Genomic DNA, 57,671 nt, shown 5'->3' with positions numbered 1-57,671 from the left:
CCCACGCAGGACGTCGCCTGGCAGCCGCTCCGCGCCCGGGCCTGTGCTTGCAGCGCGGACGCTCCAGACCAAGCGCGCCGGTGGCACGCAGGCGCTGCCTGGGTGCCCCGAATGGAGGGAAGCGCGAGCGAGCTGCGGGGGTGCCATGCCTCCGGCAGGTTGCGTTGGGTCATGGGGTGGGCGTTCCCGTTGCGGACGTACCCTCACCCCGTGCCCTTTCCCGATGGGAGGGGCGCGTGAGCCAGCGGTCGACGGATGGCGGGGTCGATGGGGTCATGGCGCGGATGCTCCCGCAGCGGCCGTGCCTGGATCCCTCTGCGCCGTCGAAAGGGGCTCTGCAGAAGCACCGGCAAACAGGGCGTCCAGGGCGTCCACCAGGGCTGGGTCGAAGCGCCAGGCGTGGATGCCGGGCGCGGCGTCGCTGTCGGAGCCAAGCTCGGCTGCGGTGGCGCGGGCCGCGTCCAGGCCACGGCAGAACAGGTAGCGCACGCCACCGAAGTCGCGGGTGTAGTCGTAGGCCTTGCCCAGGCGGAAGCGCAGCCAGCGATGCAGGGCGACGGTGTAGATCAGCGCCTGCAGCTCGTACTCGCTGTGCGCCATGGCGCGGGCCAGGGCATCGGCGTCGTAGCTGGGCAGGCGGTTGGATTTGTAGTCGAGCACGTACCAGCGGCCGGCCACGGTGTAGGTGAGGTCGATCAGGCCGGTCATCAGGCCTTCCAGCCGCTGCCGCGCACCGAACGCCTGGCGGTCGCTCACCACCCCGAAGCGATGCAGCAATGCGAGCAATGCCTCGACGCGGGTGGGCCGCATGGCGAAGTGGAATTCCATCTCGTTGCGGCGCTGTGGCTCGGGCACGGCGGCCAGGGTGGTGCCTTCGGGCAGGGCGACGGTGAGGGTGTGGCCGATCAGGGCGGTGAGCATGGTCAGGCCGTCGTCCATTTCGTCCTGGGCGTAGCCGCCGCGTTGCAGCGCCTCGAGGATGGCGGCGGCCTGGCCATCGGGTGCCGGCAGGCCGGGGCGCCAGGTTTGCCAGGCGGCGAAGTCGCAGCGTTCGAACACGTCGTGCATCACCACGCCGAAGCGGTTGCCGGCAAAGCGCGGGTCGAAGGTGTCGACCTCGGCGGCTACCGCGATCGCCTCGCTGCCGGACGGCTCGTCGCTGCCGCCACTGCCGACCACGGTGGCGCTGGCCATCGGGTCGGTGGCGGCGCCGGCATCGGCGTTGGCCAGCTGGGTGAAGCTGTAGACCCACCACTCGGGTGCGATATGCCGTTGCGGGGTGCGCGCCGGTGGCACCTGCGCCTCGATCGGTGGCGGCAGGCGCGGCAGGGTGGCGGGCGGCGTGGACGTGTCGACCAGCACTGCGCCCTCGCCGGCCGCGCCCTGCAGCGCGTCGAGCGCGCGCAGCATGCCGGACAGTGCGGTGCGCTCGTGCTGGTGGAACGGGCCGCTGGCGATCCACAGCGCGTGCTCGGCGCGGGTCAGGCCGACGTAGAGCAGGCGGGCGTCTTCGGCGCGTTGTTCCTGCTTCCAGGCGGCTTCGGCCGCGCTCCAGGTCGGGTCTTCTTTATCAGTCTTCCAGTGCAGCTGGCGGCCGAGCTCCGGCGCATGCACCACGCAATGGCGGCCGGCACCCTTGTCGCTGCGGCCGATGCCGATGTACGGCAAAAACACCAGCGGATATTCCAGGCCCTTGCTCTTGTGCAGGGTGACGATCTGCACGCGGCGCGCGTCCGATTCCAGCCGCAGCTGCTGGGCTTCGTCGTTGTCGTCGGCATTGGCGATGCGGCGCGACAGCCAATCGACCAGGCCATGCGGGCCGAGCGCGCGGGCGTCGGCTTCCTGCAGCAGTTCGGCCAGCTGCAGGTAGTTGGTGAGGCGGCGTTCGCCATCGACCAGGGCGAGCAGGCGTTGCCCGTGCGTGGCGCCCAGCTCGCCGATCAGCGCCAGCGGGCCGCCGCGTTGCCAGCGCTCGCGCCAGTCCAGCGCCTGTTGCTGCCAGCGGCGATGCCGCTCGCCGTCGTGTGCGAGTGCGGCGATGGCGGTGGCGTCTTCGCCGATCAGCACGGTGGCCAGGGCGGCGCGCAGGCGGCTGTCGTCGCCGGGGTCGAGCAAGGCCTGCAGCAGGGCGAGCAGTTCCAGCGCTTCGTCGGTGGCGAACAGGCTTTGCTTGCCCGCGGCCACGGCGGGGATGCCCACGGCACCGAGCGCCTGTTGCATGCGCGTGGCCTCGCCGTGGCTGCGCACCAGCACCGCGATATCGCCGGCCTGCACCGGGCGTGCGTTGATGGTGGCGGTGCCGTCGCGGCCACCGGCCAGCCAGTGGCGGATCGCCGCGACACAGGCAGCGGTGGCCAGCTCGCGGGCGCGGCCGGCGCTCCAGGGTTTGGGCTTGCCTTTGGTCGGCGGCGGCGGTTCCGGCGCGCGCCACAGCGTCAATGCCGGTGCGATAGCGCCGTCGCATTGCAGGTCGGCATCGAGACGTTTGGTGCCCGGTTGCACCGGATGGAAGGCGATGCCGTCGGTGAGGAAGGCGTCGGTGTAGCCGGCCTGCGCGTACAGCGCATCAATGGCTGCCAGCACGCCGGGGCGCGAGCGGAAGTTGTGGCTCAGCGGCGGGGCGCGTTCGGCGGTGACCGCAGCGGCCAGATAGGTGCGCACGTCGCCGCCACGGAAGCCGTAGATGGCCTGCTTGGGGTCGCCGATCAGGAACAACGCCGGCGCCAATCCGGCGTCGCGTGCGCGTTTTCCTTGGCCGAACACGTTGGAAAAGATCGACCACTGGCGGTCGTCGGTGTCCTGAAATTCGTCCACCAGCGCGATGGCGTATTGCGCGCGCAGGCGTGTGACCAGGGCGTCGGCCTGCTCGCCTTGCAGCGCGTGTGCGACGCCATCGACCAGGTCGTCGTAGGTCTGCACGCGGCGCTGGCGCTTGAGCAATGCCAATCGTGCGATGGCATCGTCGCGCAACTCGTGCAGCAGCCGGATGCGACGACGGGTGCGCCATTCTTCGACGCGGGCCAATGCAGTGAGATAGCCATCGATCTCGTGGCTCATCGGCGAGCCCGGCGTGCGATCGATAAACTTCTTGTTGGTGCCGGCGGCCAGTTCCGCGGCGGTGAGTTTGATCAGCTTGGCGTGCGGCGCGGTGTTGACCGATGGCGCGGCGGCGAAGCTGTCGAACCAGTGCCATAACGCCGTCAACCACTCGGGCTTGTAGCTGACCTTGCTCAGGATGCCGCCATCGATGGCGGACATGATGGTTTCGAAAAACGCGGTGCCGTGCGCCTGGAATGCAGCGGCCAATGCGGCGCTGGCGTCTTGCACGGCTTGCAGCAGCGCAGCGGAATCGTCGGTGGTCGTGGCTTTGGCCGGCAGCAGCGTTGGATGGCGCACCAGCGCGCGCAGATCGCTGGCCAATGCATCGGGGCCGCCCGACCACAGCGCAATCAGGTCTTCGGCCATCGCCGCATCGGCGGCGCGCTGGCGCCATAGATCGGCGGCGACTTCGCCGAGCAGTTCGCGGTCGTTGGCGAGCAGTTCCGGCGCGGCGAAGGCCTGGCCGCTTTCCAGCGCATGTTCGCGCAGCACACGTGTGCAGAAGCCGTGGATGGTGAACACGGCGGCCAGGTCGATTTCTTCCACCGCCTGTTGCAGGCGGCGGCGTAAGGCGGCGGGTGTTTCGGTGCCGCTGGCCAGATGCGTGGTGAGGATGGTGCGGGTGAGGACGGCGTCGGGTGGTTCCTGTCCGTGCGGCGCTGGGTGGTCTTGGGTTGGCGACTGTGACGGGTTGTTGGCGAAGTCGGTCGCGGCCAGGGCCGCTCCTGCAGAAGGCGATGGCGTATCGCGCACATGCGCTGGAGTCAGCTCATGTGCGGCCGAAGCCGCGCCCACGGACGACGGTGGAGCGTCGGTCGCCAGCGGTGGAGTCGGCTCGGTCGCGACCTGGGCCGCTTCTACAAACGCCAATGCGGCATCGGGGACCAGCGTTGCGGCCAGCACGAGACGTTCGCGGATACGACGGCGCAATTCCTGCGTGGCCGCTTCGGTGAAGGTCACCGCGAGGATCTGGCCGATGCGCAGCCCGCGCTCGACCACCAGCCGGGTGAACAACGTGGCCAGGGTGAAGGTCTTGCCGGTGCCGGCGCTGGCCTCGATCAGGCGCACGCCGTGCAGCGGCAGGTGCAGATACGGATCGGAGAGGGCGTTCATTCGGCATCGTCCTGCGTGCCGTGCCAGTGTCGCCAACTTTCGGTCAGACGTTCCGGATCGAGTACCGCATCGGTGTTGCCGCGTTCGAGCAGGTCGTACACGCGATGGCTGGTGGTGGCGAAATCGGCGAAGCGTTGCGCATCGGCGAACGGGTCGCAGCCGCGATTGACCAGGCGCAGTTCCGGGCTGTGCGATTCGCTCCAGCCGAAGTTGGATTGCCACTGCCCGGCGGCGTCCTTGATGGCCTTGTCCAGATCGTCGCTGCGCGCGGCCTGGTGATATTCCCAGCTGCTGTAGGGCGCGAACGCCAGCGGTGTCTGCAGGCCATGACGATACAGCTGCAGCAGCTCGGCCAACGCACGTTGTGCCTGTGGTTGCGACAGCGGTTCGGGGTCGATGGGATGCGGGCCCAGGCCATCGTCGTGTTCGAAGAAACGCACGTACGGTACGTGCTCGCCGGCGGCGCGCAGCAGCAGCCATTCCAGGCCGTGGCGGATCACATTGCGGCCACTGAGCTGGCCGACCTGCACGCGCCCTACGCCGCTGGCATACCAACCGGGGACGCGGCCGTGCACGTCGATATCGCCGATCTGCACGTGCAACAGGCGCGACTGCGCCGGCGCCTCGCCCCGCCACTGCCGGAATGCCTCTGCGTAGGGGCGCAGGGTTGTCAAAAGTGCATCGAGGTCACGTCGTCCCAACGGGCCAGAGGGCAGCAGCGCGCGGGCACGCAGACGCGCGTACAAGCCATCGGTCGCGCCAGCCAGCACTGCCTCGAACGCATGCTGCTGCAAGCTGTAGTGCTCCAATCCACGCGGCGCTGCGACGAGCGGTTCCAGATCGCTGTCTTCGCCGGCCGGATCGGGCAAGCGCATGCCCAGGCGATGGCGCAGGAACTGCCCCGCCGGGTCGGCGAACAGGCGGCGCAATGCGTCGATCGAGAGGCTGGTCGGCAGCGCGCTGTCGTCTGCCGGCAACGCAGCGGCCACCCACGGTGCGAGCGCCTGGCGCTGCCCGACCAGGCTGTCGACCGCCGGTCGCCACTGGCGGCGATAACTGAAGCGGCGCGGGTCGGCGCCGTCTTCGCCCAGCGCACCGAAGGCGGCGGCGGCGAATGGCTGCAGCGGATGGTGCACCACCAGCATGTCGATCGCCTTGGGATCGGCGTGGTACTGCGCGGCGCTGCCCAGCAATTCGCTGACCAGCACCGACGGTTCGCGCGCGCTGCCATCGCGCGCATCGGCGCCGAGATAGCTCAGGTAGAACACCTCCTGCGCGGAGGCGAACAACTGCAGGAACAGGAAGCGGTCGTCCTCGCGGGTCGAACGATCGCCGTGCCGACGACGCTCGGTGCCCAACTCGGCGGTGAGGCGATTGAGCCCGGCAGCCGGGTCGCGGCGCGGGAAGTCGCCATCGTTCATGCCGAGCAGGCAGATCACGCGGAACGGCAGCAGGCGCATCGGCACCATGCGGCCGAAACTGATCCCGCCGGTGAGCAGCGGCGCGCGCGTGTCGGACTCGCCCAGCACCGCGGCGAAATGCGCACGCACGACGTCGGCGGGCACTTTGCCGGCGTACTCGGCGCGCACTGCGTCGCGGGCGAATTGGTCGATCAGTGTGCGCAGCCGGTCCAGCGCGCGCTGCGCACGCGGCGCTGAGGGCGCTTTGGGAATCAGCGCCTCCAGCAGGCCGAGCAGACGCTCGCGCCACTCGACCGGTGTCATCGCTTGGGCCAACACGGATTGGTGGCGTTCGAGCACGCGCAGCAATCGCAGCAGCGTATCGAGTGCGGCCAGCGCGCTGCCTTCCAGTTGCGGCCATGGCGCCACACCGGCGATGTCGTCCTCGGCCCCGCTGGCATGGCCAAGCAATAGCCGGTCCAGCGCGAAGCGCCAGGTATAGGCATCGTCGCTCGGTGCAAGCAGCTGAGACCGATGCGCCGCATCCAGCCCCCAGCGCGCGCCCGCCGCGTGCAGCCAGCCGCGCAGCCGTTCCAGCGCCGCTTCGTCCAGGCCGGCAGCGTCGGCAATCGGCGCGCTGGCGAGCAGGTCGAGAATTTCATGCAGGCCGAAGCGCGCGATCGGCAAGCCGAGCAAGGTGAGGAACACTTCCGCCAGCGGCTCGCTCGCCAACGGGCTGGCATCGGCCAGCGCGTATGGCAGTGCGTCGTCGTTGCCATGGCTGCCGAACACCGCATCCAGATACGGCACGTACGGGTCGATGTTCGGCGACAGCACCGCGATCTCGCGCGGCTGCAGCGGCGGGTCGAAACGCGTGTCGTCGAGCAAGGCGCGCAGTTGGTCGTGTAGTACCTGCAACTCGCGCAGCCGCGTGTGGCAGGCGTGCACCTGCACGCTGGGGTCGTGCAGATTCACCGCCGACAACAACGCAGGCACAGCGGGCGCGCGGCGATGGAACAGATCGCTCTGCATCCGCCGCAGCAGGCTGTCGCCCAGGCCGCCGTCGGCGAGCGCGCGACGGCCGGACTCCAGCGGATCGGCGTAGGCGGCGATCTCGGCCAGCGGATGCACCACCTCGTAGTCGCCCACCAACGCCATGAAGTCGCGCCCGGCCGCGCCCCAGGCCTGCAGCAACGGGTTTTCCTGCACCTGATCGACGAACAGGTGCACCGCGCCGTCTTCGCGCCGGCGCTGCCACAAGGTTTGCAGATCACCCCAATAGCCTTGCGTGGGCGTGGGCAGATAGAAATGCAGCGTGCCCACGCGCGCCTGCGTGGCCAGCACGCGCAGCACGTCGGGAGAGATATTCAAGATGGCGAAGGCGAACAGGCGCTTGGGCAAGCCCTGCGGCAACGGACCGTCCGGGCGCGCGTGGCGATCCAGATACTGGCCGATGCGGCGCGCACGGTATTGGCGGCCAGACGCGATGCTGCGCCACAAGCGCGCCTGCGGATCGTCGGGGTCGGCGCCGCCTTCCCAGCGCAGCAACCAGTCGCGTCGCCAGGCCTGGTACTTCTCGAACACGTTGCCCAATTCGCCGGCCAGCGCCCACGGCTTGAGCGCATCGCCATCGGACAGATATCCGGCCAACGGCGCCAGCGCTGCATCGCTGCCCAGATCGGCCTGCAGCGCGTCATACAGGCGCCACTGCGTGGTCGCCATGTCCAGATCGTCGTCGGCCGGGCCGAGGTTGCACTCCAGCGCCCGCGCGACGAATTCGCCGGGGGTGAGAAATTCCAGATTGGCCGCCACGCCGTGCTCGGCCGCCAGCGTGGATTGCAGCCAACGCCGCATCGCCACCTGCGGAATCAGCACCACCTCCGGCTGCAGCAACGGCTGCTCCGGCACCGGCTGGCGCAACTCCTGCGCGAGCAAGGCGGCCAGCGTATCCAGCGCATTGGACGGATAGAGACGAAAATCGGGCGCGGAAGGGGCGTGCATGCGTGCATGCATTGTGCAGGATGCGGCCGTGCTGCGCCGTCTGGCGCAGTGCCAGCCATGCATCGCCGCCGCCGCACGGCCAGGAAGCGTCGCGGCGGCGGCGGGCCAACGTCTGCCGGCGACGCGCGACGCCCTCATCCGCCCTTCGGGCACCTTCTCCCGCCAGGCGGGAGAAGGAAGGCAACGCTATTCGCCATCTGCCGGGAGAAGCATGGCAAGGTCAGAGCGCGATCAGTACTTCTTTTCCAGAGTGATCACCCCGGTCTGATCGTCGTTGTTGTCGCCATCGGGAATCCTGCGGTATTCCCGTCGTGTCGACAGGCCCTGCTCGCTCAGCAACGCCGCGCCGATGCCCACCATCAACCGGTTGCGATCGAACGCACTCTGCCGTACACGATGGAACGGGCCGCCAGTGAGGTCGGCATAGCTCAGGGTCGCATCGCCACGGCCCTGGAAAAATCGCGCTGGTATTCCACCCGCAACAAGCGGGGTCAGCCGTCTCCAGCTGACCGCGCGGCGCCATTCCAGAGACAGACCCAGGTTGCCGGTGGTGGGTGACCCACAGCCATGTCGTCCCGACCCCGCTTCGACACAGCCTGCAGTCGAATATCGCGCTGCGTCACGCATGAGACGGCCCGTTGCATCTGCGGCACCCTGATCGTCTGCTTCGGTACAGCGGTCATGCGACAATACTGCACGCGGCGGTTCGGTTATGTTCAGCCGTGTGACAGCTACTCTATTGCGTTGGAATTCTGTTAAAGGCTTCGATGACGGCGTCCGCATCTCCTGTCGTGCAGTTGTCCGGTGTCCGCATCGATCGCGGCGGTCGCAGCATCCTGCGCGACGTTTCGCTCGACGTGCCGCGCGGCAGCATCACGGCCGTGCTCGGTCCTTCGGGTAGCGGCAAGTCCACCCTGCTGGCCGCATTGACCGGCGAACTGCGCCCGGTCGCCGGCACGGTCACCTTGTTCGGCAACGCGATTCCACGTGGCAGTCGCGCGCTGCTGGAGATGCGTCGCAGTGTCGGCGTGCTGCTGCAGGGCAATGGCTTGCTGACCGACCTGAGCGTGGCCGACAACGTCGCGTTGCCGCTGCGCACCCATACCCGCCTGCCGGCGCCGGTGCTGCAACGCCTGGTGCAGATGAAGCTGCACGCGGTGGGGCTGCTGGCCGCTGCCGATGCCTGGCCGCGCGAGTTGTCCGGCGGCATGGCACGGCGTGTGGCGCTGGCGCGCGCGCTGGCGCTGGACCCGCCGCTGATGATCTACGACGAGCCACTGACCGGGCTGGACCCGATCGCCTCGGGCGTGATCATGGCGCTGATCCAGCGCCTCAACCACAGCCTGGGCCTGACCAGCATCATCGTCAGCCACCATGTGCACGAGACGCTGCCGATCTGCGACCAGGCCGTGGTGATCGCCAATGGCGGGATCGTGTTCGCCGGCACGCCGGCGCAACTGCAAGACAGCACCGATCCGCTGGTGCAGCAATTCCTGCACGGTCAGCCGGATGGCCCGATCGCCTTCGATGCCGCGCCGCGGCGCGACCGGAGTGCTGCCTGATGGCCTTCGTCGAATCGATCCGCGCCTTCGGCCGCGCCGGGCTGTTCTCGCTGACCGTGCTGCGCGGCTCGGTGCCCACGCGCGATTTCATCGCCGAGCTGGTGCGCGAGATCTACAAGGTCGGCGCGCGTTCGCTGCCGATCATCGCCGTCGGCGGCGCCTTCGTCGGCCTGGTGCTGACCCTGCAGGGCTACCGCACGCTGACTACCTACGGCGCATCGGACGCCTTGTCCACGCTGCTGGGCCTGTCGCTGTACCGCGAGCTGGCGCCGGTGCTGACCGCGCTGTTGTTCATTGGCCGCGCCGGCAGTTCGATCGCTGCCGAGCTGGGCCTGATGCGCGCCACCGACCAGATCAAGGCGCTGGAGCTGATGGCCATCGACCCGGTGGCCAAGGCGGTGGCACCGCGGTTCTGGGCGGCGGTGCTGACGGTGCCGCTGCTGACCGGGGTGTTCTGCTCGCTGGCCATCACCGGCGGCTACTTCGAAGCCGTCCACGTGCTGGGCATCGACAACGGCACCTTCTGGTCGGGCCTGAGCGGCAGCGTGGATTTCTGGGACGACTTTGGCGTGGCGATGCTCAAGTCGGCGATCTTCGGCGGTACTGCGGCGCTGGTGGCGGCCTACGTCGGCTTCCACGCCGAGCCGACCATCGAAGGCACCTCGATCGCCACCACCCGCGCGGTGGTGAACGCCTCGCTGCTGGTGCTGATGTTCAACTTCGTCCTTTCTGCAATGTTGTTTAGGTGAGTGGAATAACTATGGCCATGCGTGGACCACGACTCGAATTCGCCGTCGGCGCCTTTTTGCTGCTGACCCTGGCCTCGCTGCTGGTGCTGGCAGTGGCCTCGACCAACCAGCGCTGGGGCTTCGGTTCCAGCCAGTACACGCTGATCGCGCGTTTCAGCCAGATCGGCCAGCTGCGTCCGCAGGCGCCGGTGAAGATCGGCGGCGTGACCATCGGCAAGGTGTCGGACATCAGCCTGGACCCGACCAAGTTCGACTCGGTGGTGACGCTGTCGCTGGATACCAAATACAAGGATCTGCCCGCCGACACCTCGGCCGGCATCTTCACCAGCGGCCTGCTCGGCGAAAGCTACATCGGGCTGCAACCGGGCGGCGACCCGGAAACGCTCAAGCCGGGCGAAGAAATCGGCTTCACCCAGCCGGCAGTGGATTTACTGCAGCTGGTTGGCAAGTACATGTTCAGTGGCGGCGGCGACAAGCCGGCCGCCGACGGCCAGGCCGCCGCGCCTGCCCAGACCGCTTCTCCTTCTACGGAACCGCACCAATGAAAACCACCCTGCTTTCCGCCCTCCTGGCCTCGGCCCTGCTGGTGAGCGCACCGGCCACCGTGCTGGCGCAGCCGGCTCCCGCCAGCGCGCCCGCGCAGGGCGCCGCGACCAAGACCGTCATCGACAGCAGCACCCGCATCCTCGGCACGCTGGACCAGCGCCGCGCCGAGTTCCGTGCCAACCCGGCCGCCCTGCGCCAGTACATCAATGGCGAATTGAACAAGGCCTTCGACCGCGACTATTCCGCCCGTCTGGTGCTGGGCGTGCATGGCCGTGGCGCGTCCGATGCAGACGTCAAGCTGTTTGCCGACGCGCTGGCCGAGAACCTGATGCAGCGCTACGGCACCGCGCTGCTCAACTTCGAAGGCAAGCCGACCTTCCGCGCCAAGTCCGAGAGCCCGCTGCCGGGCAACCGCGGCGTCAAGGTCTCCACCGACCTGCTGCGCGCCGGCAACGACCCGACCCCGGTCGATTACCTGATGCGCAATACCGGCGGCCAGTGGAAGATCTTCGACGTGATGATCGAAGGCATTTCCTACGTGCAGACTTTCAAGACCCAGTTCGACGGCCCACTGCGCGAGAAAGGCATCGCCAAGGTCGCCGCCGAGCTGCGCAGCGGCAACCTGCAGGTCGGTGCGGCACCGGCCAATGGCAAGTAACAGCACCGTGCAACGCAATGGCCAGGCGCTGGTCCTGACCGGCGTGCTCGACCGTGACGCGGTGACGGCGGCCTGGCCGCAGGCCGTCGCGCAGCTGGACGGCATTCGCACGCTGGACCTGACAGGTGTACAACGCCTGGACAGTGCCGGCGTGGCGATGCTGGCCGAACTGGCTGCGCGGGTGCGCAGCACCGGTGCCGGTCCCGTCACGGTGGTGGGTGAGGCGTCCGGTCTGGACGAATTACGCGCCGCCTACCGTTTGTCCCCTACCTTCGATTTTCAGGCCTGAGCGCCACCCCATGACCCTGCTTCGTCCCCTCTCCCTGTTGGCCTGCTTGCTGCTTGGCGCCTGCGCCAGCCAGGCGCCGAAATCCGCTCCGCCGCCGGCCAGTGCCGCCGCCGCCCCTGCCCCAGCGCCGGTGCGCGACGACGCCGGAGTGACCGCGCAACCGGCCGCCGCCGGTGTCGCAGCGCCCGATACGGTGCCGGCCGCCGTAGCCGCCGCGCCCACCGCTCAAGCCGGTGCCGCTGCCGGTCCGGATGCACCGGGCACGCCCACGTCCGCCGAAGACGACTTCGCCGCGTTGTACGGCACCAGCACCCCGCAAGCCGGTGCCGACGGAACGCCGGTGCAGCTGGGCGAAGCCCCCTCCTACGACCCCTGGGAGCGCTACAACCGTGGCATGCACCGCTTCAACATGGCGGTGGACCGTGGCGTGGCCCGTCCGTTGGCCACCGCCTACACCAAGGTGGTGCCGCAACCGGCGCGCCTGGGCGTGACCAACTTCTTCGACAACCTCGGCACGCCGTTGACCATGGTCAATCAGCTACTGCAGGGCCACCCGGTGTTCGCGGTGCAGTCGTTGGGACGCTTTGTGATGAACTCCACGCTGGGCGTGGCGGGTCTGTTCGACCCTGCCAGTGCGGCCGGCATTCCGCGCCGTAGCGAAGACTTCGGCCAGACCCTGGGGGTGTGGGGCTGGCGCAACTCGCGCTACTTCGAGTTGCCCTTGTTCGGCCCGCGCACCGTGCGCGACACCTTCGGCCTGGGCGGCGACATTCCGCTCTCGCCGCTGCGCCAGGTCGACGACAGCGGTGTGCGCTTCGCCCTGCAGGGCCTGCAGCTGGTGGACACACGTTCGCAACTGATGTCGCTGGATTCGCTACGCGACCAGGCACCGGACGAATATGCGCTGACCCGTGATGCGTGGATGCAACGCCGCAACTACCAGATCGTGCGCGATCTGCGCAGCCATCGCGAAAAGAACAACGAGCTGCCCGACTATCTGCGCGAGGACAAGGACAGCACCGTGCCGGTGGATGCGATGCCGATCCCGCAGTGGATTCGTTGATCGGTCGAGAGTGCGGTTTGCAGTGAATACGAAAGCCCGGGAGCGATCCCGGGCTTTTTGCTTTGTGGGCATCGTGCAGATGATGACTTCCGTGAGTGGGTGCCACCACGCGACCTTCATCGCTCCGTGTTTTCAGTCCTTGAACCGCTGAGACCACCGGTGCGCAGAAGACCTGGATGACGTTGTAGTCAGCGCTCGGCCACCGCCCCTTCGAAAGTGCGCGGCAGTGCCTCGTAACCGGAACCCAGCAACGTTTTTATGTCGTTGGTCTGCGTTTTGCGGATGAATTCGATGAGACTGGTTCCGGCAAAACGGATCGAGAAGCAGGCACGGTCGATGAGATGGAACGTGAACCCTTCGTCCTGGTCGCGCCGCCAGCACAGATACTCACCATTGACGCTGCTGCCGTAGAAGCGAAGGTCGTCGAAAAAGCGGGCGACGGGACGGCTTTCGTCGTCATCGGGTTCAAGGCAATCGAGATCGCCGATTTTGATGCCGTCTTCCCGGTAGGCCTCGACGAGCGAATGCACCTCATCGTGGATTTCGACGCCTCGGACGAGGAGACCGTCACTGCCGAACATGCTGAACGGCATCTCGATGACGAACAGGCCGTTGGTCGTGCCGTAGCCAAATGTCCGCGCGAAGATCTTGTAGCAGGGCGGCAGCGGGCCGATCTGCGCCTCGACGGCTGAAATCTCTTCGGCAGATGCGGTGCGCGTGATGTTGGAACGATCGAAAAGCTGGGTGAGGTCGTCGTCCATCGAGGGATCCTTCCACTTTCCATTGCCGCAGGCTATTCGGTAGTCGGGTTGAAGCACGCATTTCGCCAGCAGACCGCGTTGCTTGAAAGCAGGAACCTGATGCGCTCATCGCCCTTGATGGGTCGCGGGAGTTCCAATCCTACGATGTGCTTGCCCCTTCGGTGCAACACAGGCAACAGGTAAACAACGGTCGAAAGGACGATGGGCCGCTAGGCGTTTGTCAGCCGGCGCATCACCTGCGCGTGCTCAACGCCGTCTCCACCGCCTCACGCAGGCGTGCATCGTCGGCGGGGACGTCGGGAGCGAAGCGGGCGATGACCTGGCCATCGCGGTCGATCAGGAACTTCTCGAAATTCCACAGCACGCCCGGCGCGGGGTTTGCGGCAATGCCGTAGCCGGCGAGTTTCTCGCGCATCGGGCCATCGCCGGTGGCGCTCGGGCGTGCGCTGGTCAGGGCTTGATACAGCGGATGGATGTCCGCACCGGTGACGGCGATCTTGGAGAACATCGGGAAGGTGACGTCGTAGGTGAGCTGGCAGAACTGCGCGATCTCGGACTCGCTGCCGGGTTCCTGGCCGTTGAAGTCGTTGGCCGGAAAGCCCAGCACTTCCAGCCCCTGCGCCTGCCTGTCGCGGTACAGCGCTTGCAGACCTTCGTACTGCGGGGTCAGTCCGCACTTGGAGGCGACGTTGACCACCAGCAGCACCTTGCCGCGATAGTCGGCCAGCGTGGTGGGCGCGCCGTCGATGGTGGTCAGGGGAATGTCGTGGATGCTCTGGCTCATCGGCGCGTCCTGTTAGCGGAAGAGCCAGAGCATAAACCGCTGGGCGCGCGGGCAGCGATGCAGCGGCGTTCCCCGCCTAGCCCATCAGTCGATGCACAACGCCGCCTGGCCCAGGCCACCGACCACTTCCTGGCGGCAGCCGAAACGGTCGCTGTCGCGCTGGCAGGTCCCCGAGGTGGCGGTACCGGTCGGCACGATGCTGGTCGCCAGGCAATCGCCGCTGCAGTCGGAGTTGTCGGTGCAGGCCTTGCCGGCATCGGCTTACGGGACCACGCAGCGTACCGTCTGCATGCGGCCGACCGGACGCAGTTGCCCGCCTTTTGCCGTGCATTCGGCAGCATCGGCGGAGGCCCCACGCGGTGGTTGCGCTGCAGGTGCTGCAGAACCGGAGGGGGACGTTCCGGAGGGGGACGTTGGTGTGTTGCTGCATGCGGTCAGCAGCAGCGCGCAGACCACTGCGCAGATCCATCGACTCGACATGGCACTCTCTTGTTGGACACGGTGCGTGCAAGCATCGCGTTGGCGATGTCTGCGTGGTGTGCTTGGCGTCGGTGCTGGGTAAGGCGTAGGCGCGGCGCCGCTGCTGGCGGCGCAATCACGTGCAGGAAGCCCGGCGCGCTGCCGACGTCGTCAGTCGCTCCCTGCCAGCGTTCTACACCCACGCCTGCCACACCACAGGTTACGGCCTTGGTGACAGCTTTTGTGTCACAGCGGCATGTGCTGTGTTGCGAGCAGGCCCTGCCAACCCACGCGCATGCGCTCGCGCTTGGCGCGATCCTTATTCCTGCTTATTCCTGCTCGTCGCTGCTGTCGTCGTCGTTGCCGCTGCCGGTGTCGTCGTTGCCGGCATCGTCCAGCAGCGCCTGGGAGTGTTCGCTGGACAGGGTTTCCACACCGCGCAGGCGGCGTTCGATGGTGCGGGTCTTGCGGCTGGCTTCGCCCAGGCTCTTGCCGACCGTGGTGATCTGCCGCTCGGCCTTTTCGAGAATACCGGCGAATTTGCCGAACTCGCTCTTCACCGCGCCCAGCACCTGCCAGACCTCGCTGGAGCGCTTCTCGATCGCCAGCGTGCGGAAGCCCATCTGCAGGCTGTTGAGCAGGGCGGTAAACGTGGTCGGGCCGGCCAGGACCACGCGATGTTCGCGCTGCAGCAGATCGACCAGGCCGGCACGACGGATCACTTCGGCGTACAGGCCCTCGGTCGGCAGGAACATCACCGCGAAGTCGGTCGTCTGCGGCGGGCAGACGTACTTGTCGCTGATCGACTTGGCCTGGATGCGGATGGCGCGTTCCAGCTGCGCGGTCGACGTCTTGATCGCGTCCAGGTCGCCCTTTTCCTGCGCATCGATCAGGCGTTCGTAGTCCTCGCGCGGGAACTTGGCATCGACCGGCAGCCACACCACCGTGTCGTCGCCCCGACCCGGCAGGCGGATCGCGAAGTCCACCGCTTCGGCGCTGTCGGGCTTGACTCGCACGCTGCGCGCGTACTGCTCCATCGTCAGCGTCTGCTCGAGGATGTTTTCCAGCTGCACTTCGCCCCAGCCGCCGCGGTCCTTGACGTTGCTCAGCACGCGCTTGAGATCGCCCACGCCGGTGGCCAGCTGCTGCATTTCGCCCAAGCCGCGCTGCACCTGTTCCAGGCGTTCGGAGACGAGTTTGAAGGAGGCATCCAGCCGCGTATTGAGCGTGGTCTGCAGTTTTTCGTCGACGGTGGCGCGCATCAGTTCGAGCTTGCTGGCGTTGTCGTTCTGCAGGTTGGCCAGCTGTTGTTCCAGGGTGGCGCGCATTTCGCCGATGCGCAGTTCGTTGCGCTGGGTGAGTTCGGTCAGACGTTGGCCGAGGGCCTCGGTGAAGCGCTGCTGCGACTCGCCGGCTTCTTGCCGTCCCTTGCGGGAATCTTCGGCCAGCGCGTCGCGCAGGGCGGCCATATGGGTGTCGGTGCGTGCGATCAGCTCGGTCAGCTGCTGGCCGAACACCTGGATGCGGGTTTCCTGCTGCTGGCCGAAGCCGTCCAGCTGGGTGCGCAGTTCGGTGAGCCGCAGGGTGAGCAGTTCACCGGTGCGCTGTTGCGCAAGGCCGCTTTCTTCGCGCGCCTTGCGTGCGTCTTCGCCGAGTGCGTCGCGCAACAGGTCCAGGCGCTGATCGGTACGCGTGGACAGTTCGGTGAGATTGCGCGCGAAGGTTTCCAGGCGGCCGTCCTGCTGCCGCGCCAGGCCTTCGAGCTGCTCGCGCAATTCGCCGCGGCCGTCGCGCTGCTCGGCGCGCAGCGCCAGCTCCAGGCCGCTGGTGGAAGGGCGTCGCAGCAATGCGATCAGCTGCAACACGAGGACTACGACGAGCAGTCCGAGAAGGATCAGGGATTCGGATGACATGCGCGCAGTGTAGCGGTGTCGGTCGCACCAGCTGCGTCAGTGGCGTGCCGGCTGGATGCGTCGGTGCGGAACCATGGCGCGGGTCTGGGTCGAGTGGTGCGCGTTCGCGCTGCGCCGGGCGTGGGCGTGGGCGTGCGCGATGGCGGGTGCCAGGTTCGGGGCGGCCTGGCGATGCGTTAAGGTTGTTGCTCTCCCGCTCTGCCGCCGATCATGCTTGAGCTCTACGGAAAGCCGACCTCGATCAACGTGCGCAAGGTGCTGTGGCTGTGCGAGGAACTGGCGCTGGACTACATGCTGCACGCGTATGGCAGCGGGTTCGCACCGGTGGAGACGCCGGCGTTTCGCGCGCTCAATCCCAATGCACTGGTGCCGGTGATTCGCGACGGCGATGTGGTGCTGTGGGAGTCGAACACGATCTGTCGGTATCTGGCCGCGCGTGCAGGTCGCGCCGACCTGTTGCCCACGGCTCCCGCTGCACGTGCGCTGGTCGAGCAATGGATGGACTGGCAGGCCACCGAACTCAACACCGCCTGGCGTTACGCGTTCATGGCCACGGTGCGCGGCAGTCCGGCACATACCGATGCGCAGGCGATCGCGGCAAGCGTGCACGCGTGGAATCGGCACATGGCCATCCTGGACGCGCAGCTGCAACGCGGCGGCCCGTTTGTGCTCGGGGCGGATTTCAGCTTGGCCGATCTCGTGTTGGGGCTATCGACGCAGCGCTGGTTTGCCAGCCCGATCGAGCGCCCGGTGTTGCCGGCGGTGGCGGCGTATTACGCACGCCTGAAGACACGTACCGGGTTTCAACGTCATGGCTGCAACGCGCCGTAGACGCTACCTGCTGCCGCGCCGGCGCCGACGCATGACCTTGGACCGATAGCATTGCTGCGGCGCGTTGGGCCACACTCGGGAAATTCTTTGATTCCCGCGAGGTCCGCATGTCGTCTTGGCTCAGGCGCAAATCCATCGATCAGGTCACCGTGCACGAGGCCGGCCGGCAGCTGGTCCGTAGCCTGAGTTGGCCGCATCTGATCGCGCTCGGCATCGGCGCGATCGTCGGTACCGGCATCTACACGCTGATCGGCGTGGGCGCGGACAAGGCCGGCCCGGCGGTGCTGGTGTCGTTCGTCGCCGCCGGCATCGTATGCGCCTGCGCGGCGCTGGCGTATGCCGAGATGGCCACGATGATGCCGGCCGCCGGCAGCGCCTACACCTACAGCTACACCGCGCTCGGCGAGAGCATCGCCTGGGTGGTGGGCTGGAGCCTGGTGCTGGAATATTCGCTGGTGGTCAGCACCGTGGCGGTGGGCTGGTCGGGCTACTTCGTCGGCTTCCTGCAGTGGTTGGGGGTCAATCTGCCGCATGCCTTGATCGCCGGGCCGCACGCCGGCGGCATCGTCAACCTGCCAGCGGTGGTGATCACCTTCCTGGTGGCCGGCATGCTGATGGCCGGCACCAAGGAAAGCGCCACGCTCAATGCGGTGCTGGTGGTGCTGAAGATCATCGCGCTGGGGGTGTTCGTGGCGATCGCGTTGCCGGCGTTCGACAGCGCCAACCTGCAGCCGTTCATGCCGTATGGCTTCTCCAAGGCGGAAGGCCCGGATGGCGTGGAGCGCGGGGTGATGGCGGCGGCGGCGATCATCTTCTTCGCGTTCTATGGCTTCGATGCAATCTCCACTGCGGCCGAAGAGACCAAGAACCCGGGCCGCGATCTGTCGATCGGCATCGTCGGTTCGATGATCGGCTGCACGCTGATCTATGTGCTGGTGGCGTTGTCGGCGGTGGGCGCGATGAGCTTCACCGTGTTCGGCAAGAGCCCGGAGCCGTTGGCGCTGATCCTGCGCGAACTCGGCCACGGCAAGGCAGCGTTGGTGATCGGCGCGGTGGCGATCATCGCGCTGCCGACGGTGTTGCTGGCGTTCCTGTACGGGCAGAGCCGCATCTTCTTCGTGATGTCGCGCGATGGCCTGCTGCCGCGTGGGCTGTCCAAGGTCAACGCCCGCACCGGCACGCCGGTGGCGACGACGTTGTTCACGGCGGTGCTGGTGGCGGCGTTGGCAGGCGTGGCGCGGCTGGACGAAATTGCCGCATTGGCCAATGCCGGGACCCTGGCCGCGTTTACTGCAGTGGCGGCGTGTCTGCTGGTGCTGCGCGTGCGCGAACCGGGCCGTGCGCGCTCGTTCCGCACGCCGCTGGCGTGGGTGGTGGGGCCGGTGGCGATCGGCGGCTGTCTGTACCTGTTCTGGAGCCTGCCGAGTAGGACGCAGCTGTGGTTCCTGCTGTGGAATGCGCTGGGTGTGGTGGTGTATGTGGCGTACGGGCGGCACATGAGTCGGTTGAATCAGGCGAACTGAGAGCCTGCCTTCTGCTGCCTCGGGAGCTCGCACCCTGCATGCTATGCGGGGTGCCCTGGAGACCGATGGTGCTGCTGCATCGACCCCGCATGGGGTGCAGCGCCTCGATTCTGGCGGCAGCAGTACGCCTGCATTTGCAAGGAGTGAACAATGGATACGATCGTTGTACCCGACGACGGCGACTGGAGCTGCGTTGCCGACCCGACCAACGCAATCTCCCGATGGGAGCGTGAGACGGGCAAGCAGGTACCGGAGGATTATCGCCGTTTCATGGTCAACTATAACGGCGGCCGGATCTATCCCTTGATCTTCGACATGAAGATTCCCGTCGGTGCGGACCCAATGCAGGATTCCGCAACATTCGTGAACTGCCTTTATTCCTGGAGTTTTGTCGAGGACATCTGGAACGGTGGCACATTCGACAGGCGCAACCCACCGAATATGCTGGTGATCGGCTCCAACCCGGGAGGCATAGAAATTCTGTTGGGCGTCGATGAGCGCTCTTACGGCAAGGTCTATTTATGGCTGCATTCGCTCAGTGCCTGGGGAGCGGAAAACAACAATAAGGTCTGGGAGCAAGCCGGCTCCTTCCGCGAATTCGTCGCGTCGCTGTATGAAAATCGCGACAAGGAAGGACATGACTACTGGTATATCCCCAGGTACCAGGGTCTGGAAAGGACGGTGGCGTTCTAAGGATCTGCGTCTGTGCGCCACGTAGACATGTGTCCCAGTCCGACCGTTCTGTCGATGTCTTGAGCGTTGTGCACCTGGATACGGTCGGTGCAGAGCGGGTGCCGGCGAAAAGGGATGCGTCGCCAGGCGTCTGCAAAGAACACGCATCCCCCGCAAGGCTCACGCCTCGCCAGAGCCGTACCCTCACCCCCGATCGCTCTGCCGCACTGTCACCCGGGGCAGAGTGGCTTCAAGCTGCACGCCGCTGCCTGGTGCTTGCAGCACCGCCGTGTCGGATCACGGCGCGGCGGCAGGTGTCGCGCAGAACGACGTCGGCAGTGCGTCGGGGTGCGTGCCCCAGCCCTGGGTCGGCGCCTGTTTGGTGAGTGCGAACGACAGCGTGCCGCCCTGCTGCAGCTGGGCCCAGTCCAGGAACACCCGCGTCTGCGGTGTGCCGTTGAAACGCACGCCCTGCACGTATTGCAGCGCGCGGCCGTCGGCACCGGGCGCATCGATGCGCAGGCGTTTGCCGTTACCCAGGTCCAGCGTGACCCGCTTGAAGCGCGGGGCGTGCAACAGGAACTCGCCGCTGCCGGGCACCGCCGGATACATGCCCAAGGCGCTGAACAGATACCAGGCCGACATCGTGCCGAGGTCGTCATTACCGGTAACGCCGTTGGGCGCGTTGGTGAACAGTTGCTGCGCGGCGCGCACCACGGTGGCGGTCTTCCACGGTTGGCCGATCAGCGTGTACATCCACGGCGCGTGCAGGTCGGGTTCGTTGTTGGGGTTGTAGCGGTACTGGTTGTAGTAGCTGTACGGGCCCACCACCCAGTGCGTGCGCGCGGCAGTGAGCGGATCCTTCAGCAGGTCGTCGTAGGCAAAGAAGGCGTCCAGCCGTTTACCTGCCTGTTCGCTGCCGTGCATGGCCTGCAGCATGCCGGGGATGTCCTGCTGCACCAGCCATTGGTATTGCCAGGCGGTGCCTTCATGGAAGCCGTGCTGCGAGCGCGGGCTGTAGCGGTCGTCCGAGGGCGCGTACCAGCTGCCGTCTTCCAGGCGCGGCCGTGGAAATCCACTGAAGCCGGTATCCGCATCGCGCACGCTGGCATCCCAGACGCTGTGCCAGTTACCGCCGCGTTTGCGTAGCTGCGCGCTGTCGTCGGGGTGGCCGAGCGCTTGCGCCATCTGCGCCAGCGCGCAGTCGGCCAGCGCGTATTCCAGCGTGGCCGAGCCGCCGTGGTGCGGGTCCACGTCCATGCCCTTGGACGGAAACGCGCGGTCGTATTGCACGAAGCCGTTGGCCAGGTAACTGGCGTTGCCGGAGCGGCCGGCGTGGCGCGAATTGATCGGCGGTTGTTCGAAGGCGTTCTGACGCAGCGCTGCATAGGCGTCGGCCTCGTTGCCCTGCAGCGCGCCGAAACGCCATAGATCCACCAGGAATGGCGTGACCGGGTCGCCGGTCATGATGTTGGTGTCGAAGTTGGCGTAGCCCCAGCGTGGCAACCAGCCGCCTTGCTGATGGATCGCCAGCAGCGAGCGGCCGATGTCGCGCGCGCGCGCCGGCTGCAGCAAGGCGAGCAACTGGTTCTGCGAGCGGTAGGTGTCCCAGAGCGAGAAATATTCGTAGTAGGTCCAGCCGTCGGCGCGGTGGATCGCACCGTCATAGCCGCGATAACGGCCATCGGCATCGCTGCCGGTGAGCGGCTGCAACAAGGCGTGGTACAGCGCGGTGTAGGCCACGGTGCGGTCGTCGGCGCTTGCGCCATCCAGCTGCATGCCGGCCAGTTCCTTGCGCCAGGCTTGCTGCGCGCGCTGGCGCATCTGCTCCAGGCCCAGCAGCGTGCCACCGTGCATAGCGTCGGCGCGCAGGTTGTTGCGCGCGCCTTCGGCATCCACGTGCGAGATGGCGCTGACCACGGTCACGGCCCGCGCGCTCTTGTTGTTGCCTAGCGGGAAACTGAGCCAGGCACCGTTGGGCTTGAGTTCGCCGCCCATGCTATGGCGCGCGTCGGGCACGCCGCCGCCTTCGCCCCAGACACCATGCGCGGTAAACGGGCGGTCGAATTCCAGCCGGAACCAGGTGGTGTACTCGTGGCCGCCGCAGAAACTCTGTGTGGTCAGTTTGCCCTCGACCACGCGGTCGCCGACCACCTGCACCTGGCTGCCGATCACCACGTGGCGATCGTTGGCCTGGCCGAGGTTGACCAGCAGGTGGCCGGTGTCGGCGCCGGGCGCGAAGGTATAGCGCTCGGCGGCGGCGCGGGTGAGCGCGGTGGCTTCGGCGTCGATGCCGCCGTAGTCGGTCAGGCGCACCTTGTAGTAGCCGGCCTGGCCCACTTCGCCGTCATGGGTGTAGCGCGCCGCGTAACGGGTCTGGTCGAAGGCCTTGGCATCGCCGGTATCGAAATCGCCACCAGGACCGATGCGGCCGGTGACCGGCAGCACCGAGACCTGTCCGCCCTGCTCCCAGCAACCCGCGCCGGACAGGAACGAGTGGCCAAAACCGCGAATGCTGGGGTCGTCGTAGCGCCAGCCGGCATAGTGCGCGCCGATCGGGCTGACCTGGACCAGCCCGAACGGCGCCGACGCGCCAGGGAAGGTATTGCCGTCGTCCTTGCTGCCGATGAAGGTGTTGACCTGCGCCGGGTCCTGCGCGGCCAGCGGACCGGCCAGTGCCGCGCCGAGCAGGCACAGGCCGGCAGCGGCGCGGCGGCGCCAGGAGGTCGATGAAGCGGGCGGTGCAGCGGCAACGCAGTTCACGGCAACGAGCATGAGTACCCCTCGGGGAACGGAGAAAGCGGTCATCGGCCGACGGCCATTCGGCTTCGACACGATGTGGACGAGTGTGCTTTGGATCGATCCAAACATGGCGCGACGTCGGTCACGGGTCGCGCCAAGCGTAGGCAACACATCGCCCGCACGCCACCTTGCGCCGCAGCAGCGCGGTCGGTTGCAGCACCTGCGGGCATAAAAAAGCCCGGTCGGTGACCGGGCTTGGCGTTGCTGGCGTGGCGGCGGGCCGTCACACCTGTAGCGCGCGACTCAGATCCAGCGCATGCCTTCGAACGGGTTCCAGCTGGTGCTGCCCTTCACCTTGTCCAGGTAATAGGCGTAGTTGGCGATCATGCCGGTCAGCAAGGACATGGGCAGGAACAGCGCATTCTGGAACGGCGCCGGCAGGAACGAGGCGATGATGCCGACCGCCAAACTGATGCCGATCAGGCTCAACGCCTTGCGCCACAGACCGATGATGAAGAAGTAGATGCAGCCGAAGAAGAAGGCATAGAAATTCATGCCGATCTTGACCTTTTCGCCGAAGCTCAGCGTCTTGAGCGCTTCTTTGTAGCTCGGCTCCTTGGGGCCGCCATGGCGGTCGAAGAAATCGAAGCGGAACTGCCACTTGGGGCTGAGCTGGGTACGATCGAGGGTGTCCATTCCAATCCATGTAGTTGAAAACGGTTACATGATAAAGGATCGCGTATTCATCCGCGTATTGGTCCGGGTGCGCTCGTTGGGGGACGTCAGCCGCCGATCAGCTTCGCCGGGTACTGCCATGCAGCCGCGTGGACGGGGCTAGCGCCCCTGGCTGATGCCGCTTCCGCGGCGGGCGCGGCGCTGCGCATACAGCGCGCGGTCGGCGCGATCGACCACCGCCGCCAGGGCTTCGCCGGGGTGACGCAAGGCCGTGCCCAGGGTGAAGCGAATCGGCGCCTGGTCGATGGCGGCCATGTAGCCGCGCGCAGCCGCCTCCAGTTGCGGCGCCTCAGGCTGGTGCAGCAGCACCAGGAACTCGTCGCCGCCCAGACGGACCAGGCAGTCCTGCGGGCGTAGCGGTTGGTTGAGGAACCATGCCATCTGCACCAGCACCTCGTCGCCGCGCAGGTGGCCGTGGGTGTCGTTGACCAGCTTGAACTTGTCCAGATCCACCACGATGCAGCCCCAGCCCACGCCGGGGTCGCGCTTGTCCAGCTCGTCGAGGAAGCGCCGGTTGTAGCAATTGGTCAGCGGGTCGGTGAACGACCATTCCAGCAGCTGCTTTTCCTGCTGGTGCTGGGTGGTGATGTCCTGGGCATGCCCCAGCACGAGGGTGGCGTCCGATTCGACGTCCAGCACATTGTGGTACTGCCAGTTCCGCAGGCTGCCATCGCTGGCGATCAGCTCGATCACCCCTACATGCTGGCCGTCGAGCGCGATGCGCGACAGATAGGCCTGCAAGGCGCCGTGCCGCTCGGGGCGCACGAAGTCCAGCAACGCGCGGCCTTCCATCTCGCCCACGCTGCGTCCCAGCGAACGTGCGGCGGCCGGGTTGACGCTGATCAGGCGACCTTCGATGTCATGGGTGCAGATCAGGCCCAGGCTGTACTGGAACATGTTGCGGAACTTGCGCTCGCTGGCGGCCAGCGCGGCCAGCACGCGGTGGCGATCGGTCACGTCCTGGACCGCGCCGATCAAGCGCTTGCGTCCGTCCACCTGTTCCAGCGAACCGGCGCTGTGCACCCACAGCCGCCGGCCGGTGGCGCTGACCAGCGGCAGCTCCAGATCCCATGGGATGCCATCGCGTACGCAGGCTTCGACCGCCGCAGTGATCACGGCGCGCGCCTCCACCGGATAGAACTCGATCGCCTCGTCCAGCCTCGGCCGGTAGCCGGCGGGCAGATCGTGCAGGCGGCAGGTCTGGTCCGACCAGGTCAGCGCGCCACTGGCCACATCCACTTCCCAGCCGCCAACCCCGGCGACCCGGCCGGTGCGCTCCAGGAACCCTTCGCTCTCGCGCAGGCGCTGCTGCAGTTGTTCGTTGGCGGCTTGACGCTCCAGCATCAGCCGGCGCTGTTCCAGGCCTTCGGCGGCGACCTTGGCCAACTGCTGCAGCGCCTGCAACTGCGAAGGCTCCAGCGCGCGCGGGCGCTGGTCGATCACGCAGACCGTGCCCATGCGCAGCCCATCGGACAACACGATCGGCGCGCCGGCGTAATAGCGGATACCGGGTGCGCCGGTCACCATGGCGTTGTCGCTGAAGCGCGGATCGGCCGGAGCATCGCGCACCTCCATCACCACATCGTCCTGGATGGCATGGGCGCAGAACGCCAGCTCGCGTGGCGTTTCGCTCGCGCCGGGCAGGCCGATATTGGCTTTCCACCACTGGCGCTGCTCGTCTACCAGCGAAACCAGCGCGATCGGGGTGCCGGCGATCGCCTGCGCGGCGGCCGCCAACGCATCGAAAAACGGCTCGGCGTCGGTATCGACCACCTGCAGCAACGCCAGACGCGCCAGGCGCTGCGCTTCACTGGCGGTGGACGATACGTCGGTGTCGCATGGATTCAACGGTCTGCTCACTGATCCCCAGGCAATCCGCGCAGTCTAGCGGAATGGGTATACGTGCTAAATGCAGCGTTGCGTCCGCGCTGACTCAGATGCGCCATCGCCTGGTGCTGCGGTTCCATCAGCATGGTGCCCGCCTTGCCGTGACGACGCACGCGCAATTGCCGAACACGACGCCAACGCCCCGCCCACCTGCAGCGCCGCCGCCACGTTGCGCGCGGCGATACGCACATTGCTGGCGGCCTCGGCCAGAGCCTGCTCCAACGTGCAGGCGCGATGCACCACCGCGAACATCGCATCGATGCCGTGGCCGTGCAGCAGCGCGGCACCGTCGCCCAGGCTACCGGCAATGGCGATCACCGGTTTGCCGTGCCGCTGCGCCAGCCGCGCCACGCCCACCGGGGTCTTGCCATGCAGGCTCTGGCTGTCGAGGCGGCCTTCGCCGGTGATGACCAGATCGGCCTGGGCGACCAGCGCCTCCAGTCCCAGCGCCTGCGCCACGACCTCCACGCCGGGCCGCAAGCGCGCGCCCAGAAACGCCACCAGGGCCGCACCCAGACCGCCGGCCGCGCCGCCGCCGGGCAGATCGTGCAGGCGCATGCCCAGATCGCGTTGCAGCAGGTCGGCGTAGTGCCGCAGGTTGCGGTCGAGCTGGCCCACCATGGCCGGGGTGGCGCCCTTCTGCGGGCCGAACACCGCCGAGGCGCCGGTCGGGCCAACCAGCGGGTTGTCCACATCGCAGGCCACGTCGACGTGGCAGTCCTGCAGCCGCACATCCAGCCCTGCGGTGTCGATGCGCGCCAGTGCGGCCAGTGCGCCACCGCCGGGGCCGATCGGCGCGCCGGCGGCATCCAGCAACTGCACGCCCAGCGCCTGCGCCAACCCGGCGCCGCCGTCGTTGCTGGCGCTGCCGCCAATGCCGATGATGAAGCGACGTGCGCCGGCATCCAGCGCCGCCAGGATCAACTCACCCACCCCGGCGGTGCTGGTGCGCAGCGGCGCGCGCTCGGCCGGCGGCAGCAACGCCAGGCCGCTGGCGGCGGCCATTTCGATCACTGCGGTGCGGCCATCGCCGGTCAGGCCGAAGAACGCCGGTGCCGGGCTGCCGAGCGGGCCGCTGACCGTGCAGTCGATCACCCGCCCGCCGCTGGCGGCGACCAATGCAGCGACCGTGCCTTCGCCGCCATCGGCGACCGGCACCTTGGTGTACTGCCAATCGGGGAACACCTCGCGGAAGCCGGCCTCGATCTGCGTGGCCACCTCCAGCGCGGACAGGCTTTCCTTGTAGGCATCGGCAGCAATGACGATCTTCATGGGGACACTCGCTTGAATGGACGCAGCGTTGGGGTCGTTGCGCGCCTGGGCATCGGCGGCACCAGCGCTGCGCTCGGCAGCATGGCCCCACCAGCACCTAGGTTGCCAATGTGCCGTGGCTGGGTCACCGATCCCGCGCACCCGCGGCGGGCCGAAGATCTGGCCGGTGGCGTCGATCGGCGCCACCGGCCACAGCAGCGGCAGTGACGAGGCCATCGAACGCGGCCGGCGGTTGAGGCTCACCGCACGGTGCACGCAAAGACGCAGCGTGCACCGTCTCCATGCGGCCAGCGCCGACCCAGCGCGATGACCGCCCTTCCACTCCCAATTCCCCAATCCCGACTCCCGGCCCTAGCGCCTGGACGCCTCCCCTGATCCCGAGGTGCGATTCCCTGCCGCATAGTCCTGCGCCTGGCCCATCACCCGTAGCAGATTGCCGCCCCAGATGCCGGCGATCTGCTGTTCGGTGTAGCCCTTGCGCAGCAGCCAGGCAGTGATGCGCGGCAGGTCCGAGACATCTTCCAGGCCGACCACGCCACCGCCGCCATCCCAGTCCATGCCGATGCCGACGTGCTCGGGTCCGGCCACGGCCAGCACGTGCTCCAGATGGGCGAAGAAATCCTCTTCGGTCGCGCGCTTGACCGGATAACGCGCATCCAGTTCCTTGAGCGCTGCGCTCAGGCGGGTGCCATCGGCGATCTTGATGTGCTCCCAGCCGCCGTATTGCTCGGTCAACGCCTTTTCGGCGGCCTTGCGCTCGGGGCTGGCGCCGCTGTCGACCAGATAGCCGCCGTAGGAATTCACCTGGATCACCCCGCCATGCTGGGCCAGCACCTTCAAGCGCGCGTCGTCGATATTGCGCGGATGATCGAAGACCGCGCGCGCGCCGCTGTGTGAGAGCACGATCGGCACCGGCGACAGCGCGATCAACTGGTCGAACACCGCATCAGAGGCGTGCGATTGATCGATCACGATGCCCAGCGCCTGCGCCTGCTGCACCAGTTGCCGGCCGGCCGGACTCAGGCCCTTCCACTCCGGTCCCTTGGGGTCGGTGGCCGAGTCGGCGAACTCGTTGTTGAGAAAGTGCACGGTGCTCATCAGGCGCAGGCCTTGCGCGTAGTAAAAGCGCAGCAGCGTGGGGTCGGCCACCAGCGGGCTGGCGTTTTCCATGCTGATGTACACCACGCGCTTGCCATCGGCCTTGATGCGCGCGGCATCGGCAGGCGTGGTGGCGAAGGCAAACCGCTGCGGTTGCGCGGCCAGCAACGTGTGGATCTTCAGCAAGCGCTGCAGCCCGGCGTCGCGGTCGTCCAGATGCGCGGCCGCGCTGCGATTGCCCTGCCCGGTATAGACCGCCCAGAAGCCGCCATCGAGCGCGCCTTCGACCATGCGCGGATAGTCCACCTGCGACAGCCGGTTGCCGGCATGCGCCTGCAACACATCGAAGTCGGGGCGCTCCAGATTGGCCGGCGTGTCCAGGTGCGAATCCAGCGTGACCAACCGCTGTTGCAAGGCGGTGGCGCGCGCCAGTTCGGCCTTGGAAAATTCCAGCGCGTGGCTGGGTGCGGCCACGGCCAGACTCAGCGCGATGGCGGTGCACAGGCGGCGCAGGGTCATGGCAGCTCGCAGAAGGTGGGGGTGCCTGGATCATAGCCGCGCCCGCATCGGTCGATGCAGGTCGATGCCGGCCAAGTGCGCGGCCGGCCGCGTTGCAGCGCCACCACGCACCGGCGCGCACGTGCACTCGCCAGGCGGCGCCATCCCGAATTCGCTAACTGCCCCGCATCAAGCCGAGTCGGGACTCACCGCACCACCAACGGACCGGTGAGTCCACAACGCGTGGATGGGTGTGCAACCCGCAGCACACCTGCAAGCCCACGCGTCCTGCATCTCAATCGTCGAGTTCGGCCAATCGCGCGCGCACGCTCTCCACGTCGATGTGCTCGCGGATATGCGGCCACTGCCGCGCCCACACCGAGCGGAACACGATCCACGCCCCGAATACGCCCAGACACGTCGAGCCCAGCGCCAGCATCAACGGATGCAACGGCGAGCCGTCGCCGGTCTGGAACAGATACATGAAGGCACCGGAAAACAGCAGCCACACGCCGAACACTGGCCAGTTGCTGGCCAGCAGACTGGCATTGGGCCGCTCGACCTGCCGCAGCAACCGGGTCAGCGCCTTGCGTTCGTCATCGTCCGGTGTCATCGCCTGGTCCGCTCCACGGGTTGGTCGCCGCTGGTTGCTGTCCGCTTAGACGACGCGGCAGAACACCGCCTTCAAATAGCGCGATTCCTGCACGTGCGCCATGAACGGATGGTCCGGGCCGGCACCGGCCACCTTGAGGATCTGGATGGTGCGCCCGGAGAAATACGAAGCGCGCCGCAGCATGTCCAGAAACTCCTGCTCGGCCACCAGCCCGGTGCACGAGAAGGTGGCGAACAGGCCGCCCGGCTTGACCACGCCCAGCGCCAATTTATTCATGTCCAGGTACTTCTTCAGCGCCGGGATCACCTGCTCGCGGTCGCGGGTCATCTTGGCCGGGTCCAGGATCACCACATCGAACTGCTCGCCGCGGTTGGCCGCATCGCGCAGCCACGGAAAGATGTCGGCCTGCACGAACTTCGGCCGCACGTTGTTGAGCTTGGCGTTGCCCTTGGCGATGGCGATCACGTCCTCGTCGATGTCCACGCCCAGCACCTCGGACGCACCGCGTGCGGCCGCATACACCGCGAAGCCGCCGGTATTGCAGCACAGGTCCAGCACGCTCTTGCCTTCGACCTGCTCGCTCAGCCACTGGCGGTTGTCGCGCTGGTCGGCGAAGAAGCCGGTCTTGTGCGCACCGGCCGGGTCGGCGCGGAACTTGATGCCGTGCTCGCTGATCACCGCCGCTTCGGTGGTGGTGTTGCCGTGGAAGTCGAAGCTTTCCTGCTTTTGCACGTGTTCGTCGGCAAAGCTGTGGAAGCGGCAACCGGGGAACTGCTCGCGCAGCGCGTCGTAGATCCATTCGCGATGGCGGAACATGCCGGCGGCGAAGAACTCCACCACCACCAGGTCGCCGTAGCGGTCCACCACCAGGCCGGACAGACCATCGCCTTCGCTGTGCACCACGCGCCAGGCATCGGACACCGCGTCGAGCTTGAGCCAGTCGCGGCGCAGGCTCACCGCGGCGGCGATCTTGCGCGAGAACCAGCCCGCATCCACCGGCATCGACTGGTCGGTCTCCAGGATGCGCACGGCGATACGCGAATGGCCGTTGTAGAAGCCGCGGCCGATCCATTCCCCGTCCACGCCGACCACATCGACGATGGTGCCGGGTTTAGGCTTGGCGGCGGGCTTTTCCACCAGCTTCTGGAAGATCCACGGGTGGCTGGAGCGCCAGGCATTCTTGAGTCGGACGACGGGGACTGGAGTATTCATCGGCCCATTGTATCCGGCTGGATTGACGTGCCTGCCCCGGGCACGCAGAATCGGACCCAGAAGGGGAGTAGCTCCCAGCGTTGTCGCCGTCATTACGAGCCCTGTCATCAGGCGCTCCGGTGCAACGGCAACCGGTCCACACCGGTTGCGAGCGAGACCTTCGCCGCGCAGGCGAAGGTCCGTCACCCGGAATCCACGATTTCCGTGTCACAAGGCCTCAGCCCAACCGGCTGTCCAGGCCGTTTCACTTTTCGGGATTCTTTTATGCAAACCATTGGCAATGTCTGGTTATGGGGCGGCTTCGCGATCGTGGTGATCGTGGCGCTGATGGTCGATCTGGTGCTGATGCGCCACGGCGGCGCGCACAAGGTGACCTTCAAGGAAGCCACCTGGTGGAGCATCGGCTGGGTACTGCTGGCGCTGGCCTTCAACGCGGGCCTGTGGTGGTACCTGCAGAGCAGTGCCGGCGAGGCGGTGGCCAATCGCATCGGGCTGGAGTTCTTGACCGGCTACCTGGTCGAGAAATCGCTGGCGGTCGACAACATCTTCGTGTTCCTGATGGTGATGACCTACTTCGGCGTGCCCGAGGAACAGCGCCAGCGCGTGCTGATCATCGGCGTGCTGGGCGCGATCGTGCTGCGCGCGATCATGATCTTTGCCGGCTCGGTGCTGCTCACCAAGTTCCATTGGCTGCTGTACGTATTCGGCGCATTCCTGCTGCTGACCGGCATCAAGATGTGGTTTTCCGCAGGCAAGGAGCCGGATCTGGAAGCCAACCCGGTGCTGCGCTGGATGCGCGGCCATCTGCGGCTCAGCCCGCAGTACGACGGCAACCTGCTCAGCGTGATCAAGGACGGCAAGCGCTGGTTCACGCCGCTGTTCGTGGTGTTGATCCTGATTGCGGTGATCGACGTGATCTTTGCGGTGGACAGCATTCCGGCCATCTTCGCCATCACCACCGACCCGTTCATCGTGCTGACCTCCAACGTGTTCGCGGTGCTGGGCCTGCGTGCGATGTTCTTCCTGCTGGCCGGCATGGCCGACCGCTTCCACCTGCTGCCGTACGGCCTGGCGGTGATCCTGGTGTTCATCGGCACCAAGATGATGATCATCGATCTGTACAAGATCCCGGTGCTGGTGTCGCTGGCGGCGGTGGTGCTGATCCTGATCTTCACCATCGTGCTGAGCCTGCTGCGTCCGCCCAAGCCGGCCCGTCACTGACGGGCTGAGATTCGGGATTCGGGATTTGGGACGGCCGCGCCGCATGCACTGCTCCAACCATGCGCACCGACCATCTAGATAGGTCCTTGCAGCCAAGCGACAGATCAACAATCAAAAGCTAGGTGAGTCGAGGGCGCGGTGCCCTCACCGCTCGCGGGACACGCCGTGAATCCGTCCGTGGAGGCTCGGTGGCGGCATCCATGCCGCCACACGGTCCCGCAAGCGGCGAGGACACCGCACCAGACAGTTTGTAGGTGGCTTTGTTGAAAACATGCACACCGACCAGCTCGACTGGTCCTTGCCCGCAGATCGTCCGTGATAAAGCGCAGGCCGATCCGCCAACGACCGGCGCCGGGAGTGGATTATCCCGTCGCCGGGCCTGCTTATCCCGCGCCGGGTAGGCTTGTAAAAAAACCCGGGTGACGCCATCCGTGAAGGTATGACCTCGCATCCCGTTGCCGCCGCCGACGCCACCCCCCAAGACCGCCTGGACCGTTCCCGGGTCTTGCGTGCCTTCAACTTCAGCCTGGCCGCCGTGCTGCTGCTGGTGGCGGTGTTCACCGCCCAGGGCATGTTCGACTGGCGCGCCTGGGCCGTGGCACCGCTGCAGGCCGACGGCCTGCTCGGCATCCTCACCGCACCGCTGCTGCATGGCTCGCTCGCACACCTGGGCGCCAATGCGGCCGCCTTGCTGATCCTGGGCACGCTGGCCGGCAGCGTGTATCCGCGCGCCACCGCCATGGCGCTGCCGCTGTTATGGCTGGGCTCGGGCCTGGGCGCCTGGCTGCTGGGCGAACCCGGCAGTCGCCACCTGGGCGCCAGCGGCGTCACCCACGGCCTGATGTTTCTGGTGTTCGTGCTGGGCCTGCTGCGCCGCGACCGCCCGGCGATCGCCACCAGCATGATCGCCTTCCTGTTCTACGGTGGCATGTTGCTGACCATCCTGCCGCACGAAGCCGGGGTGTCCTGGCAATCGCATCTGGGCGGCGCGGTGGCAGGCCTGATCGCGGCGCTGCTGCTACGCAGGCGCGACCCGCAACAGGCCAAGCCGCGCTACAGCTGGGAGGACGAGGACGAAGACGCCGCCTGGGAAATCAGCAACGCAGAGCACGACGTGCTGGAACCACCGCCGCCACGCCAGGTGCCGGTGCTGTGGCAACGCCAGCAAGACGGCTCACAGAGCGTGGTGCTGCAGTTCCCGCCGCGCGAACGACCACCTGGCAGCTAGCGTCCTCGCTTCAGGCGAGTATCAAAACACTGGACGTCGTCGCCCCCGCCTTACACACCAGCCTGTCTGCATGCGATGGGCTTTGCCAGAACACCTCATCGCGTACAGGCACGCTGCCCTGCCTGTTGATGGGGAGCGATGGTCAAGAACGACAGGCGCGATGACCAAGGCACTCTTCCGCTATGGGTATCGGTAGCGATCGCGACACGGCGCGGAGATGCAGACTCGCAGCGGCATGCGGCGACGGGGAGACGACTGACGCAGCATCCCCGACGCCCCTCCTGCCCTGTCGCGGCCAGCAGCAACCTTACTTGCGCTGGTTCAACGCACGCCGCGCCAAGCCCGGATCATCGGCGAAGAACGCATCGATACCGGTATCCAGATAGGCCTTGAGCTCAGCCAACGCCCCGGCCTCGTTGCGCTCGGTGAGCGCGCCGTCGCTGCGATTGTTGACGGCCAGAAAGTAATTTTCCGGGCGGAACGTATACGGCTGCACCTGCAAGCCGGCCGCGTGTGCGTCGTGCACCAGACTGGTCGGTGTGCCCAGGTGTTGCTGCGCATCCAACGGAATGATGGCGCGGATATCCGGGCCGATCGCATCGGCATAGCTGGCGATCTGCTTCAGCCCCTCGGGCGTGATCATCTGCCCATAGGTACGCGGTGCGTTGCCCACACCGGCATCGGGTAGCGGGAATTGCGCGCCCGCCAGCAACTGCAGCAGGCGGATGTTGCTGCTGCGTCCGATCTTGCCGCGCAGATACCGCAGGTTGCCGGTCTCGAACGACTGGATCACCACTGGCGCGGTCTGCGTATACGTGTGCGCGCGCAGCGTCGCCAACACCTTGTCTTCCATCGCCAGGTTCAAGCCGCTGAAATAGCTCGGGTGCTTGATCTCGGGTATCAACCCGATGGTACGCCCGGTCGCGGCCGATTCGGCTGCGACGAAATCGATGATCTCGTCGAAGGTCACGATCTGAAACTGCCCATCCCAGCGCGTGCCACGCAATTGCGGCAGACGCTCGCGCGCGCGCAGCGTCTTCAGTTCGGCCAGGCTGAAATCTTCGGTGAACCAGCCGTCCAGCGCCTGGCCGTCGATGGTCTTGCGGGTCTTGCGCGATGCGAACTCCGGGTGGCTGGCCACATCGGTGGTGCCACCGATCTCGTTCTCATGGCGTGCCACCAGCACGCCATCCTTGGTGGACACCAGATCCGGCTCGACGAAATCGGCGCCATCGACAATGGCCTTGGCGTAGGAGGCCAATGTATGTTCCGGGCGCAATGCGCTGGCGCCACGATGCGCAAAGATCTGCACCGTCTTCGCCAACGGCGCTTCTGCCAAAACCGGGCCGCTCATGCCGACCATCATCGCTCCCAACAGCCAGATACGGTGGAACTGCATCATGCCTTTCTCCAACGAAAAAGCAGCCATCAACACCACGGTACAACTGCCAGGCGAGCGCGGCCAATGGTTGGTGCGGGATGTACGACGTGTACATCCCGCTTTCTCCGCATCGTCCGCACTAGCCTGACAACCACTCCCTAAGTCTTGCCAGCTACTCTAAAACCATCCACGTCGATCGCCACCGAAATCAATAAGCAGCAACAAGACCCGCTGTTACGATTCCCGAATCCCGATTCGCAATTCCCGTCCTCAGAACTTCGCATCCAGCGTCAGAAACACCTGCCGCGGCGCACTGGCGTGGAAGGCCAGCTGACGGCCATTCGGATCGCTGTTGGCGAACGCGGTGAGGTTGGACGCGTAGCGCTTGTCGGTGAGGTTGGTGACGTTGAGCGAGAGCTTGAGGCCCTGCAGCACGCCGGCCTGGCCGAAGTCGTACCCTGCGCCGGCATCGAACGAGGTGTAACCGCCAAAGCCCTGGTCGTTGGTGTAGGTGTAATAACGCTGCCCGGTGTACTTGCCGCGCAGGTTGACGTTCCAGTTGGCGTAGTTGAACGCGATTTCGCTGGCGAACATGCGCTTGGGCGTATCCACCGTGGTCTTGCCGGCGGTGGGAATGGTCACCCCGTTCTGCACGTAATTATCGTCGTAGGTGGAGCGGTTGATCGAAGCCGAGTTGTACCACTGCAGGTAGCTGGTCGGCTTCCAGATCACGGTCAGTTCGCCGCCGCGGCTGCTCACCGAACCCACGTTGAAGAAGCGCGTGGTACAGGCCGGCGTGGTGCCCTGCTGGATGCTCGCGCACGGGTTGAGCGAGAGCAGACGGTTGTCGAAGGTCACGTCGTAACCGACCAGCGACGCTTCGAAGCGATCGCGCACGAAGCGGTAACCCGCTTCCATGGCGCGCGATTTTTCCGGCTCCAGTGCACCGACGCTGGCATCGAACGAAGCCTGCGTCACCAGCAACGGGCCACCGGCGCCGCCGCCCTGGAAGGCGGCGATGTTTTCCGCATACGAGGCAAAGACTTCCTGTCCTTCGGCCAGACGATAGCCCAGGCCGACCTGCGGCAACGCCGATTCGCTGGCCTTGATCGAGCCGGTCGCCACCGGCGCTTCCACCGCCACGCCCGGGGTCTCGCGCGCGGTCATTTCGGTACTCGGGCTCTTGATGCCCAGATCCAGGCTCAGGCGCTCGTCGAGGAACTTGAAGTTGCCCTGCACGTAGAACTGCCGGGTGGTGATGATGTAGTTCTGCGAGAACAGCCGGCGATCGGGATCCTGCAGAAATTTGTCGTCGCTGACCGGCCCATCGATCCAGTAGAAATTGCGCTCCACATCGTGGTGATTGCGCTCGTACCACAGCCCGGCTTCGAGGTGGTGCGGGCCCAGATCCCAACCGAGCGAGGCGATGCCGCCGGTGCGATTGATCCAGTAATTGGTGCTGCGGATCGAGATCGGCAGAGCCTGCGGCGTACCGGGGTTGGACGCCTGACCCGGCGACCACCAGTGGCCCTGACCCTTGTTTTCATGGTGATAGACCTGGGTGTGCAGGCTGATCGCATCGTTGGGCTGGAAGTCGCCAGCCACGTAGAACAGATCGTCGTCGCGCAATGCGCGGCTCTGGTAATACGCATCGTCCACGTTATCCACGCCACCGCTGAAGCCGCAACGTGCAGCATCGCGTGTGGCCGGCGCGCAGTACGCGGCCGCCAGTGCACGGTTCCAGTCCGGCGCATACAGATTCCAGTCCCAACCCAGACCGCGCGCCATGCCGCTCTTGGACAGATAGGAATAGTCGGCCTGCGAGGTGCGCGAAGTGTCAGCGAACGCAGTCAGCTTGCCGCCGTCGAACTGGTACACGCCCTTGGCATTGAACTGGCGCGTGGTGGTCGGCGATTCCGGACGCGCCCACATGTCCGCAGTGGCTTCGATGCCCGACAGATACGCAGAAAATCCGTTGTAGTCGCCGGTATCCACGCGCAGGAAGGTACGACGGTTGGCATCGGACCCCAGCGTCTGCGACACCTGGCCGCCGAACACGCTGGACGGGTCGGCCGAGTAGTACTGGATGGTGCCGCCGAGGTTGCTGGTGGACGCCGTGCCCAACGCACCGATGCCCGACGCCAGCTCCACGCCGCCAAAGTTTTCTGCGATCAATGCGCGGCTGATGTTGAGGCCGTTGTAGTTGCCGTAGGCGTTATCGCCCAACGGCAGGCCGTCGAGCGTATAGCCCAGGCGCGTGCCGTTGAAGCCGCGCAGGCTGATCGTCTGCGACTCTTCGTTGGCACCGAAGGCATCGTTGGATTGCACGTTGACGCCCGGCATCCGGTTGAGCAGCTTCTGGATGCTGGTGCCTGGCGGCAGCACCGGAATGTCCTGCTGGGTGATGCGCTGCACCTGACGCGTTTCGCCCTGGCCGATCACCGACACCGCATCGAGTTGCTGCACGGTGGAGCCGGTATCGGCGGACACGTCGGCCGGCGTATCGGCAGCATGCGCGGCCGGCGACAGCACAAGCGCGGTGAGGACGGCAGCACTTAACAGATGGGTCTTGGGCATGAGCGGCATGGGAGGAGTCAAAAGATGACGGCAAGCGTGCGACAGCTGTCTTGCGTCGATGCGACCAGGACATGACAGTGCGGCGACAGTCGCTGCGTATCCCGCGCTGTAGCTGCGTTGTGCTGGCATGCACAAGTCATCTGTACGTCGTAATCTGCGCGCTCTTTCAGTTGTGCTGCTTCGAGGAATCGTCCATGGCCCACCGCATCGCTCGCCACTGCCAACAGACGCTGGCAAGCGTCGCTGTTGTTGCCTTGTTGACCGGCAGCGGCCTTGCCTCTGCGCGGCAACCCGCAAAGCCGGCGGACTCGGTGCTTGCCACTGACGCGCATGGATACCTGGAAAAGCAGCAGCTGCCCGACAGCCTGCAGCTGGTGCCGCCCCCGCCGCAGGACGGCAGCACCGCGCTCGCCAACGACGAAGCCATCGCCAAGGCCATGCTCGCGTTGCGCGGCACACCACGCTGGGACCTGGCCGCGCGCGATGCGGTGCTGAGCTTTCCCGATGCCGCCAGCCACTTCAGCTGCGCGCTCGGCGTGCAGATCGACCAGACCAGCACACCGCATCTGCTGCGCCTGCTCGAACGCAGCATGCGCGACGCAGGCAGCAGCACCAGCGCCGCCAAGGCGCGTTATCAACGCCCGCGTCCGTTCATGCGCAACGCGCAACCGATGTGCACCCCGGCCGACGATGCGGCCCTGCGCAAGAATGGCTCCTACCCGTCCGGCCACACCGCCATCGGCTGGAGCTGGGGACTGATCCTGGCCGAAATCGCCCCCGCCCAGCGCAACGCGCTACTCGCGCGCGGCCGCGCCTTCGGCGACAGCCGCATGGTCTGCAACGTGCACTGGCAAAGCGATGTCCTGCAGGGCCGCATCATGGGCGCGGCCACCGTCGCCGCGTTGCACGACAACCCGGAGTTTCAAAGAGACCTTGCCGCCGCGCGGCGGGAGGTCGCAACGGCCAAGCCCGCTGCACCGGCTGCATGCGCAGCGGAAACAGCTGCCTTGCAGGTCGTTTTGCCGGGTGTGATGTAGGCAGCGGCGACGCTTGCCCTGTGCGCAGGGAACTCCCTGCCGGCCTGAGCGCACCGGTCTGGGCACCGTTGTTCTTGTCGAGATCATCGGCAAGCGACCATCGAGCGCCATGCGGCCGATGCACGTGCGACAAGCACGCATAAAGCGTCTTCGCGCACCCGCCACGCTGGAACCGGCGCGCTAGCGATCTAGCGCTGATCGATGCGCCGCTGATGCGCGGATCCGAGCAGCCAAGCCACGCAACCACGCAGGACCGGCATCAGGCCGGGCAGTCTCGTGGACTTTGCTGCTGGCACTCCAATCGACCTGGATACTGATTCAAGACCGCGCTCCCCCATGTGGTCCTGAAGCAGCCTTGCGTCCCTCGTCGGTGGACCCGCGCCACCGGCTCACACAGGCTAGACATCCACGCACTGCCCGAGCAGGCGCGATGCCTGTCTGCAACATCTAACGCTGCACGCCATGGCCCTGGCCTCGCACCGCTTCGACGGCCCGGAACCCAGCTCATCGACGCCGCTCTAGCGCCGCTGCACGACGGCTGGGTACTCCATTGCCTTACAGCATCCGCGCGTCCGAATCTCGGCCCAAAAGCACTGAATTTGGCAAAAGTTGCCAGATGATGACATTTCCGTACATATTCGATTAATATTCAGACAGGATTCAGCAACGTGACATCTATTCAGGTTGTCGGGATCACGCCCTGAAGCCGAGCTCCCCCTCGACTGCGCTCGCAGTCGAGTCACACATCTGCAGTGTCCGCGACCGAATTCATCAGGAGAGAGAGGAATGACGCGTCCAGGGGTCCGTAGTTCGTTATCCAGGAACATCAAACGCAGCGCGTTGAGCCTGGCGCTAGGCATGTGTGTCATCGGTGGGGTGCAGGCGCAGAGCGCGGTGGGCTCCATTTTCGGTAGTGGGCAGCCTGGCAGCACCATCGCCATCCAGAGCCCGCAAACGGGCGTGAGCCGCTCGGCCACCGCCGCTGCGGATGGCAGATTCACCTTCAGCCAACTTCCCCCGGGCAAATACATCATTACCTCCAACGGGCTGACCCGGGAGGTCGAGGTCAAGGTTGGCAGCGGCGCGCAGGTGCTGTTAGGGAAGCAGACCACCGAGTTGGACAGGATCAATGTGGTGGGGACACGTGCGCTCAATCCCATCGACGTGTCCTCAGTGGAATCCACCACGGTATTCACGGCCGAGCAGATGATCTCGCTACCGGTAGCCAGCGACGTTTCCTCGGTCGCCTTGCTGGCTCCTGGTGCCACCAGAGGCGATGGCGGCCTGGGTGACAACGGTCTCGGTAACGGCAATCTTGCATCGTTCGGTGGATCCTCGGTGGCCGAGAACGGCTATTACATCAATGGCTTCGACGTCACCAACATGCGCACATTCCTGTCGTTCGCCAATGTGCCGTTCCAGGGGATCGCGCAGCTGCAGGTGAAGACCGGTGGCTATGGGGCCGAGTACGGCCGCTCGCTGGGCGGCATCGTCAGCATCGTCACCAAGGCCGGCTCCAACGAATGGCACTACGGTGGTAGCGTCGAGTGGGCTCCGGATTGGGGGGCTGCGAAGGGCAAGAACGTGCGTGATCGTGATCCGGACGCTGCGGATCCGCTCTACCAATATCGCAGCGACAACCAGTTCGACAGCACCATCTATTCGGCTTATGCGAGCGGTCCGATCATCAAGGACAGATTGTTCTTCTTCGCCATGGCCGAGGGCCGCAACGAAACGATCGATATTTTCAGATCGGTCAACAGCGAACGTCGGCGCGACACTACGCCACAAGGTCTGATCAAACTCGACTGGTACATCAACGATAGTAACCTGGTGGAGTTCACCGGCATCTACAACCAGGCCAAGACCAAGTACAGCACTTACGAATACAACCTAGACGCAAACGGCGAGAGCCGTTACAACGTCGGTCGACACGAAGCGCCGATCGAACAGTACGAGATGGAAAACGGCGGCAAGGTCGGCATCCTCAAATACACCGGCTATTTCACTGACAACTTCACCTTGTCAGCGCAATACGGCTATCTGAGCAATCTCATCGACTCACGCCTGCCGACCGATCCGGCCGGTAGTGAGTGTCCGTGGGCCTACAGCTTCGGCCTGACCACCAGCGTGGTCGATCGCTACATCGGCTGTAACCCTGGCACGATCTCAACGGTCGCCGATCGCAATGCCGAGCCGGACGAAGACATCCGCAAGGCATTCCGCGTTGATGGCGAGTGGATTTTGGGCGACCACCGCGTGCGCTTTGGTGTGGATCAGGAAAAGTACGAGTCCAGTCATCGCGGTCAGACCTACGCCGGAGGAATCAACTGGGCGTATTACACGGTTCCCGGCAGTGCCGTGGCCACTGGCGCTTTTGCCGGCCAGCCTGGGCGGACGGTGAATGGTCAGTTGGTACCACGTGGTGCGATTTACGCACGCTCCCGTGTCTATCAGACCAGCAGCTCCACCTATGAAAACATCAACAGTGCCTTCTACGTCGAAGACAATTGGCAAGTGACGGAAAACTTCCTCGCCGTGCTCGGTCTGCGCGGCGAGAAGTTCGAGAACAAGAACGGTGACGGTATCGCGTGGGTTGAATCCGACTACAAGCTCGCCCCACGGCTTGGCTTCTCGTGGGATGTGCTGGGCGATGCCAGCTTGAAACTGTTCGGAACCGCAGGTCGGTACTACATTCCGGTCGCCACGAACTCCAGCATCCGTGCAACGGGTGCGGAATCCACGGTCTCCAACTGGTACTTCGTCAACGGCTGGAGTGAAGCAGACGGCACGCCGGTCGGCCAGGGCGCGCAGATCGGTGCAACCCAGACCAACGGCTCGCTAGTTGCGCCAAACCCGGCTTCAGTTGCATCCACCAATCTTTCGCCCATGTATCAGGACGAGGTGATTCTGGGCGGGCAACTGCAGCTGACGGACAACTGGATGGCGGGTGCACGCATGATCCGCCGCGAAGTGAAATCGGGCATGGACGATACCTGCACGACCAATCCGTGGATAGACTGGGCCGCAGACAATGGCTTTACCGACTTCGATCCGAGTTCGGTCCCGAGCTGCTACTTTCTGAATCCGGGTAGCGACGTCACCATCAATGTCGACTTGAATGGCGATGGTGAAGTGGAACTGGCAACTCTGCCAGCCTCGTATCTCGGCCTGCCCGAGTATCGGCGTATTCACACCGCACTGGAGTTCTTTTGGGAGCGCACCGGGGAAAAATTCAATTTCCAGGGCTCCTATACATTTTCCAGAACACGCGGCAATGTCGAGGGTTACGTCAATTCCACATTGGAGCAGGAAGATCCCGGCCTGACGCAGGACTTCGACCACCGTCTTTTCACCGATGGCACCTACGGGCCCACACCAAACGATCGCCAACACACACTCAAGCTGTTCGGCGCTTACGCGCTCACACCGGAATGGCAGCTTGGCGGCAACCTGATTCTGCAGTCCGGCCGTCCGGTCAATTGCCAAGGTTATATCCCGCTGGACGACATTCCGCAGCCCGACCAAGGAACGCTGGCTAATTACAGTGGTTCAAGTTTCTATTGCTTGGATGCTGAAGGCACACGTGTGCTGCGTCAGCGCGGTGATGAAGGTCGAACACCCTGGACCTGGACGTTCGACCTGGCTGCGGTGTACATGCCAAACTGGGCCGATAACAAGCTGCGCATCAAGCTCGACGTGTTCAACCTGTTCAACAACGACCGGGTCACTGAGTACAACGAGTTCAGTGAAGCGTCTCGCGACGTGATCAGTCCGAACTATTTGAACGATCAGAATTATCAGACGCCTCGTTCGTTCCGGTTGACCGCTCGCTACGACTTCTAAGTCGCAGTATCGGTGTCTTACATACGAAATCCGGTCTCGTAAGAGGCCGGATTTTTTATAGGCGAATGCTTCATCAATCGCTGCACGTTGTGCCGCGCCCCATCACTTACCGATACAAAAACTCGAAAAGATCTTGCCCAGCAACTCATCGGCACTCAGCTTGCCGGTGATGTCGCCCAGCGCTGCATGCGCCAGGCGCAGCTCTTCGGCGGCCAGTTCGAGTTGTTCGAAGCCCAGTTCCAGATCGGCCGCGTCGGCATGTTGCTCGGCACGCCGTAATGCATCCACATGTCGTGTGCGCGCGGAGAACTCGCCGTCCACACTTTCAAAGCCGTCGCCTAGCGCCAGTTCGCGCAGGCGTGTGTGCAGCTGCTCCAATCCCTGACCGGTCGTTGCCGAGACCGCGACTGCGTTGGTATCGAGCAGCGGCGTGCTGTTGTCAAGCAGATCGCATTTGTTATGAATCCACAGCTGACGCGGTACGGCGTCGATGGCATCGCCGATGGCATCGCGTGCGGCTTGCGAGTCGCGTGCGTCGAGTACCACCAGCGCCAGGTCGGCGCGCTGCAGTTCGGCGCGCGCGCGGCGCATGCCTTCGCGTTCGATCGCATCGCCGCCATCGCGCAGGCCGGCGGTATCGACCAGAGTCAACTCGAAGCCATCGAGCAGGATCGCTTCATGCAAGGTGTCGCGCGTGGTGCCGGCCACGTCGGTGACGATGGCGCGCTCGCTGCCGGCCAGTGCATTGAGCAACGAACTCTTGCCTGCGTTGGGTGGGCCGATCAACACCGCATGCAGCCCGTCGCGCAACTTGCGCCCGCGCTCTGCATCGCGCAGCAGCTGCGCCAGCAATGCGCGCGCGTGCTGCAATCCTTCGCGCACTTGCCTGCCGCCCAATGTATCGAGCGGTTCGTCGGCAAAGTCGATTGCCGCTTCCACATGCACGCGCAAGCGCGTCAGGCTGTCGCTCACCGCATCGATACGGCGCGAGAACACCCCGTCCAGCGAGCGCCGCGCGGCACGGGCCGCACGCACGTCGCCGGCAGCGATCAGATCCGCAATCGCCTCGGCCTGGGTCAGATCGAGTTTGCCGTTGAGAAACGCCCGTTCGCTGAACTCGCCGGCACGTGCCTGGCGTGCGCCCAGTGCAATGCAGCGCGCAACCAGTTGCCGCAACACCACCGGGCTGCCGTGACCCTGCAGCTCCACCACGTCCTCGCCGGTAAAGCTGCGTGGCGCGTTGAACCATAGCGCGATGCCGTCATCGATGACCTCGCCCTGCGCATCGCGAAAGCGCGCGTAGTGTGCATGCCGCGGTTGCAACGGCGCAATGCCCAGCTGAGCTGCGATCTGCACCGCCTGCGGTCCGGACAGCCGCACGATGCCAACGCCGCCGATCCCGGCAGCACTGGCAATGGCGACGATGGTGGGCGTGGAAGAAGACATGGGTACTACTCTTGCGTGGACTGGAGTTGGGAGCGGTGACGGCAATCAAGACCCGGCATCGCCTTCAGGCGCATATCCGGTGATTGAGCGTTGGGTGACACGCGCCTTTGTTGGAAAAGTGCCCATGCCAAGGCTGCTCGCCAGCATGCCTCACAGCGCCTGCAGCTGCGCGCGCGCCTGCGCTGCACCGCTGCCTTGCGGCTGCAGCTCCAGATAGGTGGAATACGCCTTGCGCGCCTTGTCGCGCTCGCCCGCCTTGGCGTAGGCATCGCCAAGATTGAGGTACGCCACTGCCCGCGAAGGATCGATTTTCAACGTATTTTCCAGCCAGCGGGCCGACTCGGCAAAGCGCTCCTGGCGGTAATACACAAACCCGAGATTGTTCGCGGCCAGTGCAAAATCCGGTCGCAGCTTCAAGGCTTCGGCAAATTGTTCGGCCGCCTCGGCATAGCGTTTTTCCTTGTACAGCTGCAGGCCACGCTCGTTGGCCAGTTGCGCACGTTGGCGGTCGCTGCTCTTCACTGCGGTCGGCAAGACCAGCTTGGCCTCGCCACCTTGCAAGGTCTTTACCGTGACCGGCGCCGCCGCCACCGCTGCGCCGGTAGTGGCTGCAGCAGGCCGCGACGCATCCACGCGTCCGTTGAGCGCGATCGCATCGGCAGACAACTGCGCAGTGCCAGCGGTCAGGAATTCTTCGCCGCTCGGCACCTGGAAGACGAACTCGCCGCCTTGCGACCCCGGCAGGCTGCCGAATGCCGGCGTCTGCGCCGACACCGCCGACACTGCCGGCGCCACATAGGCCGCCAATTCGGTTCCGGTGATCAAGCCATCGCCATTGAGATCGCCCTTGCCGGCCAGCGCCTGCAACAACACCCAGGTAAATACGGAATGCCCGTTCGGGCCGCTGTCGGCCACTTGTTGATCGGCGCCACCTGCGGTGAGCATCTGGCGCGCGATACGTCGCGCGTTCTCGCGCAGGTACGCACTGGAGGTCGGTCCGCCACGCGTCAGCCCCAGCCCGCTGTAGCAGGCATCCATCACGAACAACACGTGCTTGGCCTGCAGGCTTTCGGCGATGTTCTGCAGGTCGCTCATCGCAATCGCATCGCTGGCCAGATGCTGCGGATCCGAGTCGACCGGAATGATGTAACCCAAGTCGCGCCCGGAGGCGAGCCGACGCGTAGCGCCATGCCCGGCGAAGAACACGAATACGCGGTCGTTGCTCTGCGCACGCCCCTCCCCAAGCCGGTCATGGAAGGCCGCGAGAATATTGTTGCGCGTGGCTTCGCTGTTCTTCAACACGATCACTTGCGAAGACGGGAATCCCAGCGGCCCGGTCAAGGTGCTGGCGATCGCCTGCGCATCGTTGGCCGCATATTCGAGCTTAGGCCAGTGTGCGTAGTCGTCGATGCCGATCACGATCGCCCACGACTTGGCATAGCCGGTGGTCACTGTCGCGTCTGCCACGGCGCTGGGGGCACGCGCCACCGAAAACTCGCGGCCGTTCCAGCCAGCGAACTGGTAGCCGTCGGCGATCAAGCGGTCCAGGATCTGCGGCAAGGCTTTCACCGCGCGGTCGTGGATGTCATGGAACAGCACGATGCCGCGCTGTTCCTTGTTCACCTGGTCGAGCACGCGCTGCACGATCGACTCGGGCACCGGGTCGGCCCAGTCCAGCGAATCGATGTTCCACATGATCGATTTCAAGCCGGCTTCGCCCAGTAACTGCAGGCCTTCGGCATTGCGCGCACCATACGGAAACCGAAACAACGGCGCACGTTTGTCGTCCACCGCACGCAGCAAGGTGTCGGTATCCAGCACCTGGCTGCGCAAGGCATCGCCGGTGGTCCTGGACAACTGCGCATGGGTCAGGCTGTGATTGCCCACCGCATAGCCTTCTTCCATCAGCGCATGGCTGATCTTGGACAGCGGCGCCAGCTTGGGTTTGCCATCGGCATCCAGGCTGCCGAGGTTCCGCCCCACTTCAAAGAACACGCCAGGCACGTCGTAGCGCTTGAGGATCGCCACGATCTCTTCGGTATAGGCCTTGTGCGGGCCGTCGTCGAAGGTCAGCACCACCGTCTTGGGCGGTAGATCGCGGCCGAACACCTCGCCGTCGCTATCGCGCGCGGAGAACGGATACGGCTCCACCACGCCGTGGTCGCGCAGGATTTTCTCGCGCGTATACAACGTACGCAGATGGGCGACGTAGTCGTCCCACTTTTCGCGCTTGGGCACGATCGCGCGGCTGCGATCGAAGCGACTGAAAATCTGCGTCAGCTCGGTGTTGTAGCTGCGCTCGATCTCATCCAGCGCCTCCAGATCCTCGCCAATACGTTGATGCAGTTTCACGGCCGGCAGCGCCGAATCCTTGCCGATGCGCGCGTGCAGCTCGCGCAGCACCTCGCGAAACGCCAGGCGGTCGGCATCGAACAGATGGGGCGCCGACTCCACTTCATCCAATACCGTGGCGATCGCGGCAAAACGGCCTGATTCGCGCGAGCTCAGCACGGTTTCAAACGCAGCGGCAATGCGTTCGCGTTGTTCCAGGTTTTCATGGAACAGCTGCTGCCCCACGCTGCTGGAGGTCGCGCGATCGCGTGGGCTTTGTTTGTCCTCGTCGGCCAGCAACACGATGATGCGGCGGTGCCGATCCAGCTGTTCGCGCAGCTGTGCAATCAGCGCACGCGCCTTGGCGGCATCGCCCGTTTGCGCGGCTGCATTGGCTGTGCCGCCCGCCGGTGGTGCCGAAGCAGGTGCCGGGGTGCCCGCTTCGCGTTTGCCACAGCCGGCCAGCGCCAGCAGTCCCACGCAGCTTGCGCACAGCAACAGGCGATGCAACGGCAATGGCTTCACGACGGCGTCCTTGGCGGTGGCAACACACGGAAACAGGCTTGCATGCAGAAAGCCCGCCTTTCGGCGGGCCTTCTTGAACTTACTTGGCGTTGGCCTGGATGATCTTGCTCGGCTTCTCGCCGTGCTGGCGGATCATCCACCACTGGATCAGCAACCCCAGGCCGCCGTTGACCACCCAGTACAACACCAGGCCGGCCGGCATGAAGGCCATCATCACGCCGAACACCAGCGGCATGAACTGCATCATCTTGGCCTGCATCGGGTCCATGCCCGGGGTCGGAGTCAGCTTCTGCGTGGCCCACATGATCGAGATGTTGAGTACCGGCAGGATGAAGTACGGGTCGCGCGCGGTCAGATCCTGGATCCAGCCCAGCCACGGCGCCTGGCGCAATTCCACCGATTCCACCAGCACCCAGTACAGCGCGAAGAAGATCGGCATCTGGATCAGCAGCGGCAGGCAGCCGCCCATCGGGTTGATCTTTTCCTTCTTGAACAGCTCCATCGTCGCCTGCTGGTACTTGACGCGATCGTCGCCGTAGCGCTCCTTCAGCTGCGCCAGGCGCGGCTGGAAGCGGCGCATCTTGGCACCGGACTTGTACTGCGCAGCCGACAGCGGATACAGCGCCAGACGCAGCAGCACCACCAGGCCGATGATGGCCCAGCCCCAGTTATGCAGGAAGCTGTGCAGATGGCTCAGCACCCAGAACAGGCCCTGGCCGATGATGGCCATGATCGAGAAGCGGCTGTAATCGACCACACGGTCCAGGCCCTTCACGTCTTCCTTGGCGATCAGGCTGACCAGCTTCGGACCCACCCACAGGCGCGCCTCGGTGCTGGCGGTCTGACCCGGCGCCACGGTGAAGGCCGGGCCACGCAGCTCGGCCACGTCGCGCGGGCCGTCCTGGTTCAGCACATACAGCGAGGCCTGGTCCTTCTGCGGAATCCACGCGGTGAAGAAGTGGTGCTGCAACAGCGCCACCCAGCCGCCGGTGATCTGGCGATTCAGGCCGCCATCGTCCATGTAGTCCTTGAACGCGCGACGCTCGTAGCCTTCCTGCGGGCTATACCAGGTCGCCCCGTTGAAGCTGAAGGAATCCGGGTTGGTCATGCCGCGACTGAGGATGGTCGGCACCCGGCTCAGCTTGCGGAACACATAACCGTTCCACGGCGCGCCGCTCTTGTTGATCACTTCATCCTTGATCGAGATCGCGTAGCGGCCGCGCTCCAGGGTGAAGGTGCGGCGGATCGACACGCCGTTGGGGCCGTTCCACACGAATGGCACCACCAGGGTGTTCTGCCCCTTGGCCAGTTCGAACGCGGTGCCCGGCTGTTCGGCACGGAAGCCGGCCACGCCCGGTACCGGCGAATGCTCGCTGGCCCAGCCGCTGGTGGCGTTGTAGGGGTGCACCGCATCTTCGGTCAGCAGGCTGACCGGCGCGGTGCCGTCCTTGGTCTGCGGAAACTGCAGCAACTCGGCATCGAGCACGCTGCGGCCATCCAGCTTCAGGCGCAGCACGTCCGAGGTCAGCGTGACCACTGGTGCAGCACCGGCAGCGGCCGGTGTCGCGGCGGTGGTGCTGGTCGCCGGTGTCGCGCCGGGCACGCCGGCCTGCGGGATGGCTTGCGCCGCAGGCACATTGGCCGCTGCCGCAGCGGCATCGGGGTCACGCGCAGCCGGGACCGACTGGGTCGTCGGCGCAACCGGCGCGTTGGCCGCCGCCTTGTCCTTGCCCCACTCCATCCACAGCAACGCCGCGACCATCAGCCAGGCAAAAATCAGGAACACACGGGTCTGGTTCATCGGGCAGCAACTCGCTCAGTCGGAACTGGGTTCCGGCTCTGTCGGGGAAAGGGAGGATGGGTGCATCGTCCTGGCGGGCGGCATTGTGCCGGGCGCAGCAGGCAGGGGCAATGCGCCAGCGCGGCGCAGCAGACGCACGAAGGCATCGCGGATCTGTGGATTGGTCGCTTTGGCGGCTGCAGAGCGCGCCACAATGACGTAGTCGCCACCGGCCAGCTCGGGCAACAGGTGCCGCATCGCATCGCGCAACACGCGTTTGATCCGGTTACGCCCGACCGCACGCGTATCGACCTTGCGCGATACCGCCATGCCCAGGCGCGGCGGCGTATCGCCGGTCCGCCAGTGCAGGCTGAGCAACGGGTCCGAGGTACGACGTGCCGTATCGAAAACGACCGTATATTGCGCACGCGTACGAACCCGCGCAGAGCGAGGAAATCGCCTGCACGGGTTCGATGCGTTCACGTTAGGGACTGCCTCGGCCGCAGGGAGCGGCGCGGCAATCAAGCGCTCAGGCGCTTGCGGCCCTTGGCGCGGCGGCGAGCCAGGATCTTGCGGCCGTCGGCGGTCGCCATACGTGCGCGGAAGCCATGGTCGCGTGCTCGCTTGAGGTTGCTGGGTTGGAAAGTACGCTTGGTGGCCATGGGGCCCTCTGCATGAATGGAGACGAATAGAACCGGCAATTCTATAGGGGCGCAACAGGCCCGGTCAACTCCCCAGACGCTTTACCGGAGGTGACGAGGCGCACGGCCTGTGGATGGACCTGTGAATAAGTCTGGGAAAACCCTGCCTGCGGTGCTAGGCTGGTCCATCCTCTTTTCACTTCCGGGCTGCGTGCACGGCGCTTTGCTGCGCGCCGCAGCCAGCAACAGATGATCACACTTTGATGGATGCTTGGCCCCGCTGCCTGGAACGTCTCGAAGCCGAATTTCCGCCCGAAGACGTCCACACCTGGTTGAAACCGCTGCAAGCCGAAGATCGCGGCGACAGCATCGTGCTGTATGCCCCGAACGCCTTTATCGTCGACCAGGTGCGCGAACGCTACCTGCCGCGTATCCGCGAATTGGTGGCGTATTTCGTCGGCAACGGCGAAGTGGCGCTGGCGGTCGGTTCACGTCCGCGCGCGCCGGCGCCGCAGCCGGCACCGATGGCCTCGCCCAGCGCGGCGGTCGCGGCGCCGATCGTGCCGTTCGCCGGCAACCTGGATTCGCATTACACCTTCGCCAACTTCGTCGAGGGGCGTAGCAACCAGTTGGGCCTGGCCGCCGCGATCCAGGCCGCGCAGAAGCCCGGCGACCGCGCGCACAACCCGCTGCTGCTGTACGGCAGCACCGGCCTGGGCAAGACCCACCTGATGTTCGCCGCCGGCAACGCGCTGCGTCAGGCCAATCCGGCCGCCAAGGTGATGTATCTGCGCTCTGAGCAGTTCTTCAGCGCGATGATCCGGGCGTTGCAGGACAAGGCGATGGACCAGTTCAAGCGCCAATTCCAGCAAATCGATGCGCTGTTGATCGACGACATCCAGTTCTTTGCCGGCAAGGACCGCACCCAGGAAGAGTTTTTCCACACCTTCAACGCGCTATTCGACGGCCGCCAGCAGATCATCCTGACCTGCGACCGCTATCCGCGCGAGGTCGAAGGCCTGGAGCCGCGGCTGAAGTCGCGGCTGGCCTGGGGCCTGTCGGTGGCGATCGACCCGCCCGACTTCGAGACCCGCGCGGCGATCGTACTGGCCAAGGCGCGCGAGCGCGGTGCGGACATTCCCGACGATGTGGCGTTTTTGATCGCCAAGAAGATGCGCTCCAACGTGCGCGACCTGGAAGGGGCGCTCAACACGCTGGTGGCGCGCGCCAACTTCACCGGCCGCGCGATCACCGTGGAATTCGCCCAGGAGACGCTGCGCGACCTGCTGCGCGCCCAGCAGCAGGCAATCGGCATCCCCAACATCCAGAAGACCGTGGCGGACTACTACGGCCTGCAGATGAAGGATCTGCTCTCCAAGCGGCGGACCCGCTCGCTGGCGCGCCCGCGCCAGGTCGCGATGGCGCTGGCCAAGGAGCTCACCGAACACAGCCTGCCTGAGATTGGCGACGCGTTTGCCGGCCGCGACCACACCACCGTGCTGCATGCCTGCCGGCAGATCCGCACGCTGATGGAGGCCGACGGCAAGCTGCGCGAGGACTGGGAAAAGCTGATTCGCAAGCTCAGCGAGTGAGTCGGCCGACCTGCTGACGGCATGCATGGAAGAAATGCGTGGAAACGTTGGGGTCAAATGCGGGAGAATCTGTGGATAACGTTGCGCGGTGGTTCGAGCAGAAAACTATCCACAGGTTTTACCGCAAGGCCAGGCGCACTAATCCAACGACTTTCAGGCGCTGAATTGTCTTTGGAAACAAATAGTTATGGTGGTTATCCGCTGAAAACGGCCCTACCATCACCACCAAGCTTTTGATTTATTCCATATCTTTTAAAGCATAGGGGCACGGAACCACATGCGTTTTACACTGCAGCGCGAAGCCTTCCTCAAACCGTTGGCCCAAGTGGTCAACGTGGTCGAACGCCGTCAAACCCTGCCTGTGCTGGCCAATCTGCTGGTGCAGGTCAAGGACGGACAGGTCTCGTTGACCGGTACGGACCTGGAAGTGGAAATGATCTCGCGCACGATGGTGGAAGACGCGCAGGACGGCGAAACCACGATTCCGGCCCGCAAGTTGTTCGACATCCTGCGCGCCCTGCCCGATGGCAGCCGCGTCACCATCTCGCAGACCGGCGACAAGGTCACCGTGCAGGCGGGTCGTAGCCGCTTCACCCTGGCGACGCTGCCTGCCAACGATTTCCCGTCGGTAGACGAAGTCGAGGCCACCGAGCGTGTCGCGGTGCCGGAAGCGGCGTTGAAGGAGTTGATCGAGCGCACGGCGTTTGCGATGGCGCAGCAGGACGTGCGGTATTACCTCAACGGCTTGTTGTTCGACTTGCGCGACGGCTTGCTGCGTTGCGTGGCCACCGATGGCCATCGCTTGGCGCTGTGCGAGACGGAGCTGGAGAAGTCCGGTGGTGCCAAACGCCAGATCATCGTGCCGCGCAAGGGCGTGACCGAGTTGCTGCGTCTGCTGGAAGCCGCTGACCGTGAAGTGGAGCTGGAAGTCGGGCGCAGCCACATCCGCGTCAAGCGTGGCGATGTGACCTTTACCTCGAAGTTGATCGATGGCCGCTTCCCGGATTACGAGGCAGTGATTCCGATTGGTGCCGACCGCGAGGTCAAGGTCGATCGTGAAGCGCTGCGTGCTTCGCTGCAGCGTGCGGCGATCCTGTCGAATGAAAAGTACCGTGGCGTGCGTGTGGAAGTCTCGCCGGGTCAGTTGAAGATCAGCGCGCACAATCCCGAACAGGAAGAAGCGCAGGAAGAGATCGAGGCCGACACAAAGGTGGATGACCTGGCGATTGGCTTCAACGTCAATTACCTGCTGGACGCGCTGTCTGCACTGCGCGACGAGCATGTGGTGATCCAGCTGCGCGATGCAAACTCGTCCGCGCTGGTGCGTGAAGCGAGCAGCGAGAAGTCGCGTCACGTGGTGATGCCACTGCGTCTCTGACGTCGCGTTCCACGTGGAACACGGAAAAGCCCGGCATACGCCGGGCTTTTTTATGGTCTACGGTGGCGTCGACAGCACTGCACAGCGTTGGTTGGCCGGCATCGGATCGAGCCTTCTTGAGCATCGTCCAGCTGATCGCGAGGGTTCGCGGGCGCGTGCTGTACAAGTCAATGGTTCCGCGTGCGGCTCATCCATCTGCGACGGTGGCCCAACACCACTGCAAATGGTCGCCCGGATCGGGAACCCGAGCAGCGGCATCGCCCTGCCATCGCGGCGGCAAGGCAGCATCGGGGCATTTTTCCTGACCTTGTCAGGCAGCGGACGTCACCGTTGAGGTGTGCATCCGGCACGACCCGCGAAACGCTACGCGGGTCTACTGCGGAGTCCGCCGATTCAGCCTGCTATCAGCAGATGCTCACGTGGAACAGCGTTTCTGCACTGCGCGGGTCTCGGCGCGTCAGCGCAGTGCGAAGTGAGTCGCTGCCTGCGTCCAGCTGGCGTGGTTTTCGACGCCATCGAAGCCCTCGCGCTCGTGCGCAGGCTGCGCGACGGCGGATTGCGTGAACCAGACTGGCTGGGAACGATGTTCGAGGTTGAGGACAGCATGGCGATGCGTGACTTCCCCGCGAGACGCAGTGGGTTGGTCAATGCAGATCCACGGTGAACGACGACATCGCAGGCAGTCTCAGTGCGTTCGAGGAAGATCGGCACTTTCCGGAGACAAGACAGCAAGACCTTTTTGAACTTATGCACATCTAGCTTTGCTTTTAAATCTATAAATAATCTAAGAGCTTGGTGGTGATGGTAGGCCCAGATTTCAAAGAAAAGTACACTAAGCAATTGGTTCTAAAGGGTTTTATGGCATCGAAACCCTGTGCTTATCGCCCTGTTTACGCCCATGGAACCTGTGGATAACGACTCGCCGGCTGTTTGGCCTCTGTTTTGTCCACAGGTTATCCCCTGTCTGCCCGCAGGCACTGGGCGTGTCGTGCTGAGCAGGATCGAGACCGATCACGTATTCTCCGCACCGACCGGGATGCCGGATCACAGTCCGGAGCAGACCCAGCGATGCACGTAGTACGGTTGTCCATCCATCGACTTCGTCGCTTCCAGGTTGTCGAGTTTCAACCAGCCAGCTCCTTGAACCTGCTGACTGGGGACAATGGCGCCGGCAAGACCAGCGTGCTCGAAGCGCTTCATCTGATGGCCTATGGGCGTAGTTTTCGCGGACGCGTGCGCGATGGCCTGATCCAGCAAGGCGCCAATGACCTGGAAGTGTTCGTGGAATGGCGCGAGCGCGGCGCAGATGCGGGGGCCCGCACGCGTAAGGCTGGCTTGCGCCACAGCGGGCAGGAGTGGACTGGGCGCCTGGATGGCGAAGATGTCGCGCAGCTTGGGTCGTTATGCGCTGCGCTGGCGGTGGTGACCTTCGAACCCGGAAGCCATGTGCTGATCAGCGGTGGCGGAGAGCCACGCCGTCGCTTTCTGGATTGGGGCTTGTTCCACGTGGAACCTGACTTCCTGGCCCTGTGGCGGCGCTATGCCCGCGCACTCAAACAACGCAATGCCTTGCTCAAACAAGGGGCGCAACCCCGGATGCTGGATGCCTGGGACCAGGAACTCGCCGAATCCGGCGAAACCCTGACCTCACGTCGCCTGCGCTACCTGGAGCGCCTGCAGGAACGGCTGATTCCCGTCGCCACCGCCATCGCGCCATCGCTTGGGCTATCTGCGCTCACGTTCGCGCCAGGTTGGAAGCGGCATGAGGTATCGCTTGCCGATGCCTTGCTGCTGGCGCGCGAGCGCGACCGCCAGAACGGCTACACCTCGCAAGGGCCGCATCGTGCCGACTGGATCCCCGCGTTCGACGCGCTGCCAGGAAAGGATGCACTATCACGCGGTCAGGCCAAGCTCACCGCCCTCGCCTGCCTGCTTGCCCAGGCAGAAGACTTCGCCCATGAGCGCGGCGAGTGGCCGGTCATCGCATTGGACGACCTGGGCTCGGAGCTGGATCGGCACCATCAGGCGCGCGTGCTGCACCGGTTGTCCAACGCGCCCGCCCAGGTACTGATCACCGCCACGGAAGTTCCTCCCGGACTCGCCGACGCAGGTGCGATGCTGCACCGGTTCCACGTGGAACAGGGTCAGGTCGCCCCGCAGACAGCCTCAGACTGAGCTTCCACGGCCGGGGCGGGCCGACTGGTATAATTCGGCCGCTATCCCCTTTTTCCCACGGTGCGAAGCGGCTCCCGCCGTCTGTGCCCGTGTTGTGGAGCTAACGGCACTCGCATGACCGAAGAACAGAACACCTCGCCCACTCCCAACGGCACCTACGACTCCAGCAAGATCACCGTGCTGCGTGGCCTGGAAGCCGTCCGCAAGCGCCCCGGCATGTACATCGGCGATGTCCATGACGGCACCGGCCTGCACCACATGGTGTTCGAGGTGGTCGACAACTCGGTCGACGAAGCCCTGGCCGGCCATGCCGACGATATCGTGGTCAAGATCCTGGTCGATGGCTCGGTCGCCGTGTCCGACAACGGACGTGGCGTGCCGGTCGATATCCACAAGGAAGAAGGCGTCTCCGCGGCCGAGGTGATCCTGACCGTGCTGCACGCCGGCGGCAAGTTCGACGACAACAGCTACAAAGTGTCCGGCGGCCTGCATGGCGTGGGCGTGTCGGTGGTCAACGCGCTGTCTGAGCACCTGTGGCTGGACATCTGGCGCGACGGCTTCCACTACCAGCAGGAATACGCGCTGGGCGAGCCGCAATATCCGCTCAAGCAGCTGGAAGCCTCGACCAAGCGCGGCACCACGTTGCGGTTCAAGCCGGCCGTGGCCATCTTCAGCGACGTCGAGTTTCACTACGACATCCTGGCGCGCCGCCTGCGCGAGCTGTCGTTCCTCAATTCCGGGGTCAAGATCGCGCTGATCGACGAGCGCGGCGAAGGCCGCCGCGACGATTTTCATTACGAAGGCGGCATCCGCAGCTTCGTCGAGCATCTGGCGCAGCTCAAGTCGCCGCTGCACCCCAACGTGATTTCGGTGACCGGCGAGCACAACGGCATCGTGGTGGACGTGGCCCTGCAATGGACCGACGCCTACCAGGAAACCATGTACTGCTTCACCAACAACATCCCGCAGAAGGATGGCGGCACGCATTTGGCCGGCTTCCGTGCGGCGCTGACGCGTGTGCTCAGCAACTATATCGAGCAGAACGGCATCGCCAAGCAGGCCAAGGTCGCCCTGACCGGCGACGACATGCGCGAAGGCATGATCGCGGTGCTGTCGGTGAAGGTGCCCGACCCCAGCTTCTCCTCGCAGACCAAGGAAAAGCTGGTCAGCTCGGACGTGCGCCCGGCGGTGGAAAACGCCTTCGGTGCGCGCCTGCAGGAGTTCCTGCAGGAAAATCCGAACGAAGCCAAGGCCATCACCGGCAAGATCGTCGATGCCGCACGCGCGCGAGAAGCCGCCCGCAAGGCGCGCGACCTGACCCGCCGCAAGGGCGCGCTGGACATCGCCGGCCTGCCCGGCAAGCTTGCCGACTGCCAGGAAAAGGACCCGGCGCTGTCGGAGCTGTTCATCGTCGAGGGTGACTCGGCAGGCGGCTCGGCCAAGCAGGGCCGCAACCGCAAGAACCAGGCGGTGCTGCCGCTGCGCGGCAAGATCCTCAACGTCGAGCGCGCGCGTTTCGACCGCATGCTGGCGTCCGACCAGGTCGGCACGCTGATCACCGCGCTCGGCACCGGCATCGGCCGCGACGAGTACAACCCGGACAAGCTGCGCTACCACCGCATCATCCTGATGACCGATGCCGACGTCGACGGCTCGCACATCCGCACCCTGTTGCTGACGTTCTTCTACCGGCAGATGCCGGAGCTGATCGAGCGCGGCTACATCTACATCGGCCTGCCGCCGCTGTACAAGCTCAAGCAGGGCAAGAGCGAGCTGTATCTGAAGGACGACGCGGCGCTCAACGCCTACCTGGCCAGCAATGCGGTCGAAGGTGCGGCGCTGATTCCGGCCAGCGACGAGCCGCCGATCACCGGCGAGGCGCTGGAAAAACTGTTGATGCTGTTCACCAGCGCCAACGAAGCGATCGCACGCAATGCGCACCGCTACGACCCGGCGCTGCTTACCGCGCTGATCGACCTGCCGCCGTTGGATGTGGACAAGTTGCAGGCCGAAGGCGAGGTGCACCCCACCCTGGATGCGCTGCAGGCAGTGCTCAACCGTGGCACCCTGGGCACGGCGCGCTACCAGCTGCGTTTCGACCCGGCTACCGACAGCGCCTCGGCGTCGCTGGTGGCGGTGCGCAGGCACATGGGCGAGGAATTCACCCAGGTGCTGCCGATGGGCGCATTCGAAAGCGGCGAGTTGCGTCCGCTGCGCGAGGTCTCGCTGGCCCTGCACGACCTGGTCCGCGAAGGCGCCCAGATCGTGCGCGGCAACAAGACCCACCCGATCACCAGCTTTGCCCAGGCGCATGCCTGGCTGCTGGAAGAGGCCAAGCGAGGCCGCCAGGTCCAGCGCTTCAAGGGCCTGGGCGAAATGAACGCCGAGCAATTGTGGGAAACCACGGTCAACCCGGACACGCGTCGTCTGTTGCAGGTGCGTATCGAGGATGCCGTGGCCGCCGATCAGATCTTCAGCACCTTGATGGGCGATGTGGTCGAACCACGTCGAGACTTCATCGAGGACAATGCGCTGAAGGTATCCAACCTGGATATCTGAGCCACTGTCTGTCGCCGCCAACGCGTCGCGCAAGCGGTGGATTGGCGGCTGCGGCTTTTCAGGATGATGATGAGCGCAGACCCGTTACCGCGTCCGGCCCCGTTGCCGGAGGCCGGCAAATCCCCGCTGCTTCCCCCCTTGCTCGGCTTTGGCATCGATGTGCTGATCGCCACCGGCATGCTCCTGACGCTGAGCGTGGCCTGCTTCGCGCTCTGGGGCGCCTCCCGCGGCATCAGCGCGGCAATGGCAGCCAAGGCACAGGGCATAACGCTCTCGTCCACCGAGATCATGGCCATGATCGGCCCTCCCGGTGTCTTGACACAGCTGGTTACCGCGCTTGTCAGCACCGCCACGCCGGCGGTGGTGCTGTACTACTGGCGTCGCCGCGCCACTGCGGCCGAACAGCTCGCCTCGCGTGCCGCCACACGCCGAGTGGCCACCTGGGGCTGGACCGGGCTGATCGCAGTGGGTGTCTTTGCGCTCAGCAGTCTGGTCAGCGTCGCCGCATCCGCGCTGGGCATCAAGCCGGTGCCGACCAACCTGCCGCTGATGGAAGAAGCGATCAAACAGTGGCCGCTGGCGCTGGTCCTGTTTGCCGTGGTGATCGCCCCGGCGTACGAGGAATTGCTGTTCCGGCGCGTGTTGTTCGGCCGTCTGCTCGCAGCTGGACGCCCTTGGCTCGGCATCGGGCTGAGCAGCGCGATCTTCGCCCTGGTGCATGAGGTGCCCGGCGTCAGCGGCAACGGCCCGGCTGCCATCGCGCAGCTATGGCTGATCTACGGCAGCATGGGCGCAGCCTTTGCGTGGCTGTATTGGCGCACCGGAACCTTGTGGGCGCCCATCGCGGCACATGGCATCAACAACGCCACCGCCTTGGCAGCGCTGTACTTTTTTGGCATCGGCTGACCGTTTGACGAAATGTTAAGCCGAGCCTGCCAAAATGCCCCCACAGTTTTAGGGGGATCGCATGAAAGTCAGGCTCTTGTTCGTTGTTACCGTCCTTGCACTGACGGCGTGTGCCACCACCACCTCGCCCACCGGCCGCCGACAGGTGGTGGGAGGCGTGTCGCAAGAGCAGCTCGACCAGCTCGGCGCGCAGTCGTTCGCGCAGACCAAGGCCAAGGAAAAAGTCAGCACCGACGGTAAGCAGAACGCCTACGTGCAATGCGTGGTCAATACCCTGGTCGCGCAGTTGCCGCCGCAATGGCGCGAAACCCGCTGGGAAACCGCATTGTTCGTGGATGACGAAGCCAATGCCTTCGCCCTGCCCGGCGGCAAGGTCGGCGTCAACACCGGCATCTTCACCGTTGCCAAGACCCAGGATCAGCTGGCCGCCGTGCTCGGGCACGAGATCGGGCATGTCATCTCGCGCCACCACGAAGAACGCATCACCCGCCAGCTGGGCGCACAGGCCGGGCTGGGTGTGATCGGCGCACTGGCCGGTGCGGCCTACGGCGACGGCGCGGCCAGCGCAGTGAACCAGGTCGGTGGTATGACCGCGCAGACAGTGTTCCTGCTCCCGGGCTCGCGCACCCAGGAGAGCGAGGCCGACGTGGTGGGTCAGCGCCTCATGGCACAAGCCGGATTTGATCCCGCGCAGGCGGTGACGCTATGGCAGAACATGATGGCGGCCAGCGGCAACCGCCAACCGCAATGGCTGTCCACGCACCCGGACCCTGCCAACCGCATCCGCGAATTGCAGGCCGACGTCAATCAGCTTGAGCCAGTGTATGAACAGGCGCGCCAGGCCGGCCGGACGCCAAAATGCGGCTAGTACACCTAACACAGGTTCGTCGTGGTGGTCGGGCCAGCCTGGGCGCCTACGCCCATACGCTCATGTACGCAGGGTTTCGAGAGCGCGATTTCACACAGTTGACGATCGCTCGCAACATGTGTCAGTCATGCTAAGACCGTGAATTCACGTACCGATTGTCGCAATACAGCATGGAAACCGTTTTCGGGAACTGAGACTTTCTGCTAAGTTTGCCGGCTCAGATTTTTCGTACAGCGTCCATTCCGCTTTTCGTACCGCCCGACGGCGGCTCGTCCGAGGTGAAACATGAAACTGCTCAACCGCAAGCAAGCCCTGTTGTCCCTGTTCATCGCCGCGTCGTTGGGTGGGGCTGTCGTCGCCGATGCGGTCGCACAGTCGGATCGTTCGTCCGAGCGCGCCAGCCGCAAGTCCAAGAGCAGCGGCAAGGCGGAAGAGCTGTACCCGCAGGCCACGCGTACCGCGCCGACCGTCAAGCCCTCGTCCAAGCTGAGCAGCAAGCTGCAGAAGCTGATTGAAACCTTCAACAAGGGCGAGGATTTCCCGGCGGTGCGGGCACAGGCCGACGAGATCCTGGCCAACAGCGCCGCCAACGAAGCCGACAAGGCGCTGGCGGGCCAGCTGGCCGCCCAGGCGGCGTACAACATGGACGACACCGCCGCTGCCAAGACCTATCTGCAGCAGGCAATCGGCCTGAACGCGC

37 protein-coding genes and 4 pseudogenes (1 of these 41 only partly in view) are annotated in these 57,671 nt (G+C 65.4%); 20 read left to right on the top strand and 21 right to left on the bottom strand.

What is annotated here, in order from left to right:
* Nucleotides 1–169 precede the first annotated feature (169 nt).
* The 3 genes and pseudogenes from recB to GGR61_RS14930 form a co-directional block, all read right to left on the bottom strand.
* A pseudogene (gene recB / locus GGR61_RS14940) lies at nt 170–4,212 on the bottom strand (exodeoxyribonuclease V subunit beta).
* The gene (gene recC, locus GGR61_RS14935; protein WP_184622327.1) at nt 4,209–7,613 is read right to left on the bottom strand and encodes an exodeoxyribonuclease V subunit gamma; all 3,405 of its coding nucleotides are present in this window, start codon (nt 7,611–7,613) and stop codon (nt 4,209–4,211) included. The pseudogene recB and the gene recC overlap by 4 nt, the downstream one beginning before the upstream one ends.
* Nucleotides 7,614–7,844: 231 nt before the next feature.
* A pseudogene (locus GGR61_RS14930) lies at nt 7,845–8,171 on the bottom strand (autotransporter outer membrane beta-barrel domain-containing protein); the annotation flags it as partial.
* 209 nt (nt 8,172–8,380) lie between these two features.
* On the opposite strand from GGR61_RS14930, the gene GGR61_RS14925 reads away from it, so the two are divergent.
* From GGR61_RS14925 to GGR61_RS14900, 6 genes are read left to right on the top strand one after another with little or no spacing between them, the layout of a single operon-like run.
* Nucleotides 8,381–9,175 carry an ATP-binding cassette domain-containing protein gene (locus GGR61_RS14925; protein ID WP_184408258.1) on the top strand — a complete coding sequence of 265 codons (795 nt, stop codon included), beginning with the start codon at nt 8,381–8,383 and terminating at the stop codon, nt 9,173–9,175.
* Nucleotides 9,175–9,924 (top strand): MlaE family lipid ABC transporter permease subunit, encoded by a 750-nt coding sequence (locus tag GGR61_RS14920; RefSeq protein WP_184622326.1) that lies wholly within the window; start codon nt 9,175–9,177, stop codon nt 9,922–9,924. Before GGR61_RS14925 ends, GGR61_RS14920 begins: the two co-directional genes overlap by 1 nt.
* 11 nt (nt 9,925–9,935) lie before the next feature.
* Entirely contained in the window at nt 9,936–10,469 is a 534-nt protein-coding gene (mlaD, locus tag GGR61_RS14915) for an outer membrane lipid asymmetry maintenance protein MlaD (protein WP_184408260.1), read from the top strand.
* Entirely contained in the window at nt 10,466–11,128 is a 663-nt protein-coding gene (locus GGR61_RS14910; protein ID WP_184408261.1) for an ABC transporter substrate-binding protein, read from the top strand. Before mlaD ends, GGR61_RS14910 begins: the two co-directional genes overlap by 4 nt.
* Nucleotides 11,118–11,417, top strand: coding sequence for an STAS domain-containing protein (locus tag GGR61_RS14905; protein WP_184408262.1), 300 nt, complete (start codon nt 11,118–11,120; stop codon nt 11,415–11,417). The genes GGR61_RS14910 and GGR61_RS14905 overlap by 11 nt, the downstream gene beginning before the upstream one ends.
* A gap of 10 nt (nt 11,418–11,427) precedes the next feature.
* Entirely contained in the window at nt 11,428–12,480 is a 1,053-nt protein-coding gene (locus GGR61_RS14900; protein ID WP_184622323.1) for a VacJ family lipoprotein, read from the top strand.
* A 188-nt stretch (nt 12,481–12,668) separates the two neighbouring features.
* Here the strand turns inward: GGR61_RS14900 and GGR61_RS14895 are convergent, their stop codons facing one another.
* The 4 genes and pseudogenes from GGR61_RS14895 to rmuC form a co-directional block, all read right to left on the bottom strand.
* Nucleotides 12,669–13,241 (bottom strand): SMI1/KNR4 family protein, encoded by a 573-nt coding sequence (locus GGR61_RS14895; RefSeq protein ID WP_184622321.1) that lies wholly within the window; start codon nt 13,239–13,241, stop codon nt 12,669–12,671.
* A gap of 232 nt (nt 13,242–13,473) precedes the next feature.
* Nucleotides 13,474–14,025: a glutathione peroxidase gene (locus GGR61_RS14890; protein WP_184622319.1), complete on the bottom strand. Its 552-nt coding sequence runs from the start codon at nt 14,023–14,025 to the stop codon at nt 13,474–13,476.
* A gap of 84 nt (nt 14,026–14,109) precedes the next feature.
* A pseudogene (locus GGR61_RS14885) lies at nt 14,110–14,505 on the bottom strand (hypothetical protein).
* Nucleotides 14,506–14,813: 308 nt separating this feature from the next.
* Complete coding sequence (gene rmuC / locus GGR61_RS14880; RefSeq protein WP_184622318.1) at nt 14,814–16,397, bottom strand: DNA recombination protein RmuC; 1,584 nt, start codon at nt 16,395–16,397, stop codon at nt 14,814–14,816.
* Nucleotides 16,398–16,607: 210 nt separating this feature from the next.
* Between rmuC and GGR61_RS14875 the strand changes: the two genes are divergently transcribed.
* The 3 genes from GGR61_RS14875 to GGR61_RS14865 all read left to right on the top strand — a co-directional run bounded on the left by GGR61_RS14875 (nt 16,608) and on the right by GGR61_RS14865 (nt 19,444).
* Nucleotides 16,608–17,228, top strand: a complete 621-nt coding sequence (locus tag GGR61_RS14875) for a glutathione S-transferase (RefSeq protein WP_184622316.1) — start codon at nt 16,608–16,610, stop codon at nt 17,226–17,228.
* Between the two features lie 107 nt (nt 17,229–17,335).
* On the top strand, nt 17,336–18,751 hold the full coding sequence (locus GGR61_RS14870) for an amino acid permease (protein WP_184408269.1): 1,416 nt from the start codon (nt 17,336–17,338) through the stop codon (nt 18,749–18,751).
* A gap of 150 nt (nt 18,752–18,901) precedes the next feature.
* Nucleotides 18,902–19,444: an SMI1/KNR4 family protein gene (locus GGR61_RS14865; RefSeq protein ID WP_184408270.1), complete on the top strand. Its 543-nt coding sequence runs from the start codon at nt 18,902–18,904 to the stop codon at nt 19,442–19,444.
* 276 nt (nt 19,445–19,720) lie between these two features.
* Here the strand turns inward: GGR61_RS14865 and GGR61_RS14860 are convergent, their stop codons facing one another.
* The 7 genes and pseudogenes from GGR61_RS14860 to GGR61_RS14830 all read right to left on the bottom strand — a co-directional run bounded on the left by GGR61_RS14860 (nt 19,721) and on the right by GGR61_RS14830 (nt 29,480).
* Entirely contained in the window at nt 19,721–22,198 is a 2,478-nt protein-coding gene (locus tag GGR61_RS14860) for a GH92 family glycosyl hydrolase (RefSeq protein WP_184622314.1), read from the bottom strand.
* 270 nt (nt 22,199–22,468) lie between these two features.
* A complete protein-coding gene (locus GGR61_RS14855) occupies nt 22,469–22,861 on the bottom strand; it encodes a DUF2628 domain-containing protein (RefSeq protein WP_184622312.1) in 393 nt (130 codons plus the stop codon).
* A gap of 138 nt (nt 22,862–22,999) precedes the next feature.
* Nucleotides 23,000–24,748, bottom strand: a complete 1,749-nt coding sequence (locus tag GGR61_RS14850; protein WP_184622309.1) for a diguanylate cyclase — start codon at nt 24,746–24,748, stop codon at nt 23,000–23,002.
* 171 nt (nt 24,749–24,919) lie between these two features.
* Nucleotides 24,920–26,059, bottom strand: a pseudogene (locus GGR61_RS14845) (glycerate kinase); the annotation flags it as partial.
* 351 nt (nt 26,060–26,410) lie between these two features.
* A complete protein-coding gene (locus tag GGR61_RS14840; protein WP_184622301.1) occupies nt 26,411–27,676 on the bottom strand; it encodes a dipeptidase in 1,266 nt (421 codons plus the stop codon).
* A 274-nt stretch (nt 27,677–27,950) separates the two neighbouring features.
* Nucleotides 27,951–28,268 carry a hypothetical protein gene (locus GGR61_RS14835; RefSeq protein WP_184408275.1) on the bottom strand — a complete coding sequence of 106 codons (318 nt, stop codon included), beginning with the start codon at nt 28,266–28,268 and terminating at the stop codon, nt 27,951–27,953.
* Between the two features lie 45 nt (nt 28,269–28,313).
* On the bottom strand, nt 28,314–29,480 hold the full coding sequence (locus GGR61_RS14830; protein WP_184622299.1) for a class I SAM-dependent rRNA methyltransferase: 1,167 nt from the start codon (nt 29,478–29,480) through the stop codon (nt 28,314–28,316).
* A gap of 264 nt (nt 29,481–29,744) precedes the next feature.
* Between GGR61_RS14830 and GGR61_RS14825 the strand changes: the two genes are divergently transcribed.
* Both GGR61_RS14825 and GGR61_RS14820 read left to right on the top strand, forming a co-directional pair.
* The gene (locus tag GGR61_RS14825) at nt 29,745–30,701 is read left to right on the top strand and encodes a TerC family protein (RefSeq protein ID WP_055829329.1); all 957 of its coding nucleotides are present in this window, start codon (nt 29,745–29,747) and stop codon (nt 30,699–30,701) included.
* A 439-nt stretch (nt 30,702–31,140) separates the two neighbouring features.
* Nucleotides 31,141–31,929, top strand: a complete 789-nt coding sequence (locus GGR61_RS14820) for a rhomboid family intramembrane serine protease (RefSeq protein ID WP_184408277.1) — start codon at nt 31,141–31,143, stop codon at nt 31,927–31,929.
* Between the two features lie 307 nt (nt 31,930–32,236).
* On the opposite strand, the gene GGR61_RS14815 is transcribed toward GGR61_RS14820, so the two are convergent.
* Both GGR61_RS14815 and GGR61_RS14810 read right to left on the bottom strand, forming a co-directional pair.
* A complete protein-coding gene (locus tag GGR61_RS14815; RefSeq protein ID WP_184622297.1) occupies nt 32,237–33,331 on the bottom strand; it encodes a glycerophosphodiester phosphodiesterase in 1,095 nt (364 codons plus the stop codon).
* 249 nt (nt 33,332–33,580) lie between these two features.
* Complete coding sequence (locus tag GGR61_RS14810; RefSeq protein ID WP_184622348.1) at nt 33,581–35,887, bottom strand: TonB-dependent receptor; 2,307 nt, start codon at nt 35,885–35,887, stop codon at nt 33,581–33,583.
* A 194-nt stretch (nt 35,888–36,081) separates the two neighbouring features.
* Here GGR61_RS14810 and GGR61_RS14805 point away from each other — a divergent pair, with 194 nt between their 5' ends.
* Nucleotides 36,082–36,924 (top strand): phosphatase PAP2 family protein, encoded by an 843-nt coding sequence (locus GGR61_RS14805; RefSeq protein WP_184622295.1) that lies wholly within the window; start codon nt 36,082–36,084, stop codon nt 36,922–36,924.
* A gap of 858 nt (nt 36,925–37,782) precedes the next feature.
* Entirely contained in the window at nt 37,783–40,770 is a 2,988-nt protein-coding gene (locus tag GGR61_RS14800) for a TonB-dependent receptor (protein WP_260287979.1), read from the top strand.
* A 102-nt stretch (nt 40,771–40,872) separates the two neighbouring features.
* Here the strand turns inward: GGR61_RS14800 and mnmE are convergent, their stop codons facing one another.
* From mnmE to rpmH, 5 genes are all read right to left on the bottom strand, one after another.
* Nucleotides 40,873–42,216, bottom strand: coding sequence for a tRNA uridine-5-carboxymethylaminomethyl(34) synthesis GTPase MnmE (gene mnmE / locus GGR61_RS14795; protein WP_184622291.1), 1,344 nt, complete (start codon nt 42,214–42,216; stop codon nt 40,873–40,875).
* A gap of 150 nt (nt 42,217–42,366) precedes the next feature.
* Nucleotides 42,367–45,072, bottom strand: a complete 2,706-nt coding sequence (locus GGR61_RS14790; RefSeq protein ID WP_184622289.1) for a polysaccharide deacetylase family protein — start codon at nt 45,070–45,072, stop codon at nt 42,367–42,369.
* 79 nt (nt 45,073–45,151) lie between these two features.
* Complete coding sequence (yidC, locus tag GGR61_RS14785; RefSeq protein WP_184622287.1) at nt 45,152–46,873, bottom strand: membrane protein insertase YidC; 1,722 nt, start codon at nt 46,871–46,873, stop codon at nt 45,152–45,154.
* A gap of 15 nt (nt 46,874–46,888) precedes the next feature.
* Nucleotides 46,889–47,335: a ribonuclease P protein component gene (gene rnpA, locus GGR61_RS14780; RefSeq protein ID WP_104650389.1), complete on the bottom strand. Its 447-nt coding sequence runs from the start codon at nt 47,333–47,335 to the stop codon at nt 46,889–46,891.
* A 38-nt stretch (nt 47,336–47,373) separates the two neighbouring features.
* Nucleotides 47,374–47,514: a 50S ribosomal protein L34 gene (gene rpmH / locus GGR61_RS14775; RefSeq protein ID WP_002805908.1), complete on the bottom strand. Its 141-nt coding sequence runs from the start codon at nt 47,512–47,514 to the stop codon at nt 47,374–47,376.
* A 242-nt stretch (nt 47,515–47,756) separates the two neighbouring features.
* Here rpmH and dnaA point away from each other — a divergent pair, with 242 nt between their 5' ends.
* The 7 genes from dnaA to GGR61_RS14740 all read left to right on the top strand — a co-directional run.
* The gene (gene dnaA / locus GGR61_RS14770) at nt 47,757–49,085 is read left to right on the top strand and encodes a chromosomal replication initiator protein DnaA (protein ID WP_184622285.1); all 1,329 of its coding nucleotides are present in this window, start codon (nt 47,757–47,759) and stop codon (nt 49,083–49,085) included.
* Nucleotides 49,086–49,362: 277 nt separating this feature from the next.
* Nucleotides 49,363–50,463 carry a DNA polymerase III subunit beta gene (gene dnaN, locus GGR61_RS14765; RefSeq protein WP_055852563.1) on the top strand — a complete coding sequence of 367 codons (1,101 nt, stop codon included), beginning with the start codon at nt 49,363–49,365 and terminating at the stop codon, nt 50,461–50,463.
* Nucleotides 50,464–51,531: 1,068 nt separating this feature from the next.
* Nucleotides 51,532–52,638 (top strand): DNA replication/repair protein RecF, encoded by a 1,107-nt coding sequence (recF, locus tag GGR61_RS14760; RefSeq protein WP_184622283.1) that lies wholly within the window; start codon nt 51,532–51,534, stop codon nt 52,636–52,638.
* Nucleotides 52,639–52,752: 114 nt separating this feature from the next.
* Nucleotides 52,753–55,197 carry a DNA topoisomerase (ATP-hydrolyzing) subunit B gene (gene gyrB, locus GGR61_RS14755; RefSeq protein WP_184408292.1) on the top strand — a complete coding sequence of 815 codons (2,445 nt, stop codon included), beginning with the start codon at nt 52,753–52,755 and terminating at the stop codon, nt 55,195–55,197.
* 69 nt (nt 55,198–55,266) lie between these two features.
* The gene (locus tag GGR61_RS14750) at nt 55,267–56,103 is read left to right on the top strand and encodes a CPBP family intramembrane glutamic endopeptidase (RefSeq protein ID WP_184408293.1); all 837 of its coding nucleotides are present in this window, start codon (nt 55,267–55,269) and stop codon (nt 56,101–56,103) included.
* A gap of 61 nt (nt 56,104–56,164) precedes the next feature.
* Entirely contained in the window at nt 56,165–56,971 is an 807-nt protein-coding gene (locus GGR61_RS14745) for a M48 family metallopeptidase (RefSeq protein ID WP_184622281.1), read from the top strand.
* A 285-nt stretch (nt 56,972–57,256) separates the two neighbouring features.
* Nucleotides 57,257–57,671, top strand: the beginning of a protein-coding gene (locus GGR61_RS14740; protein WP_184408295.1) for a tetratricopeptide repeat protein. The gene runs 782 nt beyond the window's last position; only the first 415 of its 1,197 coding nucleotides appear in the window; it begins with the start codon at nt 57,257–57,259; its stop codon lies off the right edge, out of view.

This window comes from Xanthomonas sp. 3058, from assembly GCF_014199765.1.
GTDB classification, from domain to species: Bacteria; Pseudomonadota; Gammaproteobacteria; order Xanthomonadales; family Xanthomonadaceae; genus Xanthomonas; species Xanthomonas campestris_B.
Note: the sequence above shows the minus strand (reverse complement) of the source record. Positions and strands in the feature narration are given on the sequence as shown.

Coding starts and splice junctions, on each gene's coding strand:
- mnmE (WP_184622291.1), bottom strand. CDS start 42,216: ATGTCTTCTTCCACGCCCACCATCGTCGCCATTGCCAGTGCTGCCGGG.
- mlaD (WP_184408260.1), top strand. CDS start 9,936: ATGGCCATGCGTGGACCACGACTCGAATTCGCCGTCGGCGCCTTTTTG.
- GGR61_RS14855 (WP_184622312.1), bottom strand. CDS start 22,861: ATGGACACCCTCGATCGTACCCAGCTCAGCCCCAAGTGGCAGTTCCGC.
- GGR61_RS14905 (WP_184408262.1), top strand. CDS start 11,118: ATGGCAAGTAACAGCACCGTGCAACGCAATGGCCAGGCGCTGGTCCTG.
- GGR61_RS14920 (WP_184622326.1), top strand. CDS start 9,175: ATGGCCTTCGTCGAATCGATCCGCGCCTTCGGCCGCGCCGGGCTGTTC.
- GGR61_RS14925 (WP_184408258.1), top strand. CDS start 8,381: ATGACGGCGTCCGCATCTCCTGTCGTGCAGTTGTCCGGTGTCCGCATC.
- GGR61_RS14800 (WP_260287979.1), top strand. CDS start 37,783: ATGTGTGTCATCGGTGGGGTGCAGGCGCAGAGCGCGGTGGGCTCCATT.
- rmuC (WP_184622318.1), bottom strand. CDS start 16,397: ATGTCATCCGAATCCCTGATCCTTCTCGGACTGCTCGTCGTAGTCCTC.
- yidC (WP_184622287.1), bottom strand. CDS start 46,873: ATGAACCAGACCCGTGTGTTCCTGATTTTTGCCTGGCTGATGGTCGCG.
- dnaA (WP_184622285.1), top strand. CDS start 47,757: ATGGATGCTTGGCCCCGCTGCCTGGAACGTCTCGAAGCCGAATTTCCG.
- GGR61_RS14910 (WP_184408261.1), top strand. CDS start 10,466: ATGAAAACCACCCTGCTTTCCGCCCTCCTGGCCTCGGCCCTGCTGGTG.
- GGR61_RS14825 (WP_055829329.1), top strand. CDS start 29,745: ATGCAAACCATTGGCAATGTCTGGTTATGGGGCGGCTTCGCGATCGTG.
- GGR61_RS14745 (WP_184622281.1), top strand. CDS start 56,165: ATGAAAGTCAGGCTCTTGTTCGTTGTTACCGTCCTTGCACTGACGGCG.
- recC (WP_184622327.1), bottom strand. CDS start 7,613: ATGCACGCCCCTTCCGCGCCCGATTTTCGTCTCTATCCGTCCAATGCG.
- dnaN (WP_055852563.1), top strand. CDS start 49,363: ATGCGTTTTACACTGCAGCGCGAAGCCTTCCTCAAACCGTTGGCCCAA.
- GGR61_RS14835 (WP_184408275.1), bottom strand. CDS start 28,268: ATGACACCGGACGATGACGAACGCAAGGCGCTGACCCGGTTGCTGCGG.
- GGR61_RS14820 (WP_184408277.1), top strand. CDS start 31,141: ATGACCTCGCATCCCGTTGCCGCCGCCGACGCCACCCCCCAAGACCGC.
- GGR61_RS14865 (WP_184408270.1), top strand. CDS start 18,902: ATGGATACGATCGTTGTACCCGACGACGGCGACTGGAGCTGCGTTGCC.
- GGR61_RS14750 (WP_184408293.1), top strand. CDS start 55,267: ATGAGCGCAGACCCGTTACCGCGTCCGGCCCCGTTGCCGGAGGCCGGC.
- GGR61_RS14805 (WP_184622295.1), top strand. CDS start 36,082: ATGGCCCACCGCATCGCTCGCCACTGCCAACAGACGCTGGCAAGCGTC.
- recF (WP_184622283.1), top strand. CDS start 51,532: ATGCACGTAGTACGGTTGTCCATCCATCGACTTCGTCGCTTCCAGGTT.
- GGR61_RS14840 (WP_184622301.1), bottom strand. CDS start 27,676: ATGACCCTGCGCCGCCTGTGCACCGCCATCGCGCTGAGTCTGGCCGTG.
- GGR61_RS14810 (WP_184622348.1), bottom strand. CDS start 35,887: ATGCCCAAGACCCATCTGTTAAGTGCTGCCGTCCTCACCGCGCTTGTG.
- GGR61_RS14875 (WP_184622316.1), top strand. CDS start 16,608: ATGCTTGAGCTCTACGGAAAGCCGACCTCGATCAACGTGCGCAAGGTG.
- rpmH (WP_002805908.1), bottom strand. CDS start 47,514: ATGGCCACCAAGCGTACTTTCCAACCCAGCAACCTCAAGCGAGCACGC.
- GGR61_RS14815 (WP_184622297.1), bottom strand. CDS start 33,331: ATGATGCAGTTCCACCGTATCTGGCTGTTGGGAGCGATGATGGTCGGC.
- GGR61_RS14900 (WP_184622323.1), top strand. CDS start 11,428: ATGACCCTGCTTCGTCCCCTCTCCCTGTTGGCCTGCTTGCTGCTTGGC.
- GGR61_RS14870 (WP_184408269.1), top strand. CDS start 17,336: ATGTCGTCTTGGCTCAGGCGCAAATCCATCGATCAGGTCACCGTGCAC.
- GGR61_RS14890 (WP_184622319.1), bottom strand. CDS start 14,025: ATGAGCCAGAGCATCCACGACATTCCCCTGACCACCATCGACGGCGCG.
- GGR61_RS14860 (WP_184622314.1), bottom strand. CDS start 22,198: ATGCTCGTTGCCGTGAACTGCGTTGCCGCTGCACCGCCCGCTTCATCG.
- gyrB (WP_184408292.1), top strand. CDS start 52,753: ATGACCGAAGAACAGAACACCTCGCCCACTCCCAACGGCACCTACGAC.
- GGR61_RS14895 (WP_184622321.1), bottom strand. CDS start 13,241: ATGGACGACGACCTCACCCAGCTTTTCGATCGTTCCAACATCACGCGC.
- GGR61_RS14830 (WP_184622299.1), bottom strand. CDS start 29,480: ATGAATACTCCAGTCCCCGTCGTCCGACTCAAGAATGCCTGGCGCTCC.